Annotated in this window: 49 protein-coding genes; 9 read left to right on the forward strand and 40 right to left on the reverse strand. The window is 49.2% G+C overall.

Annotated features, from left to right (window positions below; genetic code table 11):
• Positions 1-720 precede the first annotated feature (720 nt).
• A complete protein-coding gene (locus QWI17_RS17435) occupies positions 721-1,218 on the forward strand; it encodes a hypothetical protein (protein ID WP_302723801.1) in 498 nt (165 codons plus the stop codon).
• A gap of 60 nt (positions 1,219-1,278) precedes the next feature.
• Here QWI17_RS17435 and QWI17_RS17440 read toward each other — a convergent pair whose 3' ends face one another.
• Together QWI17_RS17440 and QWI17_RS17445 are read right to left on the reverse strand one after the other, a co-directional pair.
• Positions 1,279-1,917 carry a response regulator gene (locus QWI17_RS17440; protein WP_302723802.1) on the reverse strand — a complete coding sequence of 213 codons (639 nt, stop codon included), beginning with the start codon at positions 1,915-1,917 and terminating at the stop codon, positions 1,279-1,281.
• A gap of 2 nt (positions 1,918-1,919) precedes the next feature.
• The gene (locus QWI17_RS17445) at positions 1,920-3,083 is read right to left on the reverse strand and encodes a sensor histidine kinase (RefSeq protein WP_302723803.1); all 1,164 of its coding nucleotides are present in this window, start codon (positions 3,081-3,083) and stop codon (positions 1,920-1,922) included.
• Between the two features lie 146 nt (positions 3,084-3,229).
• Between QWI17_RS17445 and QWI17_RS17450 the strand changes: the two genes are divergently transcribed.
• Positions 3,230-3,997, forward strand: coding sequence for a MipA/OmpV family protein (locus QWI17_RS17450; protein ID WP_302723804.1), 768 nt, complete (start codon positions 3,230-3,232; stop codon positions 3,995-3,997).
• Between the two features lie 148 nt (positions 3,998-4,145).
• Positions 4,146-4,511, forward strand: coding sequence for a hypothetical protein (locus QWI17_RS17455; RefSeq protein ID WP_302723805.1), 366 nt, complete (start codon positions 4,146-4,148; stop codon positions 4,509-4,511).
• Positions 4,512-4,633: 122 nt separating this feature from the next.
• Here the strand turns inward: QWI17_RS17455 and QWI17_RS17460 are convergent, their stop codons facing one another.
• Positions 4,634-5,350, reverse strand: coding sequence for a glutathione S-transferase family protein (locus QWI17_RS17460; protein WP_302723806.1), 717 nt, complete (start codon positions 5,348-5,350; stop codon positions 4,634-4,636).
• A gap of 6 nt (positions 5,351-5,356) precedes the next feature.
• The gene (locus tag QWI17_RS17465; protein ID WP_302723807.1) at positions 5,357-5,725 is read right to left on the reverse strand and encodes a VOC family protein; all 369 of its coding nucleotides are present in this window, start codon (positions 5,723-5,725) and stop codon (positions 5,357-5,359) included.
• 121 nt (positions 5,726-5,846) lie between these two features.
• On the opposite strand from QWI17_RS17465, the gene QWI17_RS17470 reads away from it, so the two are divergent.
• Complete coding sequence (locus QWI17_RS17470) at positions 5,847-6,731, forward strand: LysR family transcriptional regulator (protein ID WP_302723808.1); 885 nt, start codon at positions 5,847-5,849, stop codon at positions 6,729-6,731.
• A 52-nt stretch (positions 6,732-6,783) separates the two neighbouring features.
• On the opposite strand, the gene QWI17_RS17475 is transcribed toward QWI17_RS17470, so the two are convergent.
• The 4 genes from QWI17_RS17475 to QWI17_RS17490 form a co-directional block, all read right to left on the reverse strand.
• Positions 6,784-8,085: an ATP-binding protein gene (locus QWI17_RS17475; protein ID WP_302723809.1), complete on the reverse strand. Its 1,302-nt coding sequence runs from the start codon at positions 8,083-8,085 to the stop codon at positions 6,784-6,786.
• Between the two features lie 11 nt (positions 8,086-8,096).
• Positions 8,097-8,804 carry a response regulator gene (locus QWI17_RS17480; RefSeq protein WP_302723810.1) on the reverse strand — a complete coding sequence of 236 codons (708 nt, stop codon included), beginning with the start codon at positions 8,802-8,804 and terminating at the stop codon, positions 8,097-8,099.
• Positions 8,801-9,151 carry a DUF3019 domain-containing protein gene (locus QWI17_RS17485; RefSeq protein WP_302723811.1) on the reverse strand — a complete coding sequence of 117 codons (351 nt, stop codon included), beginning with the start codon at positions 9,149-9,151 and terminating at the stop codon, positions 8,801-8,803. The genes QWI17_RS17480 and QWI17_RS17485 overlap by 4 nt, the downstream gene beginning before the upstream one ends.
• A gap of 75 nt (positions 9,152-9,226) precedes the next feature.
• Positions 9,227-10,093 (reverse strand): MipA/OmpV family protein, encoded by an 867-nt coding sequence (locus QWI17_RS17490; protein ID WP_302723812.1) that lies wholly within the window; start codon positions 10,091-10,093, stop codon positions 9,227-9,229.
• A 202-nt stretch (positions 10,094-10,295) separates the two neighbouring features.
• On the opposite strand from QWI17_RS17490, the gene QWI17_RS17495 reads away from it, so the two are divergent.
• A complete protein-coding gene (locus QWI17_RS17495; RefSeq protein ID WP_302723813.1) occupies positions 10,296-12,344 on the forward strand; it encodes a TonB-dependent receptor plug domain-containing protein in 2,049 nt (682 codons plus the stop codon).
• A 128-nt stretch (positions 12,345-12,472) separates the two neighbouring features.
• Here QWI17_RS17495 and QWI17_RS17500 read toward each other — a convergent pair whose 3' ends face one another.
• From QWI17_RS17500 to QWI17_RS17525, 6 genes are all read right to left on the reverse strand, one after another.
• Positions 12,473-13,300, reverse strand: a complete 828-nt coding sequence (locus QWI17_RS17500) for a glycoside hydrolase family 11 protein (RefSeq protein ID WP_302723814.1) — start codon at positions 13,298-13,300, stop codon at positions 12,473-12,475.
• Between the two features lie 118 nt (positions 13,301-13,418).
• Complete coding sequence (locus QWI17_RS17505) at positions 13,419-13,751, reverse strand: zinc ribbon domain-containing protein YjdM (RefSeq protein WP_302723815.1); 333 nt, start codon at positions 13,749-13,751, stop codon at positions 13,419-13,421.
• A 173-nt stretch (positions 13,752-13,924) separates the two neighbouring features.
• The gene (locus QWI17_RS17510; RefSeq protein WP_302723816.1) at positions 13,925-14,944 is read right to left on the reverse strand and encodes a family 43 glycosylhydrolase; all 1,020 of its coding nucleotides are present in this window, start codon (positions 14,942-14,944) and stop codon (positions 13,925-13,927) included.
• Between the two features lie 208 nt (positions 14,945-15,152).
• Positions 15,153-16,076: a hypothetical protein gene (locus QWI17_RS17515; RefSeq protein WP_302723817.1), complete on the reverse strand. Its 924-nt coding sequence runs from the start codon at positions 16,074-16,076 to the stop codon at positions 15,153-15,155.
• Positions 16,077-16,166: 90 nt separating this feature from the next.
• Positions 16,167-16,418 (reverse strand): YciI family protein, encoded by a 252-nt coding sequence (locus tag QWI17_RS17520; RefSeq protein WP_302723818.1) that lies wholly within the window; start codon positions 16,416-16,418, stop codon positions 16,167-16,169.
• 323 nt (positions 16,419-16,741) lie between these two features.
• Complete coding sequence (locus QWI17_RS17525; RefSeq protein WP_302723819.1) at positions 16,742-18,706, reverse strand: alpha/beta hydrolase family protein; 1,965 nt, start codon at positions 18,704-18,706, stop codon at positions 16,742-16,744.
• 289 nt (positions 18,707-18,995) lie between these two features.
• Here QWI17_RS17525 and QWI17_RS23700 point away from each other — a divergent pair, with 289 nt between their 5' ends.
• From QWI17_RS23700 to QWI17_RS17535, 3 genes are all read left to right on the forward strand, one after another.
• Positions 18,996-19,214 carry a DUF1810 family protein gene (locus tag QWI17_RS23700; RefSeq protein ID WP_368045362.1) on the forward strand — a complete coding sequence of 73 codons (219 nt, stop codon included), beginning with the start codon at positions 18,996-18,998 and terminating at the stop codon, positions 19,212-19,214.
• Positions 19,215-19,446: 232 nt separating this feature from the next.
• The gene (locus QWI17_RS17530) at positions 19,447-20,586 is read left to right on the forward strand and encodes a methyl-accepting chemotaxis protein (RefSeq protein ID WP_302723820.1); all 1,140 of its coding nucleotides are present in this window, start codon (positions 19,447-19,449) and stop codon (positions 20,584-20,586) included.
• A complete protein-coding gene (locus QWI17_RS17535) occupies positions 20,583-21,395 on the forward strand; it encodes a nitrate- and nitrite sensing domain-containing protein (protein ID WP_302723821.1) in 813 nt (270 codons plus the stop codon). Before QWI17_RS17530 ends, QWI17_RS17535 begins: the two co-directional genes overlap by 4 nt.
• Here the strand turns inward: QWI17_RS17535 and QWI17_RS17540 are convergent.
• Positions 21,367-22,623 (reverse strand): acyltransferase family protein, encoded by a 1,257-nt coding sequence (locus QWI17_RS17540; protein WP_302723822.1) that lies wholly within the window; start codon positions 22,621-22,623, stop codon positions 21,367-21,369. The two genes, QWI17_RS17535 and QWI17_RS17540, sit on opposite strands and share 29 nt — an antisense overlap.
• A 141-nt stretch (positions 22,624-22,764) precedes the next feature.
• Here QWI17_RS17540 and QWI17_RS17545 point away from each other — a divergent pair, with 141 nt between their 5' ends.
• Positions 22,765-23,619: a LytR/AlgR family response regulator transcription factor gene (locus QWI17_RS17545; protein ID WP_302723823.1), complete on the forward strand. Its 855-nt coding sequence runs from the start codon at positions 22,765-22,767 to the stop codon at positions 23,617-23,619.
• A 75-nt stretch (positions 23,620-23,694) separates the two neighbouring features.
• On the opposite strand, the gene QWI17_RS17550 is transcribed toward QWI17_RS17545, so the two are convergent.
• The 25 genes from QWI17_RS17550 to mnmG form a co-directional block, all read right to left on the reverse strand.
• The gene (locus tag QWI17_RS17550; RefSeq protein WP_302723824.1) at positions 23,695-23,988 is read right to left on the reverse strand and encodes a hypothetical protein; all 294 of its coding nucleotides are present in this window, start codon (positions 23,986-23,988) and stop codon (positions 23,695-23,697) included.
• A 32-nt stretch (positions 23,989-24,020) separates the two neighbouring features.
• Positions 24,021-25,556, reverse strand: coding sequence for a methyl-accepting chemotaxis protein (locus tag QWI17_RS17555; RefSeq protein ID WP_302723825.1), 1,536 nt, complete (start codon positions 25,554-25,556; stop codon positions 24,021-24,023).
• A 294-nt stretch (positions 25,557-25,850) separates the two neighbouring features.
• Positions 25,851-27,659, reverse strand: coding sequence for an ABCB family ABC transporter ATP-binding protein/permease (locus tag QWI17_RS17560; protein WP_302723826.1), 1,809 nt, complete (start codon positions 27,657-27,659; stop codon positions 25,851-25,853).
• 160 nt (positions 27,660-27,819) lie between these two features.
• Positions 27,820-29,547 carry a ShlB/FhaC/HecB family hemolysin secretion/activation protein gene (locus QWI17_RS17565; RefSeq protein WP_302723827.1) on the reverse strand — a complete coding sequence of 576 codons (1,728 nt, stop codon included), beginning with the start codon at positions 29,545-29,547 and terminating at the stop codon, positions 27,820-27,822.
• A 1-nt stretch (position 29,548) separates the two neighbouring features.
• Positions 29,549-35,551, reverse strand: a complete 6,003-nt coding sequence (locus QWI17_RS17570; protein ID WP_302723828.1) for an MBG domain-containing protein — start codon at positions 35,549-35,551, stop codon at positions 29,549-29,551.
• Between the two features lie 249 nt (positions 35,552-35,800).
• Positions 35,801-36,358, reverse strand: coding sequence for a DUF4136 domain-containing protein (locus QWI17_RS17575; protein ID WP_302723829.1), 558 nt, complete (start codon positions 36,356-36,358; stop codon positions 35,801-35,803).
• Between the two features lie 50 nt (positions 36,359-36,408).
• Complete coding sequence (locus QWI17_RS17580) at positions 36,409-37,161, reverse strand: TlyA family RNA methyltransferase (protein WP_302723830.1); 753 nt, start codon at positions 37,159-37,161, stop codon at positions 36,409-36,411.
• Positions 37,154-38,452, reverse strand: a complete 1,299-nt coding sequence (locus QWI17_RS17585; protein WP_302723831.1) for an aq_1923 C-terminal domain — start codon at positions 38,450-38,452, stop codon at positions 37,154-37,156. Before QWI17_RS17585 ends, QWI17_RS17580 begins: the two co-directional genes overlap by 8 nt.
• Positions 38,453-38,496: 44 nt before the next feature.
• Positions 38,497-40,326 (reverse strand): glutamine--fructose-6-phosphate transaminase (isomerizing), encoded by a 1,830-nt coding sequence (glmS, locus tag QWI17_RS17590; RefSeq protein ID WP_302723832.1) that lies wholly within the window; start codon positions 40,324-40,326, stop codon positions 38,497-38,499.
• A 49-nt stretch (positions 40,327-40,375) separates the two neighbouring features.
• The gene (locus tag QWI17_RS17595) at positions 40,376-43,177 is read right to left on the reverse strand and encodes an insulinase family protein (protein ID WP_302723833.1); all 2,802 of its coding nucleotides are present in this window, start codon (positions 43,175-43,177) and stop codon (positions 40,376-40,378) included.
• A 17-nt stretch (positions 43,178-43,194) separates the two neighbouring features.
• Positions 43,195-44,016: an undecaprenyl-diphosphate phosphatase gene (locus QWI17_RS17600; protein WP_302723834.1), complete on the reverse strand. Its 822-nt coding sequence runs from the start codon at positions 44,014-44,016 to the stop codon at positions 43,195-43,197.
• Positions 44,017-44,028: 12 nt separating this feature from the next.
• Positions 44,029-45,396, reverse strand: coding sequence for a bifunctional UDP-N-acetylglucosamine diphosphorylase/glucosamine-1-phosphate N-acetyltransferase GlmU (gene glmU, locus QWI17_RS17605; RefSeq protein WP_302723835.1), 1,368 nt, complete (start codon positions 45,394-45,396; stop codon positions 44,029-44,031).
• 157 nt (positions 45,397-45,553) lie between these two features.
• Entirely contained in the window at positions 45,554-45,979 is a 426-nt protein-coding gene (locus QWI17_RS17610; protein ID WP_302723836.1) for a F0F1 ATP synthase subunit epsilon, read from the reverse strand.
• Between the two features lie 45 nt (positions 45,980-46,024).
• Entirely contained in the window at positions 46,025-47,404 is a 1,380-nt protein-coding gene (atpD, locus tag QWI17_RS17615; protein ID WP_302723837.1) for a F0F1 ATP synthase subunit beta, read from the reverse strand.
• 72 nt (positions 47,405-47,476) lie between these two features.
• Entirely contained in the window at positions 47,477-48,340 is an 864-nt protein-coding gene (gene atpG, locus QWI17_RS17620) for a F0F1 ATP synthase subunit gamma (RefSeq protein ID WP_302723838.1), read from the reverse strand.
• Positions 48,341-48,392: 52 nt separating this feature from the next.
• On the reverse strand, positions 48,393-49,937 hold the full coding sequence (gene atpA / locus QWI17_RS17625) for a F0F1 ATP synthase subunit alpha (RefSeq protein WP_302723839.1): 1,545 nt from the start codon (positions 49,935-49,937) through the stop codon (positions 48,393-48,395).
• 16 nt (positions 49,938-49,953) lie between these two features.
• Entirely contained in the window at positions 49,954-50,490 is a 537-nt protein-coding gene (locus QWI17_RS17630) for a F0F1 ATP synthase subunit delta (RefSeq protein ID WP_302723840.1), read from the reverse strand.
• A 12-nt stretch (positions 50,491-50,502) separates the two neighbouring features.
• A complete protein-coding gene (locus QWI17_RS17635; RefSeq protein WP_302723841.1) occupies positions 50,503-50,973 on the reverse strand; it encodes a F0F1 ATP synthase subunit B in 471 nt (156 codons plus the stop codon).
• A gap of 55 nt (positions 50,974-51,028) precedes the next feature.
• Positions 51,029-51,265, reverse strand: a complete 237-nt coding sequence (gene atpE / locus QWI17_RS17640) for a F0F1 ATP synthase subunit C (protein WP_302723842.1) — start codon at positions 51,263-51,265, stop codon at positions 51,029-51,031.
• A 55-nt stretch (positions 51,266-51,320) separates the two neighbouring features.
• Positions 51,321-52,265, reverse strand: coding sequence for a F0F1 ATP synthase subunit A (gene atpB, locus QWI17_RS17645; RefSeq protein ID WP_302723843.1), 945 nt, complete (start codon positions 52,263-52,265; stop codon positions 51,321-51,323).
• Positions 52,266-52,307: 42 nt separating this feature from the next.
• Positions 52,308-52,739 carry an ATP synthase subunit I gene (locus QWI17_RS17650; RefSeq protein WP_302723844.1) on the reverse strand — a complete coding sequence of 144 codons (432 nt, stop codon included), beginning with the start codon at positions 52,737-52,739 and terminating at the stop codon, positions 52,308-52,310.
• 304 nt (positions 52,740-53,043) lie between these two features.
• Positions 53,044-53,952 (reverse strand): ParB/RepB/Spo0J family partition protein, encoded by a 909-nt coding sequence (locus tag QWI17_RS17655; protein WP_302723845.1) that lies wholly within the window; start codon positions 53,950-53,952, stop codon positions 53,044-53,046.
• 28 nt (positions 53,953-53,980) lie between these two features.
• Positions 53,981-54,787, reverse strand: a complete 807-nt coding sequence (locus tag QWI17_RS17660) for a ParA family protein (RefSeq protein ID WP_302723846.1) — start codon at positions 54,785-54,787, stop codon at positions 53,981-53,983.
• Positions 54,788-54,943: 156 nt separating this feature from the next.
• Positions 54,944-55,588 carry a 16S rRNA (guanine(527)-N(7))-methyltransferase RsmG gene (gene rsmG / locus QWI17_RS17665; RefSeq protein WP_302723847.1) on the reverse strand — a complete coding sequence of 215 codons (645 nt, stop codon included), beginning with the start codon at positions 55,586-55,588 and terminating at the stop codon, positions 54,944-54,946.
• Entirely contained in the window at positions 55,588-57,483 is a 1,896-nt protein-coding gene (gene mnmG, locus QWI17_RS17670; protein ID WP_302723848.1) for a tRNA uridine-5-carboxymethylaminomethyl(34) synthesis enzyme MnmG, read from the reverse strand. Before mnmG ends, rsmG begins: the two co-directional genes overlap by 1 nt.
• Positions 57,484-57,671 lie beyond the last annotated feature (188 nt).

Raw genomic sequence — 57,671 nt, forward strand, 5'->3', positions numbered from 1 at the left:
TGTTGAAAAACCCCTTACGTACTCAGACTCTCAGGCTGGTTCGTAATCTAGGCGCCACTTTGACGGTGTGTGCCCACCCATCGAAAAGTGGCAACGACGAGTACGGGCCAGCCTGGAAGTCCCGCAGGGCGAGGCCTGAAGCGCACATCTGCCGCACCTTGCCTCTAGCAAAGGGGACCACCCTGACCGTCGAGACAAGGCACGACATCTGCACGCTTCGGGCCTCGCAGAGCATGCAAGGGGTTTTTCAACAGCCTGCTAGCTTCGTGAGGCGCCAACAGTAACCGCTCTGGCTTTCGTTACGTTAATTTCACCTTTTGTATTTCTATTGCGAAGAGCACTATGAAAGTTCTGCGCGGTTACACTGGCGAACTATTTTTCTTTCCAGGGTTTGCCGTTACATGTTGCGTAGTTTTTGCAGCTTTTCATGCACCCCCGGCAGGGAAGTCGCGGTGAGCTTTGACCGGAGCCTGAGAAATTCTGGTCCAAAATTGAACGGTGTGAGTTTCGCTGGGTGGTTTCTTGGCTAAGTAAATCGTGCACAGTATTTTCCTCTTTCCAGTCAATACGCCACGCGCAGCGATTTAGATGACTCGGAATAGGAAAACTGGCTTTTTACACTGGGACACTCGTAGTACTGCGCAATAGACTTACGATCTCAATTTTCCAATCTGTTACAGTAGCCCCTTATTTATTGACCGAATGAGTAAGGACGTTTGAATGAGAGCAGTAATTTTTTTCACGCCATTACTACTGGCGCTTAGTGGTTGCGGCGGCAGTGGTGATAACGGCATGGATCACGACACTTCAGGTACAGCATACGCCTACCAGATAGTTGACTGCGGAATAGCTTCCAGCACCTCCATTTCTGAGCCTAGCCGCGAAGTTATTTCCGATGTTCACCGCTTTCGCGAAGTGTATGGCGTCACTGATCTCAACAATCAAGATGCTATACCGGATGTTAATTTCGACAATAAACAGGTCGTTGCCATACATTCTGGTACCAAGGGAAATCCAGCCCATGGGCTTCGCATTGATGGTGTAGTGACGAGTGCCAACAAATTAGTAGTTCAATATACAGCTATTCTTCCCGACCGCAGCGGTGATTGCAGTTATCCAACTGTCGCGGTTTATCCTTACTGTTTTATATCAATGGAAAAGTCTGAATTGTACGTGACTTACTCTGAAATTACCGAAGAGAATAGCTGTGGGAGTTAGCCTACCGGGCGAATATCAGATGAGCGAAGATGGCATACTTTAAAGCGGCATGAATAAAGGCTACAACATACCTAAATCCATAGCTTTGAGTACGGCGCGGGTTCGGTCTTTAACATCCAGTTTCGACAGTATGGATGACACCTGATTGCGCACTGTACCTTCTGAGCGAAACGTTGCACCGGCAATTTCATTGTTAGTATAACCCGCCGCCACCAACTGAAGTATTTGTTGTTCTTTTTCGGTAAGTGGGGCCCCCAATGGAGTGTGGCTTTTTTCGCTTGGAGTAACTTGGCTTTTAATCCTTTCGGTAACAATCGGCTGCATCCATTTTTTTCCAGCGGCAACGGTTTTAATCGCGCTTACCAAAGTATGCAGGCTTACATCTTTTTTTAGATACCCTTTCGCGCCAAACTTCAGGCACTCCAATACCAAATCGTGCTCGTCAAAGGTGGTTAATACCAGCGCATTACAATCTTCGCCTTGCTGCTGTATAGCTTCCAGAAATTCGAGGCCATTCATTACAGGCATACGAATATCAAGCAGTATCACGTCGGCGGTAGTACTTTGCAGTAGCTCCAACGCATGCTGACCATCCCAAGCTTCTCCGCAGACGTCAATGTCACTGTCCAAAGACAACAAACTTTTGATGCCTTCACGCACCAAGGTTTGGTCATCAATCACTAACACGTTAATACTCACACTCAAAGCTCCTGATTGGGAATGGATATGGCTATACAAAAGCCCTGCTCGCCAGAGATAACACTCATCGTTCCGTCTAATTTTTCAATCCTTTCTTGCATACCTGTAAGACCGTTGCCCCATATTGGCTTGTCTGCAACTGCGCCATTGTCTGCGTAAGAAAATCTATAGGCGTGGTGATCTTTGCTGATAGTCAATTGTATTCGACTGGCTCTTGAGTGCTTACGTGCATTGGTCAGTGATTCTTGCGCGCACCGAAATAACGTTTCGGCCAATGTGGCGCTGTGTAGATTCAAGTTGTCCTGAATGTCGAGCACGACCCGGCTTGTATCTGTCGGCTGGATTAAATTTTCAATAGCACGCTTAAGATCAATCTCAGTATTGGAGCGAATATCGCTAATAGTCGCCCGTATATCGCTCAACAGTAGGCGTGAAATATCTCGCGCTCTATGTACATGTTGCAACGCGCTGTCTGGCTCCGCATGAATAGCCACTTCAAGCTGCAAGCTTAAAGCGGTTAAATGGTGGCCGACCTGATCGTGTAAATCGCGGGAAATATGTAAACGCTCATCTTGCTTAGCCGCTTCACTTAACAGGTATTGCGTCGCTTGCAACTCTTGCAATAGTTTTTCCGATCGCTCTTTTTCTCGCCTCTCGGATAACACCGCAAATCCGATAACCAAAATGGCCAGGTTAAACAGTATGTATAAAAAAGCACCGTGTATTGAATATGGAATAGCATGCACAAAGTGACTGATTAGCCCACCCGACAACGTAGGGAAAACCGCCAGTGCTAGACAGGTCGGCAAGTTGAATATTTGCGTCGCCCGGTTGACCATTAAAATAGTCAAAATGCTGACAAAGCTCAACTCATACAGCAGTATCAATGCATAAGTTGCGGTAAAGGCCAGAGCAAAAAAATACTTGCGGTAGCGACTGAGGCCAGCAAGCTCATCCCAGAAAAACTCGAGCGCTAAATACCCCATCACGATTCCCAACAAGCCTGCAATTACGGATTTGGGAACGGCCAGGGTTGTTACCCACCCACTTGGGTCTTCAAAGGTAAGCGTTAAATACGCCACGAATAACCCGGTGCATATCGCCAGGATACGCTCTAGGGTTCTTAAGTCGTACAACGACGATATATTGGGAAAGTATTTCGGCATGGGGCAATTGTACTCGTAATGCCACCGAGCAGGTATGTGTCAGATGTCATTCAGAAAATTTAACTTTATATCATGACAATCGACACATGAGCGGCACGCCTCGTTCCTTTATGCTGGCTTTCATGGATTGCAATTAGGGTAAAATCATGTGGCGGTATATATTTGCAGGGTCCTTACTGGGCCTGGCTCTGACAACACACGCAGGCACACCGGACGGCTGGCAAGTCGAGGTTGGCGGCGGCGGCGCCTCCTTTCAAGCACCGTGGCAAGGTGTCGATTTGGAACACATGCCCTTACCCTATATCAGTGCTCGCTACGGACGCTGGGGTTTTGGGGTGGGCGAAGGCCTTGTGCAGTACTCATTACTGCAATCACCTGTCGATATCTCCGTTGGCTTGGGCTATCGGGACGAGACCTATCAAAGTAACTTTGCGCTTTCTGACTACGACTCCGATGACCCCGTCTTTAATGGATATGAAAGTGCAAAAGGTGAGGTTACGGCAAGGCTACAATTTGATTATGGTTACCTTCAATTGCGTCTGGTGCAAGACATACAAGGTCGCTCTGATGGCGCTACGGCATTGCTGAGAACTGACATTCCCCTCTACCGGCATACCAGCGGCTGGCAAGTATCAGGTCGGATTGGCGCCTATTGGTTGCAAGACAAGTACGCGACCCATGTATTTGGCGTAATGCCCGACAATGCCGACGAACGCGTCAGCCGTTTTGAGTACGCAGCTGACAGCGCCATTAACTACTTTACCGGCCTACAGGTATATGTCCCTGTACAACAGCGGCATTCGGTGCGCGGTTTTGCCCGCTATGAAATCCTCGATGACGAAATCACCAACAGCCCACTGGTAGGCCGCGACTATCGTGCACAAGTGGGCATCATGTATGTCGTTAACTTATAGGCGAGACCTGACCATGAGTAACCTAACATTGCTAACTCGCACCTCAGTCACAGCAGTCCTAACTCTGGTGGCGGCCTGTGGCGGCAACAGTGACCCTGTTACCAAAGAATTAAATCGCCACCTCTAAGCGGATATCCAAGAATTTGATGTGGACGCGTCAGAGCTTTACCCGAGCCAATCGCTCGAAATTGAATGGCGTACGCAAGGCGCCGTGCTGTTTGATGCTCGCGTTTACCTAAGTCCAGACCGCGCCCTATCGGATGATGACATTAAAATTGTAGATGAGGCCTGTGGCGTTGAGCACAACGATCACTGCGCCGCTGCACGCGATGTGACTTTTGACTGCGACTACTATTCCGATAACTACTTTAGTTGCTTCGAAGATGACGATCTTTTAGGGGAAGAAGACTTAACCCAGTACTTTACCGAACTTCCGTTCGATAACTATTTAATCTTCGAAGTGTGCAGTCCGGAGAACTGCGAAGTAAGAACACACGAATTGACCTTTTTGTAGTGAAACGGCCGCGTTTCTTTCGGCCGAGATCCTGTGTCGCGGCCTACTAGACAGACTATTGCATTGTGTCGGGTTTCATTAGCAAAGGAGAAGCATATCAGCATGCACTCTTTTCGTAGTAGCTAAGCGATAGAAGATTGAACTTTGCTATACAGAAATGGGTTTACTGGCTGAATGAGTTCTGCCAGTTCATTGGCGTAAGTTGTTGGTACACAGTTCATTACCGACTTGCGCTCTAGTATATTTTTCGACCAGGCTAATAAATCGCTTTGGGGTCCGATAAAATCATAATCGAGCGCGGATCCAAAGAAATATACATACCGAAAAACGGGCGCATAGCAGGCATCTACCACTCCAAACGTATCGCCAGAATAGTAGGGTGCTGTAAATCTCAATAGAGTTAGCTTTTGAATTGAATATCTGATGTTTTTTGTCTGATCCTCTATGGACTCTTCGTTTTTTGACAAGTAAATCAATCTTGCGAACTGATCAAGAATTTCGGATGAAAATCGACACCACGACAGACCACGCGCAATATTAAGCTTTTCACTGATCGACGGGGACTCTTTGTATATTGAATAGAGGTATTCGCAAATTACCTCTGAGTCAAAAATAGCATTATTGTCAACCATCAGAACCGGAACTTTTCCTCCCGGAGAGCACTGACTCAACCACGATGGCTTGTTTTCTAAACTTATATCCATCTTGGCATAATCTAACCCTAGCTCTTCTAACGCTATTACCACGCGCTGAACATACGGGCATATTCTATGTCCAATGACTTCGTACCTACCGTAAGCTGAAAGTCTTTTGCCGACGTCGCTCAAATAGTTTTTCATAGCTCTCTACTCAAAGACGTGTACATTTAGCTTGTTACCATCGAGGTCGCGAAAGTATGCCGAATAGAACCCATCCATTCTGTAGCCCGGCCGGCCTTCGCAAGTCGCCCCCATCGATATCGCTGTTTCATAGACAGACTTCACTAAAATCTTTGATTCCGCGGTTAATGCAACCATCACACCATTCCCCACGGTTGCAGTATTCTTATCATATGGAAGATGAATCGAGAACTTCGGTTCACTATCATCTTTACCCCATACAACAAAATCTTCAAATTCAAAAACCCGTTTGCCACCAAGCAAAGAAAAAAGAGTATCGTAAAAGTTAGCGGCTGACGCTAAATCGTTTGTTCCTAAAGATGTATAACCAATCATGCTGGCCCCTGTTTTGAAGTATGTTTTTAAACTCGACTGGTGCACAGCGTATTGGTTTGCCTCACACACAGCAATATGCAAAAATGATTCACACTATCTCATATTTGACATTGGCCGCTCTATGGATTGGAACTATACGAAGATATTTCTCGCTGTTTACAGAACCGGCTCAGCAACTAAAGCGGCATTAATGCTGGGAATGAGTGAGTCCACGCTGTTTCGGCACTTAAGCAACTATGAAAGAAAAACCGGCCAACTTTTCATACGACACAGCCGGTTGAGCTATACGCTTACCAAGCTTGGCGAATCAATTCTCAGTTCAGCGCTTGAGATTGAGTCGTTATACGCCAAAATGGAACGCGAAATAGATAAGCGCGATGATCTGGCTTCAGCCCAAGTTATCCTAACGGCTCCGACCAGTTACTCGTATTTTATAGTTCCTCTTCTTATCAACCAATTAGCGCAAGATCATCCAGAAATTCGCATTGACCTGAAAGTTAGCAACCACAATTTGTCCTTGAACGCTCATCAAGCCGACATTGCCTTGCGAGTGACCAATACGCCTCCCAACAATTACATAGGACGTAAGGTTACGAGTGTTGGTTGGAGCGTGTTCTGTAGCCAAAACTATGAATTCGAATCACGGCCACCCCGACAGCTGCATGAACTTGCCAACTACCGAATTATTGGTGGATCTGGAGAACTGGCAACAATACCTGCCTATGAATGGATTGAAAAAAACTGTGTCGAGAATTGTGTAACTACGAGTGATGACTTTTTTGCGTTGTCCCACTTGGTAAAATGCAATCAAGGCATTGCAATATTACCCGACGAATTCGAACTTCACCCACTATTAAAATTGTTTTCAGTAGAAGAGTTTTTGAAAAACAGTCTCTGGGTATTAAAACACCGAGATGTGCGTCAAGTTAAACGAGTGAGCTTAGTAGAAAAGTGCTTGATTAAGATCTTAGCGGATAAATTACGAATCGAGAAGCATCCCCGATAAACCTCACTAAACATAACTCAAGTAAACCCGCCTGGAATTAAATCGAGACAATTTAACTACTTTTGTACAATGGAAATTCCACCAGAATTTTTGCTCCAGACAGGCCATCACTTTTAGAGATCAATAATTTCGCATTGTGCCAATAGGCGATCCGAGAAACAATGGCCAGCCCCATACCGTGTCCACCTAATGGTTGCTCTGACGCATTGTGGTTATTGCCCCCTCGCCAAAATGGCTTTATGACCTGGTCTCTTTCAGACTGTTCAATTCCCGGGCCGTCGTCCTCAACACTTAACTCGATTCTTTGATCTGAGGAACCAACCGTACATACCCGCACTTTTACCAGCACTTCGGACTTCGCAAATCGCTGCGCATTTGAAAATAGGTTGTGTATCAAAATAGATAGGTATTGTTCGTTCGCCACAATATTGCTATCAAATCCCTCTACCTCAAACCTCCAATGGAGTTTATTCTCCAAATAGCTCTGCATGCATTGTTCAACTAACTCAACAAGGGAGATAGGCGTAAAATCCTGAATGATCGCGTTTTCTTCAAGTTGCGCGTAGTTCAATAGGGTACTGATCAGTGACTCCATTTCAACCATATCGCGCTCTACCCGTTTCCCATAGTCATGACGCTTTTCCGAGTCACCTGTTGCTGTTAACGCTTCTATACCGAAACGTAATCGAGCAAGGGGCGTTTTCAGATTGTGGGAAACCGCACGCCCCAAGAGCTTATTATCTTCAATCAATGACTCAATTTGCTGTGCCATACGATTGAATTCACGCTCAATGGTTTTTATATAAGACCAGCTGGGCACACCTATTCGAGCCTTTAGGTCACCTTTACCTATTCTTTTTAAGGTATCCTGCAATGCGATTAAGCGCAGAATCAACGGCCATACCCAAACCAGTACAATGATGACAATGCCCGCGTAGAAAATAAGTGTTAATACGATTTTTATATTCTGTTCTGGTTGCCGTGCCAAAGGTAGGGAAATCGCCAACACATGATGCGACTCATTCAGGTAAAAGTGGGCTTTAATTTCGGTATCCGTTTCCAGAATCAGCGCTTCACCGCGCTGAAAAGAATCTTTAATAGACTCAGGCACAGGGAAATCAGATTTGGGTATCAATTCCAGTGGATACATCGATGTCGAGTTCCAGATCGATAGGATATTTGGTTTATTGTCGGATAGTTGATAAAGAGTAGCTATTTTCCGAGCAAGTTTTACCGTATCATCGCCCGCATTGGATTCCTCAGCTGTTGACACATACACTTGATTCAATAACCATCCAAGCCCGATGATAGACAGTAATACAACCAGAATTAGTGAAACGCTAAGTTTACGCATTGATTTTTAGTTCAATCCCAGGCATCTGCAGCAAAAAGATAGCCTTTACCACGTATTGTTTTTATTTTTCTTGGCTCGGACGAATCATCTTGTAATTTTTTTCGTATGCGACTTATTCGAACATCAATTGATCGATCAAAACCATCGTACTCGATTCCACGTAATTGATTAAGTAATCCTTCACGACTGATCACATTTCCGGCTTCCAATGCTAAAAGCCAAAGCACTTCAAACTCATTAGAGCTAAGCGCAATAGTTTTTCCATCTATAAAAACGTTTTTAGATCGCGCATCAAGCTTAAGTGTACCAAACGTCAAAATATGACCGGATGCAGTGCTATCGTCCAAACGACGCAGCAGTGCTTTTATGCGGGCGAGAAGAATTCTAGGCTTGACTGGCTTATTAATATAATCGTCCGCACCTAATTCCAATCCAAGAACTTCATCAGCTTCTTCACTGCTCGCTGTCATCATCAGTATTGGGTTTTTGTAAACGGGTCTGATTTCTTTACAGACTTGGAAGCCATTTTGAATAGGTAGCATTAAATCAAGCAGTAGTAGATCAGGTTTATCACTCTGAACAAGCTCAATCGCTGTATCCCCACGGTTAGCCTGGGACACTTCAAAGCCATTTTGAGTCAAGTAATCACATATCCAATCTGCCAATGATGTGTCGTCTTCCACAACCAGAATATGTTGCAATTGTTTTTCTTTACTCAAAACAGCCTCCAACCAGAGGACGCTTTTTGACGATTTTTATACACCCAAGCCACATCAACTTTGGTTTTAGCTTGCGTGCTGGCCAAAGTTTCATTACGAATATAGAAGGTTATTGATTCGGCCGACTGAAACTCGTAATGGAAACTGCTTAGCGCTTTGCCCTGCCAACAAACGAGTGGTTCAGTCGAAGTCGAACTGTATAAACAGTATAGGCCCCCCGATACCAAGCGCCATGAAAACTCTACCGTTTGATAGCACTTCTGCCCCTTATGTAATGCGATACAACGACTGGGCTTGACCGAAAAATTCATGTTATCCATTGCATGCTCTAGTTCATTTTCGGCCATAGCAAGTGATCCTATGAGACTTAGTAATATGACTAAGGCAAACTTATCCTTGTTAAGTTTCACCATCGTATCTCACTAGAACACTCTGTTGACACTGATACTGGAATAAGAGGTGTCTTCGTCTTCGACAAGAGAGCTCTTACTCGCACTGGCCGGTGTATTGCTGTATCCGATGTACCCCCGTAATACCCAATTCTCGTTGATTGGTCGTATAAATCCGAGTTGGCTACTAAAATTGAACGTACTTTCAGCGTTATATGAGGGGTAGCGTGCGGTAGCCTCATCTGAATCAATGCCGTACCACATTTGGTTAGTTTTTGCAGAGCGGTATTCACCGCCAAAAATACCAAAAATATACCAGTTTCTATACTGCCATCCCCGGCCTATTCGCAATGAGCCACCGGTGCCACTTTGATAAACAAAGTCATTCAAAATACGGGCCTGCACTACATACTTACCCCAATAGTGAGTAACACGTAGACCCGTTCCTACGTAAATCCGATTGCGCTCATAAATTTTTCGATTACGCTCAGACTCCGTATCATTATCATCAATTTTGTAATCTTTTCCTATTTCATAACTACCATTAAGGCTTCCCGCTAGAAAGTCGACTTGCCACGTTGGCGTAGTCAAAAATGTATAGCCTAGATTCAAGCCATCCATCGTGCCCTGTGTGACCTCTATCAGAAAGTTGTTCTTCTTTAGTTGGCCATATACATCAAAATCCAGATTGAGATCATGATCGTCGTACTCTTCACCCGCCGCAATATCCCAGGGGTTGTTCGCCACAACCAGTGAAACGCCTAATTCAATATAACTCTCTTCGTAGCTGGACGACTTTCCATCGCCACCCGCCCTGACATCGCTGACGATATCAGCTGCCACTATCGATTTACTGACCAGCATAGCGGTTAGCATAAAGAGGTATAACTTGATTTTCATAGTAGAGTGTCGTGTACGGAACAAGCGGCATTATAACCATTGCCGAGGATTAAGAAGGGAAGTCTACCCTTAAAGTTAAATGGTTGTGTAACAGAGTGTAACGAGTCAGCAACATATCGATACAGAAAAGATGCTTGCGACCTTGGATAATAGCGTTTTTCAACGAATTATCCGACAAAACACCGGTAAGGATTCCAACAAAATGCCTCGTTTAGCTGCCAGAACTAAATTCTCGATTTTCGCGACATTACCGCTCGCTTTCTGCTCTACGGTAAATGCAGAGTCCTCTGACAAAAATATGGAAGAAATGTTGGTCGTGAGCACAAGCCGGGAGGGCGACTACACCATCATTACTCAAAACACAGAAAAACTGATTGATACGGCCGGCGCCATGGGTGATCCGTTATCGGCCATCTATGCCTTGCCAGGTGTTGTTTATTCTCAGGGGCAGGAACCTGCCGTTAGGGGCTCCAGTCCGAGTGACAACCAATTTACCGTCGACTTTATGCCAGCCAGCTACATTTTTCATGAATTTGGCGTTTCCATATTCAGCGAATTTATTTTACATGACTTTCAAATGTATTCAGCAGGGTTCGGGCCAGAATACAGCAACGCGACAGGTGCCGTATTTGACATTACTTTGCGTGAACCTAAAAATCAGCCACTAAGCGCTACCATAGACTTTTCGATGCTTCGCTCCGGCGTGTTTATAGAGGGGGGCATTACTGATAATTCTGCTTTTTACCTTTCCTATCGAAAAAGTCTCCTCGATCTATTTCTCAAGGAAGACGATTTAAGCGACGAAGATGACGGCATTGTTTTTACCGATGTACCGCGCGATACCGATTATCAATTTAAGTACCAATGGAATATCAACAACCATAACAGCTTAATTGTCTCAGCAAATGGGGCAGGAGACGATGCCGAAGCAAAGCTCACGGAAAAGATGTACTTAGTCGCCACTAACCCCGATTTCTATGGCAACGCCAAACTCGATGAGAGTTATTCCGGCCAAAACGTTATCTGGACTCATCGCGGAGACTCAGGCCTGGAGTTCACCTTAGGTTATGGCCTGCTAGACGACGAAAGTGGTACTTATTGGGGTAATCAGTATAGTGAGTTGTACCAAGCCGAACAGGCCACAACTAAAGCGCGCTTGTACGTACCATTGTCGGACTCTTTCGCCTTAGAGTTTGGCAGCCAACTGGCAGATATCGATTTTTCTTACACTCTCGATTCCATACTGTTTGTCTGCACCGAGTTTGATCCAAGCTGCGATGAAACCCGCTCAGAACCACTTAACTTTAGTACAAATAACCAACGCAAAGAGACCAGTCATTATCTCAATTCTAGCTGGAGCCCTGGAGCAAATTTGCGGTTAGATATTGGCGCTCAATACCAATACAACGACTATACAGATGAAGACTTTTTGTTACCCCGTGTTGCTGTGACATGGGATGTTACTGAGTCCACAACTCTGAGTGCAAAAGCCGGGCAGTACAACCGTTTTCCGGATATCGATACTGTTCTGCCCGAAACAGGTAACCCTGATCTTAAATCCCCCACGGCCGATCACTATACCTTGGGTATCGAGCAACATTTCGACGATGGCTGGAGCTATTCTCTCGAGGGCTACTACAAAACCTTGCACGAACTTCCCAAAGGTCACACGGACGACTCACCTTATGCTGCGCTGCGCTACACCAATGACATTGAAGGGGAAGCCTATGGCGTCGACTTCATGATTAACAAAGATCTAACGGACAAGTGGTGGGGTTGGTTTTCGTTAAGTTACGGAAAAAGCGAACGAACAGATCTTATCGAAAATGAAACTCGTGAGTACTATTTGGACACTCCAATTATCGCAAACTGGGTGCTTAATTATCAGTTCAGACACAACATGAACATAGGTTGGCGTTGGTCGGCTCGCAGCGGACAAGCATACACACCCATTGTTGGCGTGCAAGATAACCCTTGGTTTGAAGGTCATGTGCTACCCGTCTACGGCGATGCGTTTTCAGAGCGATTACCTCATTATAACCGATTAGATGTTCGCTTTTCCTGGCAGACTACTGCATTCGGAAAAGACGCTGAGCTTATGATCGACATTATTAATCTGCTTGACTACAACAATATTTCTGAACGCAACCTTGACTATAAAAAAGTGACATCAACGAATGACGAGGTGGCGACGGTAGATGAAGCAGAAATCGGCTTAATGCCAGCGGTAACGTTTCGAGTTTCTTTTTGATTGTACTTTGCCGTTTCAGCGGTGTTGTGTAAGGTTAATGTTTATTGGGAATAACACTAATGGCCACATTAGTGGCCTTTATTGTTTAGCTCATGAATCAACCAGCCCGTTGGGCTTGATTGCAACAATTACTTAACCGCCGCATCCCATACCTGGCCAGAAGCCGTTCCGTCGTTAGCAGGGTTAAACACTTCCACCGCCATCACCTGATAAGTTGGGTCATCGCTGGCATCGAAGTTATTCATGTCGGGAATTATCCAGCCGGTATCGGCCCAGGCTTTTACATGGTCGGCAAAAACTATTTTGTAATCTTTACCCAGTTCACGCTGCTCGGTAGGTATGCTCCAGTACTGATAGAAGGTCGAAGTACTATTGATGGATGGTTTTTGCTCGCGCACGGTGCGGTAAGTGGAATACTCTACACCATCGCTAATAAAGGTCTTGCCGTAAATACCATCTTTACTGGGATTATAAGTAAAACGCTGGAGAATGTAGTACTCCACCAGATGTGCAGGATTCGTTTTCGGCATGGTTTTGTCATAGCCCCAACCATACAGAGTGATAAAATTAGCGCCACTGTCTTCATCAAACCGATAACCAATCTCTCTATTTTCATCACCGTAGTGCCAGCCCGGGCCGCCCACGTAGTTATAACCACCGCCCTGCCAGTCAACCCTGAAAGAACCTTTCTTATCAAGGCTTAGTGAGGCCGCACCGCCATCTTTCCAGTGAGTGAAAAAAAACTCACCGACATGGCCGGTAGCGTGGTTTTGGGTAAGATGTACTTTGCTAGGGTAACGCTCGGTGTAGGCGTTGAACTTATCAATGCCACGAACGGCCGGTACCGCCGCTTCGCTCGCCAAATCTTGCGAAAGGTTCTGCTCCGTTGCGCAGCCAGAAACGCCGGCCAGAGCCGCCATAAAAAGCGCCGCTTTCAAGGGTAGGTAGTAATTCACGATGTCTCTCCTCTTATGTTGTAACCCTCCCCCAATCTACAGCCAATAGCATGCCGAGGTAGGTTATAGTGTTGCTGACTATAACAAAGAAGGGATTAGAGAGCCAGAACGTTAGGCGTTAAGCTTTTTTCACGTATTTTGCTGTGATCATGATTTCACCGGCACCATCGACTTTGCAGTCCAGTTGGTGGTCTTTCGCTTCGACGATGCGCCTTACCCGCGCTTTGGTGCCAATCTTTATCGGCTGCGAGCTGCCTTTGACTTTTAAGTCTTTAATGCAGGTCACCGTATCGCCCTCAGCCAAGGTATTGCCATTGGCGTCTTGCACGGTAAATGCCTGCTCGTCAGGCTCGTCGGGATTCCACTCGTTGCCACACTCGGGGCAAACCAACAAAGCTTGATCCTGATAGGTAAACTCAGACTGACATTTGGGGCAGGGTGGATGTGGCATATTGATCGCGCAGGTGTATGGATTTGCCGCAATGGTAGCGAGAGCGGTCTGATTTGGCGAGTGCTTTGCCGGTACTTTACAACCCGGGCATACCCATCAATAAAGCTGTCTGTACAATACAAGCACCGTGCTTTAATGGTCGGTGCTTGTGGTCATGTATCTATACTACGCCGTTAGTTGGCTTTTACCTTTGTAGCGAAGTCACTGACGCCTTTATCGGTACGCTCAATAGGCTGGATGGTGCCGTCATCGTTAAAGTACAGGTATTCGGCCGCACTATGACGCTGACGACCGCAGGCGGAATCTATGTCCAACCAGCGGTGGTAGAACAGCAGCCACTGGCCCTGGTACTCAACAATCGAATGGTGGTTATTGCTGTTGTTTTCCTGCCCCATAATCTCGCCTTTGTACTGCCACGGGCCCATCGGCGATTTGGCCATATAGTAGGTCAACACCCGGTTGTTTTCCGGCATGGTGAAGTAATAGTACTCGCCGCGCTTAAAGACCCAGGGCCCTTCCATTTTTGGCTCGTAACCTCCCATATCCATCTTAACCAGCTTGCCTTCGGTGCTGCGCATATCATCGGCCATTTTAATCACGTGATAGTCACGATCTTTAGCATGTACGTAGAGATACGCCTGGCCGTCATCGTCAACAAACATACTGGGGTCGTTGGCATAGGGTGTTCTCCACAGCGGAGCACCTATCATGTCTTTAAATGGCCCTGTCGGCGAGTCACTTTCGGCAATGCCTATGCCCATCCATTTGGTGCTGTTCTTTGGGTTCACTCGATCCTTATGACCGGTGCCGGCAGGAAACACCAAATAGTATTTACCGTTTTTATAGGCTGCATCGGGCGCCCAGGCGTAGTTATCCGCCCAAGTGAGGTCATCCACCGACAGCAAAGGCCCGTGGGTTTGCCAATTTTTCAAATCTGTGGATGAAAACGCATACCAATCTTTCATCCAAAAATCTTCCTGGCACTCTTCATCGTGCGAGGTGTACACGTATATTTTTCCATCACTCCAAACATGGGCCGATGGGTCAGCGGTACGCAACCCATCGCCAAAGCTAAGCGGATTACCGGTTGCGCTGGAGCCGCCGTCAGTTGGGTTTGATGCGGACTGGGTACAGCCTGTGATGGCTGCGGCCACTAAGGACAATGCCAGGGCAGTGGGAAGATTTTTTATCATAGGGCTTTCCTTTGATTCTATTGCATACGCTCGAGCTCAAAGTCACAGCTCAGGCTTGATCAGCGAACATGACCGTCCACCCAAAATATCAGCCGTAAAATCGGAGCGGCCTTAACGTACCACAAATATTTGCTTTTATCCGTTAGCAACTTTTATTGCCCGCCACCTGTATAGTGTGTAAGCGCGCTTCGCCAGGAACCGGTCAATTTTACCCAGGCAGCCACCAAGCCAGTGTTAACAATGCAACACCTGTAGCCGCTAAAGGCGCACTCAGTTTCAGGCCCTTACCGAAATCGTAATCTAGCGTCTTCAGGCACTCGTCCATAGAACCTGCGAAAACTTTCATACCGCCCCGGCGATTACCTTCTAAGCTTTTGCGCGGGCCACAATAGGTGGCGAGTAGCGTAACCGGTGTATTCAGTGGCAAAACATCGAGAATAACGCTAATTTGATTGGCACTGGTTTGGGTGGGTGCAACATAGAAAGACTTTGAAATCGGAGCTCGCGTCACCCCATTTACCTCTGTGAGTTGGCCGCGTGCGTCTTCCTCGGGTGTTGGCTCCATAGATTCTGCAGCGGCATTAATTTGCTCAAGTCCGATATCACCCCAATCACCGCCCTGTGATATCGTGCGAAGATCATCGTCCGCATAGGGCATGGCGTGTAACGGGAATTGCCGACTACCGCAGTCGAGCCGCGCCGGCACCATCGCAAAACCGAGCATACACAACTGCTGAACATAACCGGTGGAATTCGAGGAGCGGCTGCGACGCTGACCACTGGCCTGGTAGGCATAGGCCGCGCACTCTTGGCCACTAAACGGCGCCTGCAAGGGCTCTTGATCGGTGCGCACACACCCAGATAAAGCAACATGCTGCCCATCGCTAAAAGATTCATCGCCACTTGCCCGATACGCCCGCAAATTGCGCCTGTCCAACCAGGTGACGCCTGTCGCCCAAAAAACTACCGCACTGGCTACACACAGTAAAATGCCGACAACCAAGTGTACCCAGCCCCAGCTACCAAATCGCGCAATCGTGGCATCGCTACACACTTGTATTACCTGTAAAGCGATAACAATAATGACGAATGCAAATACAACCTTGAAGATAAACCACTGTCTACCACGCATGATGATCTTTCTCCTTTAAGCCTGTGCCGTTATGGGAAAATCATACTACTGTTGTTCTGCTCGGTAATTATAGGTTGATTATCAGAGCTTTTAGGACGCGTTCCACTCATACACGGTCACAGTCGATGAGCCTGTGGTATGCACCGGGTCACTATAAGCTATGGCTTTAGCTGCCTCGTGGCTATCCGCTGATATTAAATAGGCGCCACCGGTTTTATCCGTGAAGGGGCCCGCCAACTCCAGTACTCCCTGTTGTTCAAGATCCGCAAGAAACTGCTTGTGTGCAGGCACAACGGACGCCTGAAAACATGGCGTTCGAATTGTCATAACGAGGTACTTCATCAAGCGTTTCACTCCATACTGGGATGCTAGCGGGATTAATCCTTGGTTGTAGGACGTATTTTTAGAACATCGTTTTTGCGAGTCCTGCGTTTAGAAGATTTTACAGTAAAGCCCTTTGCGATCTCTGTGTTGGCTCACTTCATCGTGCGGCCTGCACGCTTTCAGTTCGCCGCCTTGCGCTCAAAAAACTCTGTACGCTAGCGAATATTAGGAATAAGGCCGGGAATGCCCAGATTATCTACCCAATCCACTGTTAATGGGCGTAGAATCCGAGCGCACCTGCATACAAGCGCGCTTGGGTATATCTGTTTATAGAGAAAACTTTATTTAGCCAAACAGCCACTCAAAAACTCATCCATTGCTCTTAAAGTCGCAATACGATTCGACTCGTTCAGCAGAAAATGGTCTTCGTTCTCAAGCTCAAGATACTCCACGTCTTTGTCTTCTTTTAATAGAGCGTCGCGCATTTGCTCGCCATGCTTAATCGGTACCTGACGATCATCCGTTCCGTGAATAATCAAAACCGGAACTTTCACTTTGTCGGCATAGTTCACCGGCGATATCGATTTTAACTCTGCGTTGTCATTGCCAATCTGTTTATCAACAACGTTGTCGGTACGCCAGAATTGACGGTTATCCTTCACCAAATCGTAAACATTGCTGACACCGTTAATGCTAATGGCGCACTGATAGAAATCTGGCGTTTTCACTACGCCCATCAGCGAAGCATAACCGCCATAGCTAGCACCAACCGTAGCCATTCTGGCAGGATCAGCGATGCCTTTTTCAATTAAGTAGAGCGCACCGTCTTGCACATCGTCCTGCATTTCCTTGCCCCAGTTTTTAAGGCCGGCATTGCGAAAGGCAACTCCCTTACCGGTAGAGCCCCGAAAATTCATGCGCAGTACCGCGAAGCCCTTGCTGACCATGAACTGAGTCATGTAATCGAATGTGTGGCTGTTGTGATACATTGGCCCACCGTGCGGAAACACGACTGTCGGAAGGTTCTTGGCTTCCTTTCCCTTCGGGGTTGTTAAAAAACCTTCAATGTCTAAACCATCGCGCGACTGGTAGGTAATACGCTCCGTTGGCGACATATCGCCCGGCTGCAAATTTCTGTATCGGTACGCAATTGCCTCAAGCTTGACCGGGTCTAACTGGCCCAAAAAGAAAGTTCCGGATTCGACATCGCTCACACTGTAAACCAGAAATTTATCCAGCGAATCTGTCATTGAAAAAATAAAATTGTAAGTATCTTTTAGCGCACCATTCACTACCTTTTTCAGCTTATGCAGTTTTTCATCAAAAAAGTGGGTGCCACCCATTTCTTGACTGCTAATACCAATGACTTCATCCGTTTTCGGAGAGTAAATTAGGTGACCCCCAATATCGTATTCTTCCCGGTGCAAAACGAGTTCTTTTTTTAGCTCCGAATCCTTTAGGTTAACCCGAAATACCGAGCGCATATCGTTATGGTAGGCACTAACGTATAAAATATTTGGGTCGGATCCGAAACCTAAAGCGTCCACGGCATCTTCTGCAAATATCTCGTGGGGCCAAAGCTCGCGCCATTTGCCGCTGTCAATATCTTTAACCAACGTAGTGGCTATGCCATCGTCGTACTTGCGTGCCAAACGTACACGGTGCTGCCGATCGGTCACCCAGCCGGACACCCACGGCATGGCATCCTGCACTACCGTAACCGCTTGGGTTTTAAAGTTAACCTTGCTCACCGTCGGTGCGCCGGCAAAGCCATTATTGATGCTGGGAATCTCCATTAAAATATGATCAGGATCATCCGGTAATGTATCAATTACGGTATTAAAGTTAGAGGGTCTTACCACATAGCGGTTAACAAAGGCGTTGCTAAACGGCTTGTAAATTTCGCCATTTTCACTATCGACCACCATGAGTGAAAAATCGCGAGTTTTAAATTTGGCCCGCATACCACCCACTTGTTTGTCTCGTTCACTGGGGCTAAATACCGTCACCAGTAAATGCCGGCTATCCTTCCAACCAACACTGTGTAGAAAGAACTCGGTATTATCCGTGAACAAGACTATTTCTCGCTCATCATTCTCGGTTGAGGATATTTGCACGGCCTGGCCACTGAGCTCTTCCGTTTCCAGGCGCAGCACACTGGCTACTTTATTGCCGTCGGGCGAAAGCCTGAGTTTATCGACATCCGGCAACTGACCAAACTGATCGGTGGTCGGCGCAGCGGCTGCGCCTAATGTGAACAAGCTTAAAAGCAGGTAGGCTATCCATCGGGCATTAGAAAGCATCATTAAGACCCCTGTATTATGATTATTACTGTCCTTAAACATCAATGTTATTGCGGCGCCAGCCGCTGTAGCGACAGCAGCAATACTAACATTCGACACAGTAGTGGCCAATGCCACGCGGCCCACAATAAATATGATTTATATGAATTAACTACCGCCCACAGAGCTACAAAGACAAGGACAACTGACCGTTTAGAGCGGTTCGTATTAACCCAGAAAGAAGCTTATGGCTCGGCTCAAACTACTTACCGGGCGTAAAGTTAGCCACAGGATGTGAATTGTTTTTCCCCAGTTGCTCGGGCTGCGCCTCATCGAAAATACAGAGACTTGTCTTGAGCAAAAGATCCTGAACACGAAGGACATTTTTGGCCGCTCTGATTATCTGAAATTTCACTCTTCGATGACACTTTTCTACTTGGCGGCGGTCAATGGACCTTTTTGCCGCGCCATATATCATTTTTTTGCTGGCCAGCAAGATCACAACACTCTCACCATGCGACCTGCGCTTTAGCGGCCCAACCGTACTGGCCAACACTATTTTGGTGCGATACTTTTCGACCCAGCCCCAAACAAGTGCCCCCATTATTCCAAACCTGAAGGATAACATTCGTTTCTGTGCACTTTAGTTTGGGGGCGCACATCGACAGCGCGAATTTCCTAGGCTACTGGCCAATTCCAACATCCGTCTAAATTTGGCCCACCTATTGCTGAATGTACCTACAGCCTAAAAGATGGAACCTATTATGCTTTTCACTCCTCTACGCCTGTTTATTAACAGTGCAGGCACAGGAACGCTTATAGCCTTAGTAACGGTACTGTGTATCACAGCCGTCACCGCGCAACTAATGAGCGGACCGACAGCTCTGATTGTAGGGCCACTGCTTTTTCTAGGTTATAGTTCGCTGGGCCTTATCGTCTTTTTTTACAGCGATGCGCACGCGCTTGTGCAAGCACTAGAACAAAACACCGATTACTCTCAGGAAGAGCTTGAAGAAAAATTCAGCCCTTTTTTACAATCGGTTGTTCTGCAATTTATTCAGGCTCGTACACATGCTCGCCGCAGAGCTGAGCTTGGCGACGATGTGAGAAAAGAAATACAGCATGCGGCTAACGAATTAGATCAAACCTCTGGCCGGTTAGCTCAGAATATTACTGAGCAGTCCCATGCCACGCGATCGGTCGCCGCTGCCGCGACGCAAATTAGTCACAGTATTGACGAGGTTTCCAAGCAAACCCAGCAAGTGTATGAATCCGCACAGACGCTGGACGGTTTGGGTAAAGACGGCCTGTCGTTACTGCAACAAATGCAGCTATTTATGGCACGTGTTACGCAACAAGTATCTGACTCAGAAAATCAACTCAGTGAACTGGAAACACGTAACCGCGATGTGGCCTCGATTTGTGACGTTATCGCTGAGATTGCCGACCAAACAAACTTGCTAGCACTCAACGCCGCTATTGAAGCGGCCAGGGCGGGAGAGCAAGGCCGGGGCTTTTCAGTGGTCGCCGATGAGGTTCGGGCGCTTGCCAGCCGCTCACAAGACTCAACCAAAACAATCTTGGGCCATGTACAACAAGCGCAGAATCAGATGGAAAGCGTTCGTCAGGCAATGGCTGTGCTTAACAGTGAAGTCGGTGGTGCGGTGGAACAATCAGAAAACTCCGAATCAATTATGAAACAGGTCAGTGGTTTTGCTCAGGGCGTGGCGGGCAAGCTTTACGAGGTTTCCAGCGCAGCTACACAACAGAATACTGCAGCCCATGAAATTTCAGACCGAATAGAAGAGGTGGCTGCTCTGGCAGAACAGAACAGCCTTATTGCGCAACAATCGCAGCAAGTCGCGAAGCACGTATGTCAGCTGTGCCAGGCTGAGGACTCATGAATATGATATGGATCGGCTTAATGCTGTTTGTTTGCACCACAACTGCGGCCGTTGTAGTGCTTGCTATGCGCCGCAAAAAAGCGCGGATTCGACAGCAAATGCAAGGCTTGCATCTGCTGCGGAATCTGCGATTTCTGTTGTCGGAGTTACAGCAACATCGAGGCTTGAGCAGCGGTTGGCTCAATGGCGCCACCGAGCTGGACAGTAAAATTCGCAAGCTTCAGGGCGACATTACCAGGCAAAAAAGTGATGCGAGCCGATCCAGCTTGTGGCTCGCAGGCAATGCACGTTGGCTTTCTATTATTGATCATTGGCAAAGGCTCGAAGCCGGTTTCAACGACCTTGAGCTGGATCAAAATATCAAACAGCACAATGCTCTTATTCAATCATTACTGTACCTGATAGATGACATGGCTCAATCACATGATCTACTGTTGATCAACGTTAAGGGCAAGCCTCTCAATTTCGCCTGGCGTGAACTTCTTATTGCGGCGGAATGTGTCGGGCAACTGCGAGCCATGGGTACAGCCGTAGCCGCCAGTGGTGAGTGCAGTGTTGTCTCGCGTATTAGGCTCAATTATCTTTGCCAGAAAATTGATTCGGCGACAACCACCGCCTGGCAAACAATGCCCCCACAACATGAGCACAAACAAAAGTTGATCGACTTAAACCATTATGTAGCCCACACCATCATTCAGCGTGAACAGGCGGCCAATGCAGAAAATTACTTTGCCTTGGCCACAGAAGCGATTGAGGGAATCTACAATCAGTTTGATCAAGCTATAGATTCTGCGCGACGTCTCTCTTAGCTACACTTGTCGGTGCAATCGCCGCGCTTAATACACTGTCTCCTTGCTCGGGCTTTACACCCAGTACCGCACCTAACCAAGTGTATCTGGAGGCAAGGCGGTACCCCGCTAAACTAACGGCAAGGGTTATTATGAGTACAAGTAGCGGCTCTAGTATTGGGCCCAAGGTCATATTTGCCAGCGCATAGACTGAAACAACGATAAGCGTCTGGTGTAAGATATAGAAACAAAATACAGCTCGATTGGCGCGCTGCACCCAAGCTTTGGGACGAGCCAACAAGGCCTGGCCGAAACCCAGTACGGCCGAAATCCATAACCAGCTATTCGCAGACCATATTGCTCCTTTCACGTACCCTTCTATAGGCTCTACCAACGGTAGATAGTGCGAAATACTGCCGCCATTGACCAAAAACACAATCACTAAGTAGCAAATAACCCCCAGGGTTAAACTCAGATAACGGTACTGTTTGAACGCTTGCCAAAGCCGGTTTGATTGCACCACGCCAAAACCGAGCAAAAATACAAACACGTAGCGAGCATGGTTATACCAATCATCCACCAAGGTAAAGGTCGTCGGGTAGGCTTCCCACAGGAGTTCACCAATCAAAAACACGCCTACGGCAGGCACCAGCAGGAGTGACCAACCCGGCATGCGAGCCACCAAGACCCGCGCCAGCGGCGAGGCGGTAACCCGGCGAACAAATGGGTATAGCAGCCAAAGTATTGTGATATAGGCAAACAGATAGCACAGGTACCAAAGGTGATTGTAGGTTAGGTTGGTAGGTACAAGGCGAATGTACACATGCGGTAGCTCGCCAAACCCAATGTACTGCCACCAAAACTGTACATAGTCGAGATCGAAGCTTGTTTCACTCTTTATTTCTATATAGACCTGAGGCGCTACAATAAACACGCTGCCAAAAACCAGGGGCACAAACAGCCTCGTTGCTGTGCGCCGAAAAAAACCTAAGCCACTGCAACGCTGGAGTTGGTATGCTATAGCAGCGCCACTGATGAGGAAGAGCAATGACATGCGCCATTGATTGGACCACAACATAAGGTACTGTACAAATTCACTTTGGTATTGGCTTTTCACATGCCAGCCCCAGTCGGCTACATAGGCCATGCCCAGGTGGTACAGAATAAGCAAACCAAAGGCGAGTACCCGCAAGCCGTCGAGTTCATTCTTACGTTGTTGGTACCAAGGTTGATACTTTTCAGCAGACATGGTGTCCTCCCGTTGCACACTAAATTCACGGGTATTGTGTAGCTTAAGCTACCTCGGTAGGCTCCCTAAGTGACTGATAGAAAACAAATTGTGATAAACGGCAACCCAGTGTGATGAAACGCTTAGCAGCAGGATATAGGCATGCCTGAACGGCTTAAACAACATTTCTTAGAACACCAGATTTTATGGCCCTGTGTTTTTTTATTGATATGGGCGCTGCTTAATATTGCGCTGCTCACGACCACTGTCATCATGGAGTATCAACGCGAAGGCCGGTCCATCGACTATTGGCAACCACTGTGCTGGGAGGTGACAAGTATAGTGATGATTCTGCTGTGCATTTGGCCCATCGCGTACATAAACCGCTTGCTCCAATCTCGCTTTTCGCTTCCGGCCCAGTTATTGGGCCACGCATTCGGGTTAATTTTATTTTCTATCATTCATGTCAGTGGCATGGTCGCCTTGCGCAAGCTTTGGTATTGGCTCGCTGGTTCCCACTACAATTTTGGCGATTTTTGGTATGAGTTTGTGTACGAATTTCGCAAAGATGCCATGAGCTATATCACCATTGTGGTGGTCATTTCAGGTTATCAGTTTATGGTGCGACGCCTGCGTGGTGAAGCCAGCTATATCGACAAAGGCGAGGAATCCAATGAGCAGCTTGCAGATCGTCTATTGGTCAAAAAACTGGGTAAAGAATTCCTGATTACCACCGCTGATGTTGAATGGGTTGAGGCGTCTGGTAACTATGTCAATTTGCACGTGGGCGGGCGCGTCTATCCAATGCGCTCGACGATGGCTAAGCTTGCGAAACAGCTTCCGGCACAAAATTTCCGGCGGGTACATCGCTCTGCCATTGTCAATCTGAACCAGGTAAAGCATATAGAGCCGACCGAATTTGGCGATTATGTAATTGCGCTAACCAATGATCAGCAGGTGCCTCTGTCGCGGCGTTATCGAGATGCCTTTAAGTCTGCGTTCGCCGACAAGCCGTGAGGTGGCCAAATATAGCGGTTAGAGAGGGGGGTCATTGTAAAAATGGGGGGATGGCAGTCCCTTGCCAGCGTTCGATTAACTGTTACGTGACTTAAACTCACGAATCAACTTGTTAAAGCTTTCCGCATAATCTTCGAGCTCTTTGACCGCCTTTTTCTGATCGCCACGCGACATGCCAGAGCAACCTAAATACTCTTCCATCGCTTTCACATAGGCTTTTACTTCATTGTTGGCTTTTACCATTTGGGCAGTTACTGCCGTCGCCGGGTCGGGAAACTCACCGGGTTTAGCAGGCTCACTGCAGGCAAAAGATGCCGCAGGAAACGCCATTGTCATGAGCAGTATTGCTTGAGTGAGTACTTTTTTCATCTTGCGCTCTCTACCGTGTATTGTTCTTTCAACTATACCTTAAACCGCCCGACTAATTCTGACATCTTTTTCGCCATCTTAGCCAAATTAACACTGTTAGAGGTAATACGACCGGAGCTCTCGGCAGTACTTTGCGCAACACCGGACACGCTGTCGATATTCACTTCAATTTGTTGCGTAGCGGCCGACTGCTGCTCGGACGCTGCGGCAATTTGATTAGTGCGATCGCGGATTTCACCCACATAATTGGTAATTTCTTCGAGGGCTTCGGTCGCTTCGCCCGCCTTCGTTACCGAAGCATCGGCCTGAGTGGTGCCGGCGGTCATCATTTCTACCGCTTCGGCCGAGCCGGTTTGCAGTCGCTCGATCATCTCTTGAATTTCTGTGGTTGAACTCTGCGTGCGCGAGGCGAGTGTGCGCACCTCATCGGCAACCACCGCAAAACCACGGCCTTGCTCACCGGCACGCGCCGCTTCAATCGCTGCGTTCAATGCCAGCAGATTGGTTTGTTCGGCAATACCGCGAATCACATCCAGCACGGTACCAATAGCCACCGTCTCTTGCCGCAAGCGGTCAATTACCTCAGAGGCGGTACGAATATCGGCCGAAAGACTCTGAATTTGGCTCATGGTGCTCTGCACGGTTTGTTTGCCGCTCATAGCGACCGTATCGGCCTGATGCGAGTTTTCCGCTGTTTCGGCCACTCGCTGGGTAACATCGGAGACTACCGCAGCCATTTCTTTAATCGCGGTTACGATTTGCTGAATATCGGCTTGCTGCGAGGTAATCGAGCGCTCGTTTTCCTGTGACAGGTTTGACAGGATATTGGCGCTTTCATCCACCTCTACCGCTGTTTCTGCAACACTGGAAATAATCGTGTGCAAACGCTCAACGAAGCGGTTGAAACAGGCGGCCAATTCGCTGATTTCGTCACTGCCCTCAACCGGTAGACGACGGGTAAGATCACCCTCACCCTCAGAGATATCGCGCAGTGCGCGCACTACATTATTAACAGGCTTAATAATACTGGCCTGTACTACATAGGCGAGGCCTGCAGCCACCAAGCTAATGACAATGACGACAATAATGGCGTCAAACACCGACTCAGAAACCACTTCGTCTAATTCTGCCAGGTCGACATGGAATGAAATGGTGCCGACTTTACTGCCATCAGACTGAATCGCCTCGGTTACGATAATGGCATTTTCCAGCTCTACAATGCCCGGGCTGTTAGGCCGCGACGGTAAACTGGCTGGCATTTTGCCGCCACCGCTGCGAGAAAACCACGCGAATGGCTCACCACCGCTGTAAACAACCGCGCCCAACACGCGCTCACTGGCCTTTAGGGCTTCGAGTGAAGCGGTAACCGTCATGTCGTCTTCAAACATAATGGCGCCAACACTGGCCTCACCCAACACTTCTGCCAACGACCGGGTATCTTCTACGATAGTATCTTCCACCCGAGAAATACCGGAATTAACAGTGACCACTGTGGTTACAATTACCGCTGCTATACAGGTCAGGGTGACGCTAAGCAGGATTTTCCACTTGAGAGATAAATTTTTCACGGCGTCCTCGTTTATTTTTTAGAGTGCACTCGGCTTTTTAAGTTATAGGGGAGAAACCCCTGAATAGCCACACCGAAATCCACCTTTGTCTTTGCATTATAATGCGCCAGTCGGTAATTTCGAGTAATTTGGCGCATTTTTCCCAAGTAAATCGCTATAACAGTTTGCAAAGAATGCAAGATTCAATATATTGCCCACCTTTAAAACACCGACTTTTTACCGGGCGTTTATTGCTTTCGGCAGGGGCACGTAAACCTTTATATAACAATATAGATATAACCGGTCATAAATACACTAGGTGTGGTCTGCGTTGGCTTGCTGCATTGCCCACAAATTGGCGTAGTGACCCGCTTGGCTAAGCAGCTCTGTATGAGTGCCACGTTCAACCACCGCCCCGTCGGCCAGCACGACAATGCGGTCAGCATCGACAACGGTGGACAGCCGGTGTGCGATAACCACGGTGGTATGACCCCGGGCTACTTCAGCCAGAGCGTTCACAATGGCAGCTTCGGCCCCTGAATCTAACGCAGATGTAGCTTCATCAAACACCAATATAGGCGAGCGTTTGAGAATGACCCGGGCGATGGCAATACGTTGCTTCTCGCCGCCGGAGACTTTTAACCCGCGCTCCCCAACTATGGTTTTATCACCCTCTGGCAAGCTGTCGATAAACCCACGCAGGTGTGCCAAATCAATGGCCTGCTCAATATCCTTGTCACATGCACCCGGTCGGCCATAGGCGATGTTGTCGCGAATACTGGTGTTGAACAGCACCGTATCCTGGGGCACTATCGCCACCTGCTGGCGCACACTCTCCTGAGTGACCTCGGCAATATTCTGGCCATCGATAAATATGCCGCCATTGTCGACGTCGTAAAAACGATACAACAACCGGGCGAGGGTGCTTTTGCCGGCCCCGGATGCGCCGACGACGGCCAGCTTCTGACCACTGGGCACGGTGAGATTTAAGCCCCGCAAAATATGCCGTTGGGGCTGATACCCGAAAGTGACATTGCGAAACTCTATCTGACCCTTGTCTAGTTTTAGGTCTGGCGCGCCGGTTAGGTTGACAACTTTGGGGGTTCGTTTTAGCAGTGCCAACATGCTTTCTAAATCGGTGAGGGCGCGACGAATTTCCCGATACACAAACCCCAAAAAATTCAGCGGCATAAATAGCTGAATCATGTAGGCATTGACCATGGTTAAATCGCCCAATGTCAGCTCACCATTAACCACTCCGTCGGCGGCCAGGAACATCATTGCGGTCATTGCTGCGGCAATAATAAGCGCTTGGCCTGAGTTTAATGCCAGTAAGGTCAAACGGTTTTTTAGCTTAGCGCCTTCCCAGTGCGCCAAGTGCTGGTCGTAATCGCTCGCTTCAAACTCATCGTTATTAAAGTACTTAACAGTTTCATAATTAATAAGGCTGTCTATCGCCCGGGTGTTACTGACCGAGTCAGCCTGATTAGCCTCGCGGACAAAGCGTGTGCGCCAACTGGTTACTATTACCGTAAAGGCTACATACACAATAACCGCGCCTAAGGTAATCAATGCGTAAAGTGGCGAAAAAGCAAGTGAAAAAATGGCGGCTACAAATAGAATTTCAAACAGTGTGGGCAAAATATTAAACATTAAAAATCGCATCAGAAAACTGATGGCCGAGGTACCCCGCTCTATGTCGCGGCTGATACCCCCGGTTTGACGGTTTAAATGAAATTCCAACTCCAACTTGTGTAAATGCTTAAAAACACGCAAACCAATGCGGCGCATAGCGCGCTCGGTTATGCGGGAAAAAATGGCATCGCGCAATTCACCAAAAAAGGTCCCACCGAAACGCAGAACACCATAAAAAATAAGCAACACCACCGGCAACACCAATACGGTTTGCAAACTTTTATCGAGCCCATCAACAATATGTTTGAGCGCCCAGGGCATTAATAACGTAGCGCCTTTAGCCGCCAACAGTGCAGCAATCGCCAGCAATGCTCTGCCTTTAAATTCCAATAAATGTGGCCAAAGGTAAGAAAAAACCTCGCGCAAAGACAGCGGCGGAATCGTCTCGTCGCGCTTAGGGGGCGGATACTTACCGGCGGAACCGCGCATTATAAAGCGGTGGGTAAAAATGGCTGAGGAATAGAGAAGGGCATGGTTGGGGTCCTAGGGAGGAGGATCGGAACATAGGCCAGACGTCTGAGGTCGAACGTCTGACACATGATCGATGTTCACATGCATCAGACCTCAGACCTTCGACGTCAGACTGTCATCAAAACTTCCAAACCACCTTGGCAAACAGACGCACATCGTCGTCATCGCCGACGGTGTCTTCGTTATCCACCGGCGCCGCAGCCGATACATTGGCGTGCCAGCTTTTGCTGTTAAAACGGGCACCGATGCCCGCGCCGGTTAGGTCGCGTTCGTTGTTGATGCGCTCGTCCCAGGGGTTTTTGTTCACATCCACAGCGCCGTGGTCGAGCAAGCCATACACCTGCCATTTGTCGTTCAGGTTGTAACGCAACTCCAGGTTGGCGATATAGCCTTCATCGCCACTGGCTTCACCCTGGGCGTAGGCGCGCACACCATAAGCACCGCCTAGGCTGATTTTTTCGGATGAGTCTAAGTTTTTATCGGCGAACTGCCCGTGGATCTGGGCGTGTAAACTCCAGTTACCCACAAGATTTTGCAAACGCATAATCGATGGCGTCCAGCGCTCGAAGTCGCCGGCGGTTTGCGCGGTAACCGAATCGATAATCTGATCCAGATAGCTGTTGATGGTCAGCTCGCCTTGAGTGTAAGCCACAGACCACTGGGTCACACCGCCGCCTAAAAATTGGTCGCGCCAGTCACCGCCGATGGTTAAGGTGTACAGCTCCGACTCTTTATTACTGTTGGAGCCGAAAGCTTGAATTTTGTCTTCCAAGTCTTTGCTGTCGTATTGCAGCTGCGCACTTAAATTGTGATTGCGCGTGCGGATAAACGACTGATCCACAAACACGGTAGTGATTTTGGCGTTACCGGTTGCGTTGAGCTCATCAAAGTTACCGCCCAGCTCGTAGTCCATATCCGAATAGGCCGCACCGATGTTGGTGGCCCAGGGGCCGACCGGCATTTGGTACTGAGCGCGGAAGAACACTTGCTCTTCATCGCTGCCGAGGGCGCGCAAATCAAAACGATCGCCCATCGCCAGCGGGCTATTCACCTGTAAGCTCGCGCCTAGGCGGTATTCACCGATGGATTCATTGCCGTGGTTGTCCAGCTCTACGGTGCCGTTGACCCAGGGGCCTTGTTGTACGTCTACCTTTAAATCGCTGGTACCCACTTCTTCACCCGGTACCAGGGTGGTCATCACCTCAATGCCCGGCAAATCGGATAAACGCAACAGAGGCGATTCCAGCTCTTCGGCCAGAATCATTTGGTTGGGTTGTAACGAGCGGAACGGACGCTTCACCACAAAATCAGCGGTATGCGACTCGTTGGTTAAGGCCACTTTACCCAGGCGACCTTCGAGCACATCAATGGTAACGGTGCCGGTGGATACATCCTGTTGTGGCAAATACGCGCGCGCCAAAAAGAAACCGCGCTCGCGATAGTACGCGGTGATCTTACCGGCAGCCTCTTGTAGCTGCGCAAGACTGAGTTTTTGGTTAGCCATGCCATTGATTAGAGATAACAGGGTGTCGGCATCAAAAGCCTGATTGCCGGTCACGGCAAACTCATCAACCAACACTTTGGGGCCACCTTCGGGTGCTTGCGGTGCACTGGGCTGTGCTGACAACTGCACATCTAACTTGGATTCTTCCACTTCCTGAACGGGTTCGGTTTCCAACTCACGAATAAAGGTGCCGGCATTGGGGACCACCTGAGCAGCCGCCTGAGCACTCAAAAGCGCGCCGGTGAGCGTAAACAAAGAAAGCGAACTGAGGCGTACAGCGTTCATGGTTTTCTGTTTCCCTTTAGCGGTGTGAGGTTTTAAGTGTCCCTGTAATGATTTCATTTTATTCACCCTCGCTGTCAGAGTTCACGTCGTCGTGCGGTTTGTCTGGGGTGATTTCCGTACGGCGGTTGAGCGCCCGGCCTTCCAGGGTGCTGTTGTCGGCGACAGGGTGTTTCCAGTCAAAACCTTTGGTTCCCATTTTCGCTGGGTTTACACCAAGCTCAATCAACAGGTTATAAACGGCCATGGCGCGTTGGCGTGCCAGGCGTTGGTTTAACCACAAGGGTCCGGTGCTAGACGTATGCCCCTCTATCAAGAGCGTTAAGTCTGGATAGCGATCTAGCTTTTGCACAAAACGCTCAAGCATCTCAACATACATGTCGGAAATATCGGCACTGTTAATCGGGAAAAGCACCGCGCGCGGCATCGGCAAACCAATATCGGCCAGTTGCGCGGCACTCATACGTGTACCGCCTTGCATCACACCTAGGGCAATTTCATCCAGCGCGCCGTCAAGCAAATCGCGGCCTTCATAAATGTTGGCGCGGTTGTCACCACCCAACGATTCACGGGCCGGGAACTGGGTGCTGGTGAGTCCGTCGCCATAGCCGTTACCGGGGTTGGAGCTCAACAGGTTTAACACACCATCGTTAAAAGTGACGGTGTAGTTGTTGCTCGCCAGCGTTGCCACCGGTGTTAAGGTGTACTCGCCGGGAATGGGCAGGGTTAAATCGGTGGTGACAACCAGTGAGTTACCGAATACGTCTTGCTCGGTGTCGCCATTGGTTAAGCCATCGAGGGTGGCCGCAAACTCATCGGGCAGTAAATTCCAATAGGTTTCTAAATCATCCGCCGTCACAGTGAGCGCCGCCGGTGTTACCTGCAAGGTGCCGTTGTTAACAGATAAAGCGTAGTTATCACTCAGTACGTCGCCCGTTACCGTGGGGGTAATGGTGTACAAACCCACATCGCTGCCGTCTTCGCGGGCAAGGCTGATTTCCATCGTCTCATCGAACGCAGGTTCGCCACTTTGACTGTAGGTTAACGTGGGGTCCGCCTCGCCGTAGATTTTTACTAAATCGTCGGCGCTGATCACAATCGGGCGCGGGGTAATTGAGAGCACACCATCGTTTAAGGTCACTGTGTAGTTGTCGCTGGCCAGCGCGCCCGACAACTCACCCATAATGGCGTAGTCGCCCACGTTTTCACCGGCATCGCGGCTCAGCATGCCCTCCAGGGTTTCACCCGGCGCCAATGAGCCTTCGGTGACGGCCCAAGCTAATGTGGGGTCGTCTTCGCCGTATATTTTGGCCAGGTCGGCAATGCTGATGGTGACTTCGCGCGGGGTAATGTTCAGCACACCGTCATCGATGGTGAGGTTGTAGTTGGAGCCGGCCACATCGCCGCTAACATCGGCGTTAATGGCGTAGCTGCCGACGTCTTCGCCTTCATCGCGGCTAAGGGTCACCGACAAGCTATCCCCGTTTACTGCGCTACCGGTGACGCTGTAAGTAAGTTCCGGGTCTAGGTCACCGTAGATTTTGCTCAGGTCGTCCACGCTGATGCTGATGGCCCGCGGGGTAATGGTAAACACCCCTTCGTTTAGGGTTACCGAGTAGTTGGCGGTGGCCAAATCACCGGTGATGTTGCCGTGAATATCGTAGGTGCCCACGTCTTCACCCGGGTCGCGGAACAGTGAACCGGTAAGGGTATCGCCCGCACCCAGTGAGCCGGAAGTAACCCGCCAGCTAAAGCTCGGGTCGGACTCGCCGTATTCTTTGCTCGCATCGTTGATGCTCACGGTAATGCTCACCACCGCGGCATCAATGGTTAACACACCGTCGGTCATCACAATATCGTAACCGGTTTGGCTGGACCACAACTCACTTGGGGTAATGTCGTAGGTGCCGGCGTCTATCGCACCTTGCGAGTCGCCGGCGTATTCCAAATCAGCGCTGTTAATATCGTCCGCGCTGTAAGGCGTGCCGTCTTCGCCAAACACCGAGACAAACTCGGCGTAATCGTTGCCGTAGCGCACACCCGCGCCGGTGGTGGCGTTAATGTCGTGCAGGCCATTGTAGGCCACACCGTCGTACATTTTGTAATCGTCATAGGCAACGACATCGACTTCGGTTAAAAAGGAGCGGAGCAGTGGCGCCGATTGGCCTTCGTAGATGCGCCAAGTGGCGCCGGTGCCGCCCTCGGCATCGATATTTGCACCCCAAGCAGCGAATGAGGCTGGGTCCATAAACTCGGCGGTGGTGAGACCGGTAGCGCCTACGGCATCACCATTGGCTACGCCCACGGCTTCAACGTCGGTGTTCCAGAAATTATCCTGCAAAGTGCCTTGGTTATCATCCACCAACCCGGCGGTACCGCCGGTTGTGCTACCAACGGCGTAAGAGCGGGTAATGGTGCCGGTGGCGGTATTAATACTGACAAGGCCCGCGTTGCTGCCACCCATAGCCACCGTATTCACATTCGCATAGCTATCGGTAATGCTGCCATTGTTGGTCGATACCAGGCCACCGGCACGCATCGTATTGGCCTGTACATCACCACTTATATACACATTCGAGATAGAGCCGCCGGTAAAACCCGCGACCGTGCCAACATCTAGGTCGCCCTCGATATCGACGTCGGTTAAGGCGAGATTACTGATGGTCGAACCACTCTCTGTGTGGCCGAACAAACCGATAAAGGCTCGTTCATTACGATCCATCGCCAAGGCGTTAATGGTGTAGTTATTACCGTCTAAACTGCCCGAAAAGCCAGTGGTTACATCGCCCACAGGTGCAAAACCCCGGCCGCCCCAAACATCGGCGGTACTACCACTGACAACACCGGTCAGGTCGAGATCCGCCATTAAGGTATAGTCGCCTGCTAAGTCGGCGGCCATGCCTTGCAGGTCGTAGAGGTTATGGATTTCACCACCGCCACTCAAAAAAGCGCGCAGCATCGGGCGGGAGCTGCCCTCGGCGATAAACCAGTCAGTGGAGAAATTAAATCCTGTGTAGCTCGCGGCGTTGTATGCATTTTCAGCACCCGACCAATCACCGGTTAAGCCTATACCGCCACCAGAAGATGTTGCCTGGCCTGTGGTAAAGATATCCCAGTAGCTATCTGTCTCAGACCCGGAGCTAGCACCCACTAGACCGCCAACATCCGAATTCCCCGTTACCGCGCCTGTAGCGTAGCTATTGGTTACGCTGAGCCCGTTACTGCCCAGCAGACCGCCAACACTCGAATCCCCCGTCACCGCACCCGTGGCGTAGCTGCTACTGATATCACCTAGATTTCTGCCCACCAAACCGCCCACGCTTTCAACGCCGTCTACTGTCCCCGAAGCATAACTGCTACTGATATCACCTAGGTTTCTGCCCACTAGACCGCCGACGTACCTAGCACCTGACACAGTAACTGTTGCATAGCTGCTACTAATGTCACCAGGGGGGGCTAATCGGCCTACCAGACCACCCACATAATCATTCCCGGTTATAGAGCCCTCAATCAAACCAACATTGGTAATACTGGCCACTCCCGGCCTGCCAAATAACCCTACATAATCTTGGTCAGGGCGATCTATGGTCAGCCCTTCAATCACAAAACCTTGGCCATCCAGACTACCGTTAAAGAAAGCAGTGGAATGGCCCACCGGAGCAAAACCGCGTCCGCCCCAAACATCGGCGTTATCGGTCGAGGACGTGGCGGAGGCGTCAATGTTATTGAGAAGGGTATAACTGGTGGCGGCGCCATCGTTTACGCTGGCGGCCATACCTTGCAGTTGGTAGAGATTGGAGATATTGCCGCCATCTAAAAAGGCGCGCAGCATGGGGCGCGAGCTGCCCTCGGCGATAAACCAGTCGTTGGTAAAATCCAGCTCCTGACCGACTACTTCATAGCTGGCCTGGTTGTAGGCTGAAGTCGCGCCAGACCAATCGCCATCGACCGCCGTTGCATTACCCGTACCGCCGCCTGTGGTATCTGAACCCAAACCACTGGTGAAAGTATCAAAATAACTGCGCTCAATGGTGCCGTTGGTATCGTTTATTCCGATAAAACCGTAGCCGGCCATATTGCCAACATCACCGGATGACCAGGCATCACTCACGCTGCCGTCGTTATAGCCGAGCAAACCGCCGCCGCTATTAGCCCCGGTAACCTGCGCCGTCGAGTACACATTTGAAATGGTGCCAACACTGGCCCCGGCCAAACCACCGGTATACTCCGAGCTATTGACTGCACCTGTTGTGAAGGCATTAGTAATGGTGCCCTCCGTACGACCTGCCAAAATACCGGTTGAGTTACCGCCATCTACATTGGCATTCTCAACACCGAGGGTTGCGACAGAACCCGCCGCCCCGATGTAACCAAACAAGCCTACGTTGTCTTCAGCAGCGCGGCTAATTTCCAGGCCATCAATCAAGTGGCCCGCGCCATCAAAGGTGCCTGTGTATTGGTCGACTGCATCACCAATTGGGTCAAACCCATCACCGCCATTCCAGCCGGATGTGCCCGACGCATCAATGTCATTCACCAATACCGCATCCGCACCCGGCGTGGTATCCAGCCCCTGCAGGCCGAATATATCGGCAATCTGCAAAGCCGCACCGCCCACACTGCCGCCGGTAGCGCGGGTAAAGGTGCCACCGTTAATCACAAAATCATCGGCCATAAAGGTGGGCAGGGTGGCGGCAATTTGCGAGAAGTTACCACTGTTTAAGGTGAAGGTATCAACATTGATGTGGCCTTCGACGCCGGTGGTGATGTTGCCCACAGCATTAAGCGTTAGGCCGCCCGCAGGGGCATGAAGATAGTCGTTAAAGGTGATGCCGCCGTGGGCATCTAAGGTCAGGGTGTTGCCGCTGGCCCAGATAATCGGGTCGACGATGGTGATATTGCCCGCCTGGCCACCGGCATCGGCGGTTTCCAAAATGACATTGCCGCCTGCCAGTGAATTTTGCAGGGCCTGGGTGTGCACATGGCTAACACGGTTGTTGCCGCCCGTTTCGCTGTAGCTGATTTCAAGATTAGTCGGGTCCAGCAACCAGGTGCCGGCATTGCCGGTTGCGCTTGAGGTATCGAGCGTGGCGTTGGCCGCGACCTTCACAATACTGCCGGAGGTTTCAATAAAACCGCCGTTGCCGCTCTCGGGCGCGCTGGCGTCCAGCGTTCCGCCCACGCGAACTGTGCCTCCCGTGCCTTCAGTCATGCCGCCCAGTAACAATATCTTGCCGTCTTGCTCTTGCAGAGTTTGCGCTTCAATCACGCCGGTGTTGTTCACAACCGTCTGTAGTAGCGCGTTACTGGCATGGGCCGTCATCAGTATCTGGCCGCCATTGGCTTGAATCAGGCCGTGGTTTGCCGCCAGCGCGTTTAGTGCTGCTCCGTCGACTTGTACGTTAAGCAAACCATCGCCGGCAAAATCTAACGTGATTTGATTGCCCGCGGCCAGCGTGACGTTGCCCAATTTGGCCTGAATCACACCGTAGTTTGAGACCCGCCCACCTAACAGCGCTACCGCGCCGGCATCCGCTACCGTAATTTCACCAAAGTTTAAAACGGACGCCGGCGAGCCGTTACCGGTAAAGGTTAAATGCTCGTAATTATCGTGGCTGAGGTCGAGAGTGGAGGCGACCAGTGAGCCCACATTGACCTTGGCATCTTGCCCAAAGAGTACACCGTTGGCGTCGAGCACAAACACCCGGCCGTTGGCGTTGAGCTGGCCGTTGATTTGCGTGCCATCGGCACTGAACACTCGGTTAAGAGCAATAGAGGTTTCGTTAGGCTGGAGGAAGTTAACAATTTCATTGACGTCGATATCAAAGTTATCCCAGACAATGGTGGTGTTCTGGGTGTGTTGATTGATATCGGTAGTATTACCGTAGTGGTGAATATTGGCGTCGCCGTCGATCACGATACCGCCATCGGGACCGGCGTGAGCGCCGCTGCTTATGGCTGCAATTGCAAAGGCGAGGGCCAGTCGTTTGCCCTTAATGGGCGATGCGGCGGTGACGGCAGAGTGTTCGTCTTTAGAGCGGGTGCAACTCAATGAAGGGCTCATGGTGATCCTCAATAGTATTCTTCGACTATGGTGTGTCTGTTTGGGCAAACTATAACTGGGTAACTCGCAACACAAGCGTCCAATACATCCAGCAAATGGAAGGCTGTTCTGTAAGCATGGTAACGACGTGTGAATACGTTTTAGCAGACTGCATATTTCCCTTGCAACAAGGGTCACAAGCCGCTCATTTTAAATCAGAGCGGCTGCATATTGATAGAGCAAAAACCGCTCACTTTTGTATAAACCCGTTTATGGCGCGAAGCCGCGGCTAAAAGAGTCAACGGCGTGGTCAATTTTCTGCAAGCGCTCCTTGGTGGACATGGAAGGGTCGGTAAACACTTCCATGGCCCCGCGCCAGAGGGTTCGCTGACTGTAGGGGTGAATAAAACGTAAAACCATGGTGCCGGCATCGTATTCGCCACTATTGTAAAGGGCCGGTGCAATATCAAATCGTTCGACCAACTGCTCTTTGCTCATCAATTCATCGACGATAATCACGGCATCCAGCAGATAATCAGCTGACTGATTTGCCGTCATTATTAGCCCCTGTGCGGCTATATCCGACTCAAGGCGCCGTTTAAGGTGGCTAAGCGTTTGCGGCTTTAGCGTATTCCCCTGCTCGGCAATCACTTCAATCGGCGCGCGCCAGGCTAGCCGATCGCCCACTTGCAGCTTAAAGCCAGGCTCGGCAACACTGATAAAGGAGCTGGTGTAGTTCGGGTGTTGGCGAGGCTCGGTTTGCGTTGTGCACGCCGACGTTAACCAAACCAATAGTGCGATAAAATTTATTCTTAGTACCAGTGCCATTGTCAGTCCCTGCTAGCGTAAGTGATTCTAATGTTATGAATAGGTGAATACTACTGAACCTTGCGAGCCCAAACAAAAAACTCTTGATTGCCGTCACCGCCCGCTATTGAGCTGGCAAAATAATCGTGTACCTGTAGGCCATTGTGCTGGCAGCAGCTTTCAATCGTTCGGCGTACATCTTCGTAGAGTGCAGGGTCGCGAACGATACCGCCCTTGCCAATGCCATCGCGCCCAACCTCAAACTGCGGTTTTACCAAACTTAAAAGATCGCCACCCTCCGCAAGTAATGGCGCCAGCGCCGGTAAAATAAGCGTTTGCGAAATAAACGACACATCCATTACGGCAATATCAAACCCGGCGCGGGTATGGTCTGTGCTCAGGGATGCAGGTAATGAGCGAGCGTTAATCCCCTCGTAAAAAGTGACCCGAGCATCACTTCGAATGGCTTCGGCCAACTGGTCTCGGCCAACATCCACACCAATTACTTGCTTTACCCCGGCTTGCAGTAAACAGTCGGTAAATCCGCCTGTCGACTGACCGACATCCAAAGCTATTTTATCGCCCAGCTTGAAACCGGTGTGACTCAGCGCCCCTTCGAGCTTTAAGCCACCGCGGGATACGTAACGGTCCTCATCAATCGCGCTAACGTGGAGATCGGTTTGTTCACTTACTTTTAGGCTGGGCTTGTTGAGTGTTTTTGCATCCTCACTTGCGACAACGCAGCCGGCTTTAATAAGCTTTTGCGCGTGCGCCCGACTGCGGGCGAGACCGCGCTCTACCAACAGTTGGTCAAGCCTAATCATCGGTTGCAGGTTCTTCAAGATACAAGGCCGCGACCTCAGTGTGTTTAAAGGGCTGAATCATAAAGCCACCGTGACTAAACACTTTAAACTGAATACGTTTGTCATCGACGCTATCAATCGTACCGATAATTTTGCTGCCATCCGTTTGTACCAGCACGATTTTTTCATGTTGGTATTCTTGCCACCGGGCAAGCTCAACTTCCTGGCGATGACTCTTCGGCGCAGTCGAACTCGTTAACGCCGCTTTTTCAGCCTCCATTTGTGCCTGTTTTTCTCGCTCTATGGCCGCTAGCTCACCCTCTGACAAGGCCACCAGATTAACCGGTGTAAAACGACCCTTGTTAACCTGCAATTGAGTATCCAGACGGTAGGCAAGCTGACGTGGGTTCACACTGGACAAGTCGGCGGCTGTTACATTTTGCGACGGGCGCAAACGAACCGTCATACGATTAGGGTTTTGCACGAATTCACGGTACAAACTGACAAGCTCAGCGCCGGGTTTTAACCCGATATCATTCCAGGCCAGGGACCATTGCTCCAAGTGTTGTTCAAGGTAAGTCGCATGCTGGAAATCACCTTGAGCCTGGCAAAATTCTGCGACGCGCGGGAAAAGACCGTAGTCTTGGTAAGTGAGTTCAATGTTCATCAGGCGCATATTCATGAAGGCTTGCGCAATGGCCATGGTATTCATAGAGCTAGTGCCCAGCGCGAATTCCATAGTCACGCTGGATTCGTGTAGATCTTTTGCTGCACTTGAAAACGCCAGAGTGAGAAGCTGACCGCCGCCATGAACAAGATAACTGATATCAGCGTCAAAAACCGGATCTCCATACCCCATATCTAAATAATCAACAGGTGAAAAACCTGTCCGGTTCGGACAACCCGCGACCATCAATTTTCCTATACCCGGCGCGCCAAACGGGTGCATCGCCAATGTATTTTCTTCTGTTACCGGTACTTTCAGGCCTTCGAATTTTAGCGCCAGGCTCTCTGGTAGGGTATCAGGCTGGGTTAGTAACATTACGCCAGATACAAGACCACCGGCATCCAGTGTCGACTTGGCAATGATCAACTTTTGGTTAAGGCCAATCACGTCAAGTCGAATGCCCTCTATAATCAGTTGACCACCGAAGGTTATGACAACATCGTGATACGTTAGCTCTACACCCATTTGGCGTAAAGATTTGGCGGTTTCATCCAGTTGTTTTTCGACTTGTGTTTCGTAGTACCACTTGGCGCCAAAGAGCAATACACCTATCGCTAGTATTGACCCAAGTAAACCCTTTTTCATTTTTCCTCCTTGTCGTTACTCAAACACCGGTTTACTTCTGGTGATTATTCTACGGTGACACTCTTCGCTAAATTTCTCGGCTGATCCACATCGGTCCCTTTAATAATGGCCACATAGTAAGACAGCAGCTGTAAGGGCAGGGTATACACCACAGGTGCCAGCCACGGATCTGTGTGCGGTACATTGATAACCCGTAGGGTATCGTCGGATTCGAAATGCGCATCCACATCCGCAAATACATACAAAAGCCCGCCGCGAGCACGCACCTCTTCCACGTTGGATTTTAATTTTTCTAACAATTCGTTGTTCGGAGCTACCACGACGATTGGCATGTCTTCATCGATAAGCGCTAAGGGGCCATGTTTCAGCTCGCCTGCGGCGTAAGCTTCGGCATGAATATACGATATTTCTTTAAGCTTTAACGCACCCTCCATTGCGATAGGGTATTGGTCACCGCGGCCCAGAAACAGTGTGTGATGTTTATCGGCAAAACCCTGAGCAAGGTTTTCGATATCCCCGGCCAATTGTAAGGTCTCTTCCAGTTTCTCTGGCAATTGTTTTAGAGCTGCTACCAGTTGTTTCAACTGCTCGGGGTTGATGTTGTTATGTTGCGCTAACGACAACACTAAAATTGCCAAACCTACAAGCTGAGTGGTGAAAGCCTTTGTAGAGGCAACGCCGATTTCAACACCGGCCCGGGTCATAAACGCCAGATCCGATTCACGCACCAATGATGATGCACCTACGTTGCATATAGCCAACGTTGCCAGATAGCCCAAATGGCGGGCCATGCGCAATGCAGCCAAGGTATCGGCGGTTTCGCCCGATTGCGAAATGGTAACCAGCAAACTTTTTTCGGGAACCACTGATTTGCGATAGCGGTACTCCGAAGCAATCTCGACACTGCATGCAATGCCGGCTAACGATTCGAGCCAGTATCGAGCAACCATAGCCGAATGATAACTGGTACCGCAGGCGACAATTTGTACATGGCGAACCTGAGCAAATATGGCTGAAGCGTCGGTACCAAAAGCTTGCTCCAGGACGTGATCGTCAGCGAGGCGAGATTCCAGCGCGTTGCGAACCGCTTGCGGCTGATCGTAAATTTCTTTCAGCATAAAATGACGGTAGTTGCCTTTATTGCCGGCATCGTAACTTGCTGTCGATTCTTGTACCGGCCGCTCTACCTGCACGCCATTGGCGTCCTCTATATAGACACTGGTGCGAGTTATTTCGGCAACATCGCCTTCTTCCAAATAGATAAACTGGCGTGTAACTGGAAGCAGTGCCAGTGAGTCGGATGCGATAAAATTTTCGCCAATCCCCAGACCAATCACCAGCGGGCTACCCGAGCGCGCTACCACTAGCTTGTCTGGGCTGTTGCTATCCATAACAACCGCGCCATAGGCACCGCGAAGTAATTTTGCAACAAAACGCACTGATGCCAGTAAATCATTGCGAACTTGTTGCTCTCTGTGAACCAGATGGGCAATGACCTCAGTGTCGGTTTCCGATTGAAACTGATAGCCATCATCTTCGAGCTGCTGACGAAGTTCGGTATGATTTTCGATAATCCCGTTGTGTACCAACGCAATATTATTGCCACTGACATGTGGGTGAGCGTTGCGCTCGCTGGGTTCACCATGAGTGGCCCAGCGTGTGTGTGCAATGCCGACACCACCGAGCAGCGGCTGAGTCATGCAATCTGCTAGAGCCTGAACTTTACCCAGCGCCCGAACTCGCTCAATGGTTTGATCAGAGCCAATAACAGCCATACCGGCAGAGTCATAACCCCGGTATTCCAGTCGCTTCAGCCCTTCCAGAAGTATTTGCGCTACATCGCGCTGGGCGATGGCGCCCACTATTCCACACATAATATTTCCTATCTTTGAGCTCTTTATTGGCAGAGCATCGCCAATATTTCTATTGCGGTTGAGTAAAAAACTCTCCGTGTATTTGCACTTTAACCTTTTCAGCGTCACTACCTAATAGAAGGCTGTCGTATATCGAAACGACTTTATCTTTTGTAGTGGCTTCTATGGCATTAACGAGTTTTTGGCGTGTATCAAACTGATCATTGCCGCGATAAAAATCGTTTAAATACCTGGGGTATTCCTCAGAGAAGTTTCCCGGTGGCTGGTTTATTTGCGCAACCACTGTCGCTCGCAGTGTGTCAAAAATACTTTCATCTAAGGCACCGATTTCTGAGCGGTAATTCTCAATGAACCCATTAAAACGTTGCTGTAATTTTTTCAACGGGGTATTTTTTGTTTGGGCATACACGATAAAACCCCAATTATTGCCGATTCGATCAATATTGGAGCCTACAATGTAACCCACTTGCTCTTCTGTCCTGAGTTTATTGTAGAAAGCTTGGTTAAACACAGAATTGAGCAAGAGTAATTCCGCCCCTGTATTGAGCTCATCCACCGGCGAGTAGTAGGCATTGAGTAGGGCGTTATCGGTGTGCTGAGTTTTACCCTCGAAAGCGATTTCAGTGTCGGACTCAACCGGCTTGTATTGGCTTAGGTAACGGTCGCGCTTCTGCCAATCTTCTGGCATCAACTGTTCCGTTGTTTCTACCAGAGCCTTCACCTTACTCCTGTTGTAGTTTCCAAAAGCGTAAATACGTACCCGGTTTTCACGCAGTAGGCGTCCGTGATACTGCTGGAGGTCTTGCGCGGTAATGGACTCTGCCGCCGCCTTAAGTTGTTGATCGGTCCAACCGTGTAGCGACATGAGGCGACTTAGTTCAGTGAACGCCTGTCGGTTAGGGTCGTCTTTCTCGCGCCCGGCAAGCCAATCGCTAAAGCCTTCCAAGGCAATTGCAAACATCTGTTGGTCGATCTCTAACTCGAGCCAACGCGTTAATATGCGCCGATAGAGCAGGGGATGTTTTTCACTGTAACCTGACAGCGTAAGTGCATGATTATTACGCGGCCGCTCTATGCCCATACCAATACCGGCACGCCCTGCCTTATCTCGCAACGCTGTTGTTTTTAGTGCAAACACTCTGTTAATCAAGTCACTCATTACCGAATTTTCTGGACTAGAAACCGGTAGCTTGGAGTTGAACATTACCTGAACATAGCCGTATTCAGATTGATGGTATTGACTGTGGGCGAGCCAGGCTTCAATACCCGGGCTCTGGCTCACTAATGTCGGAGTTGTAAGCGTATTGTCATAAATAACGGCTTCACCCGAGCTAAAAAGGTCGTTTTCTTCTGGTAGAGCGAGCTCCGATCGCTCGGCTATTTGTTGCCAGTTGTTTAGTTCATCGGCTGTGAAAGGCTGGACTGCGTATCCCCCTTCGTAGTAGGGGATATCCGTATCGGCCAAATCGTTATCGCGAATATGCCAAATGCGTGCGTACTGTGGGCGCAACTGATCGAGTACTGAATTAATAGCTTGTGGATCAAACGCAGAATATACGTAATATGCATTAATTAGGTTAGTAACCGGTAGGTCAAACATTGCGCTAGAAAATTGCACCGCCTGATTAAGCGCCTGTGGTACTTGTAAATCGGCAAACTGTTTTTCCAGCATGGCCCGATACTCACGATAGTAGGTTTTGTCCACACCGCTTTGTTTGATTTTTTCTATGTAGGCAAACACAGTGGCTATAATTTCATCTTCGTAGGCCACCCCTGCTTCGGTTAAACTGACATTAACCGTAAAGATTCCGTCATTGCCATAGTAATTCGGACTTACGCTAGCGGTAAAATTGTCTACCCAGCCCTTTGCTCGCAGTAGCTGTGCCGCAGTACCTGGCTCTTCCGAACTTAACAAGTTTGCGATAAACCGATTTGGTTTTACCTGCCACTGATCTGAATTGTCTTTTATAGAAAACTCAATCACCAATTCCCGCATCGGTTTTTGCGGCTGATAGTATATATGTTGCCCCATTTGATTTTTGCTAAGCCCTTTCTCGCGTATTTCGGGCAACTCAATATTCTTGTTCGCTATTGAACTGAAATAGGTATTGGCTCGCTGTTGTAATTCCGGTAAAGACGACTTGCCAAATAACACCAGCTTCATGTTATTCGCTGAGTAGTAGCGATCGTAAAAATCCAGCATCGCCTGATATACGTCTACATCGGTAGCTTCCAGTGTCTCCAGATTGCCAACGGACATGCGTGCGGCCGGATGTTGCGGGTTCGCAGTGACACCGCGCAAGCGATTGATGATTCTAGGGTCTTGTGTTCTGCCCATAGACCATTCGCTGTCTACTGCATGCTTCTCTTTGTCACTATAGGCTTTGTCGAAAGTGGGCGATTTAAAGTAATCACTGAAGCGATCTAGCGCTTCATCGATAGCGCCATCACCAATTTGGAAAAAGTAGTTGGTATGATCCGTGGCCGTGTAGGCATTGCTAAACCCGGCATTTTGCTGCACATACGTTTGGAAACCATTCGCTTCTGGGTATTTTTCTGTACCTAGAAACAACATATGCTCCAAGTAATGGGCAAGACCCGGAATGGTCTCTGGATTTTGGTAGCTACCAACGCCGACACTGAGTGATGCACCAGCCACTTCGGAGGTTGGATCTGATATCAACACAACCTGCAATCCATTATCTAACCAAAACGACTGATACTCACGCTGGTCTTTCGGGCTTTTAACAAGATTTATCGTCTTATCATCGGAACTTGATTCATGGGTTGAGCATGAGCCCAACAGGCATGCACTGGACAAAGCGATAGCGAGTGTCAGCATCAATTTCATTTTTCCACCTATTCCATTTAGTAGTAAAGATAGAGAAGATAACCGCCCAGTAACAACCGGTACCAAACAAAGGGCTGCAGCCCGTATTTTCTAATTAGTCCCAAAAACCAATGTATACAGGCATAGGCACTCAAAGCCGACAAAAGAGTACCCACAGCCATCGGTAAAAAGACTATTTCACTTTGTGCTTCGCCTAACTGCACTGTTTGCAAAAGGGCAGCCAGTGCAATGACAGGGATACTCAGTAAGAAGGAAAATTTTGCACTCGCTTCGCGTGTTAAGCCCGTCAGCAAACCGGCTGTCATGGTAATACCAGAGCGTGATGTGCCTGGTATAAGCGCCAGCACTTGCGAGAGGGCTATAATAACCACTTGCCGATTGGTTATTTGGTATTCACCGTTACGAACCGGCGGCTCTGCTTTTTTACTAGCGCGCGTATAGCGCCAATCGGCCCAACCTAACAGCAAGCCGAAAATAATCAGGCTGTAAGCCATGTAGACGCCAGAGCGCATATGTTCTTCGATAAACGACTTGGTTAAAATTCCCACCAGCCCCACAGGTAGCGTCGATAGAACAATCGCCCAAGCCAGCTTTGATTCTGCCGATTGACGCCCGCGAAAACTTCCACACCAAGCGATAAATAGTTGGTAAAGATCTCGCCTAAAATAGACGATGACAGCCAGTAAACTACCAAAGTGAAGCGCAATATCAAAAGCCAAGCCTTGATCTTGCCAATGTGTGAAAACTGGCACTAGTAGTAAGTGAGCGCTGCTGGAAATCGGCAAAAACTCTGTTAATCCCTGAATTAGGGAGAGGACTAGTACTTCAAGCCATTGCACTGTGATTCTCTTTTACTTTTTGACCGGTTTTTGCCAACCGGAGATATTGCGCTGCCTGGCACGAGCGATTGCCAGATTATTGGATTCGGTATTTTTGGTAATCGTACTGCCTGCTCCGATACTGGTGTCATCAGCTAATGAAACGGGTGCGACCAATGCGGTATTGGAGCCGACAAAACAATCATTGCCAATGGTTGTTTTAAATTTGTTTACGCCATCGTAGTTACAGGTAATAGTGCCAGCGCCGATATTAACGCCAGAACCCATATCGCAATCGCCTATATAACTGAGGTGATTGACTTTACTGCCCTGGCCTATCACTGACTTCTTAACTTCAACGAAGTTTCCGACTTTTGCCGAATGTTGTAAAACGCTACCGGGGCGCAATCGAGCGTAAGGGCCTACGCTGCAATGTGGGCCAACCCGGCTGCCATCGACCATACTGTTGGCTTCAATTCGGGTTCCCGCGGCAATCACTGAATCTTTGATAACGCAGTTGGGGCCAATACTGACGCCGTCACCAAGCTCAACCACTCCTTCGATAACAACGTTGATGTCGATACAGACATCCACGCCAAACGCCAGTTGCCCGCGACAGTCAAAGCGGACGGGATCCAGTAACATTAACCCTTGCTGCATGTATAGATTGGCTTGGTTTAGCTGGAACTGACGCTCAAGTGCGGCTTGCTGATGGCGATTATTGACGCCATCGACTTCCCACTGAGCCTGTGGCTGGCAATGTTCTATCGCTAAGCCATCAGCGCGTGCCATGGCGACAATATCGGTCAGATAGTATTCTTGCTGAGCGTTATCATTAGAAAGTTTGGGCATCCATTCGCGCAGTTTGGCTGTGGGCACCGCCATGATGCCAGTATTAATTTCGCGAATCTGCTTTTGCGCCTGCGAAGCGTCTTTTTCTTCGACAATAGCGACAATACTATTGTCCTGCGTATCGCGCACGATACGACCGTAACCGGAAGGGTCAGACAAATTTACGGTCAGCAGTGCCAATTTTGCGCTATTGCACTTCTCTACTAAAGCTTTGAGAGTCTCTGGCTGGATAAGCGGTACGTCGCCGTAAAGAATAAGCGTGGTCTGTAAATCGGTAAGGTAGGGCAGAGCCTGCCGTACGGCATGGCCTGTGCCTAATTGCTCGGTTTGTTCAGCCCAATGTACTGATTTATCAGCAAAATAGTCTTGTACTTCGTTTGCGCCGTGGCCAACGACGATAACCGGCGCTTGTTTTTCGCCCAGCAAAGCGCAAGCGGCGTTATGTACATGAGCGACCATTGGCAGACCTGAAATGGTTTGCAACACCTTGGGCTTGGCAGAGCGCATGCGCGTACCTTTGCCTGCTGCCAAAATCACAATATCCAGCACTGATTTACTCCATTAACCGTGTAACCTAGCCTATTGCTATGATACCAAGATCTCGGCTCAACCGCTTAGGTTCACAGCTTGCAAGCAAACAAAAAAGGGCAGCCCCTAGGCTACCCTTTTTGAAGCAATACGAATACTGCTGCATTTAGATCGTTAATTACTTGCGGGTTTTGCGTCGAACCGCTTGTAGAGCACGTAACTGAGCGGAAGCTTCGGCCAATTGAATGGCAGCTTTTGAATAATCCAATTCACCGGAGTTATTCAACAACTTGGCCGCCGCTTGTTTCTTGGCATTTTCAGCGGCCGCTTCATCCATATCGCCGGCGCGTAAAGCGGTATCGGCCAAAATGGAAACATGGTTGGGCTGAACTTCAAGGTATCCGCCGGATACATAGAAGACTTCTTCTTCCCCGCCTTGTTTTTTGACGCGTACCGGACCAGGCTCTAAACCGGTCAGTAATGGGGCGTGACCATAGGTTACACCCAGGTCACCCAGGCTACCGGTTGCCACAACCATCTCTACCAATCCGGAAAAGATTTCTGTTTCTGCGCTAACGATATCGCAATGGACAGTCATTGCCATAATCTGCCTCTCAAGCTTTTAGGGAGCGGCTTGCGCCGCGCCCAATTACTTCATTTTCTCGGCTTTCTCGACAGCTTCGTCGATAGTACCAACCATGTAGAACGCTTGCTCTGGCAAGTGATCGTAATCACCAGCCAAAATGCCCTGGAAGCCACGGATGGTTTCTTTCAGGGATACGTATTTACCAGGTGCACCGGTGAATACTTCCGCAACGTGGAAAGGCTGAGACAAGAAACGCTCAATTTTACGGGCACGGGCTACAGTCTGCTTATCTTCTTCAGACAGCTCGTCCATACCCAAAATTGCGATGATGTCTTTCAGCTCTTTGTACCGTTGCAGCACCATTTGAACACCGCGCGCTATGTCGTAGTGCTCTTGACCGATAATTAACGGGTCAAGCTGACGCGAGGTTGAATCCAGCGGGTCGATAGCAGGATAAATACCTTTAGAGGCAATATCACGACTCAGAGTTACGGTTGAGTCCAAGTGAGCAAAGGTGGTAGCTGGCGATGGATCGGTCAAGTCATCCGCAGGAACGTAAACGGCCTGAATAGAAGTAATTGAACCGGTTTTGGTAGAGGTAATACGCTCTTGTAGTACACCCATCTCTTCAGCCAGTGTTGGCTGATAACCTACCGCCGATGGCATACGACCCAACAGAGCCGATACTTCGGTACCCGCGAGGGTATAACGGTAAATATTATCGACGAAGAAGAGTACGTCTTTACCTTCATCACGGAATTTCTCAGCCATTGTCAGACCAGTCAGTGCTACGCGCAAACGGTTACCCGGTGGCTCGTTCATCTGGCCGTATACCATGGCAACTTTGTCCAGTACGTTGGACTCTTTCATCTCGTAGTAGAAGTCGTTACCTTCACGAGTACGCTCACCAACACCGGCGAATACAGACAGACCACTGTGTTCTTTGGCGATGTTGTTGATCAGCTCCATCATGTTTACGGTTTTACCAACACCGGCACCCCCGAACAGACCAACTTTACCACCCTTGGCGAAAGGACATACCAGGTCGATAACTTTGATACCGGTTTCCAGCAACTCCTCGGAAGCGGCCAGCTCTTCATAAGCTGGAGCTTTGCGGTGAATTTTCATGCGATCTTTTTCGCCAATCGGGCCGGCTTCGTCGATGGGGTTACCCAACACGTCCATAATACGACCCAAAGTTTCAGCACCCACGGGTACTTTAATCGCTTCTTTAGTGTTATCTACACTCAAGCCGCGACGTAAACCTTCAGACGAGCCCAGTGCAATAGTGCGTACCACGCCATCGCCCAATTGCTGCTGCACTTCCAAGGTCAAGTTTTTCTCGGTGATGGTCAGTGCGTCATATACCTGAGGCACTGCATCACGTGGGAATTCCACGTCGATCACGGCACCGATGATCTGTACGATACGTCCGCTACTCATTTCCGGTTCCTCTTTATTTCAGGCTACAACCTGAAGGTTTAAGCTAATTTCTTAACGATAACGATGCGCGATTTATGAAATCGCCGCTGCACCGCCCACGATTTCTGACAATTCCTGAGTAATCGCCGCCTGACGAGCCTTGTTGTAGACAAGCTGCAGACCATCGATAAGGTCACCGGCGTTGTCGGTGGCGCTTTTCATAGCAATCATACGAGCGGCTTGTTCACAAGCGCCGTTTTCTACAACAGCTTGATAAACTTGCGACTCAATGTAGCGTGTCAGCAGGCCTTCCAGCAGTTGCTCTGCATCTGGCTCATACAGGTAATCCCAGTGATGTTGCAGCTGCTCGTCTTCTTTTGGTTCAAGTGGCAACAACTGAGCGACTTCAGGACTTTGTGTCATGGTGTTCACGAATTCATTGCTCACCAGGTACAGTTTGTCGATATTGCCTTCTGAGTAGGCGTCCAACATAACCTTGACTGAACCAATCAAATCCGCAACGGTTGGTGCTTCACCAATATCGCGTGTGCTTGCCAACACACTACCGCCAAAGCGATTAAAAAACGCCTGTGATTTCGCACCGATCAAACACAGATCAACACCAACTTGCTGCTCAGAGTAGCTTTTCATTTTCTTCAAAGCCGCTTTGAACAAGTTGACATTCAAGCCACCACACAAACCACGGTCGGTGGAAACAATAATGAAGCCAACGCGTTTTACTTCACGTTGCTGCATAAAGCTGTGTTTGTATTCGGGGTTGGCGTTAGCCAGATGTCCGATCACTGAACGCATACGGTTAGCGTAAGGCTTACCTTTTTGCATACGTTCCTGAGCTTTACGCATTTTACTGGCAGCGACCATTTCCATCGCGCTAGTAATTTTCTGCGTGCTCTTAATGCTCGAAATCTGTGTGCGTATTTCTTTTGCGCCTGCCATTAATCCGGCCCTCGAGATTTCTTAACCGTGGTGCGCTACGCGCACCACCGACTTACCAAGTTTGGCTAGATTTGAACTTCTCAACCAAGGCTTTAAATTGCTCTTCCAAATCGCCGTTCCAATCACCGGTGTCATTGATTTGCTTCATCAACGCTCCGTTTTCGGATTCAGCGTAGGACAGAAGGGCTGCTTCAAAAGCCAAAATCTTATTGGTTTCGATATCCTTCAGGTAACCTTCGTTGGCGCAGTACAGTACCAAGCCCATTTGCGCAATGCTCATAGGAGAGTATTGTTTTTGCTTCATCAACTCGGTAACACGTTCACCGTGATCCAGCTGAGCTTTAGTGGCGTCGTCCAGATCAGAAGCAAACTGAGCAAAGGCCGCCAATTCGCGGTACTGTGCCAGTGCGGTACGAATACCACCAGAAAGCTTTTTGATGATCTTGCTTTGCGCTGAACCACCCACACGGGATACCGAAATACCGGCGTTCATCGCGGGGCGAATACCTGAGTTAAACATATCCGCTTCGAGGAAGATCTGACCATCGGTAATCGAAATTACGTTGGTCGGTACGAATGCAGAAACATCACCACCTTGGGTTTCAATAATTGGCAATGCGGTCAAAGAACCGGTTTTGCCTTTTACTTCACCGTTGGTTTGTTTTTCTACGTACTCAGCGTTTACGCGAGCGGCACGCTCGAGCAGGCGCGAGTGCAAGTAGAAAACATCCCCAGGGTAAGCTTCACGACCCGGTGGGCGACGCAGAAGCAGAGAAATCTGACGGTAAGCCCAAGCTTGCTTGGTCAAATCATCGTAAATAATCAGGGCATCTTCACCGCGGTCACGGTAGTACTCACCGATGGTACAACCGGCGAATGCAGCCAGGTACTGCATAGACGCAGGGTCTGATGCGGTAGCGGCAACCACTACGGTGTGCTCCATAGCGCCGTGCTCTTCGAGCTTGCGCACTACGCTGGCAATCGACGAGGCTTTTTGACCGATCGCTACATAAACACATTTAATGCCAGAGTCTTTCTGGTTGATAATGGCATCAACGGCGATGGCTGATTTACCAATCTGACGGTCACCAATAATCAGCTCGCGCTGACCACGACCGATTGGCACCATTGAATCAACGGCCTTCAAACCAATTTGTACTGGCTCATCAACCGACTGGCGCCAAATTACGCCTGGCGCAACTTTTTCAATGGCGTCGGTTTGTTTGGCGTCAATTGGGCCTTTACCGTCGATTGGATTACCCAGGGCGTCGACCACGCGGCCTTCCAACTCAGGGCCAACCGGAACTTCCAAAATTCGGCCAGTACATTTACAGGTTTGACCTTCAGCAATGCCGAAGTAGTCACCCAGAATTACGGCACCTACGGAGTCTTGCTCGAGGTTCAGTGCCATACCAAAAATGCCACCTTCAAACTCGATCATTTCACCGTACATCACATCCATCAAACCGTGGATGCGTACAATACCGTCTGATACAGAGACAACCGTACCTTCGTTACGGGCCTCAGAAGACACATCGAGGTTTTCGATGCGCTGTTTGATAATTTCGCTAATCTCGGATGGATTCAGCTGCTGCATGCTTTTTTCCTCAATCCTACGAATTGATTGCTTTTGCGAGTTTTTCTAACCGACCGCGCATGGAGCCGTCGATCACCAAGTCACCAGCTTTAATGACCGCACCGGCCAGCAGTTGCTGATCGATAGCTGCGGACACTTTTACCTTGCGCTCAAGTTTGGCACTGAGCGCGTCGGCCAGTTTTTGCTGGCTGGCATCGTCTAGTTCATATGCTGTAGTCAACTCAACGTTAACGGCTTGCTCTTGGGCGGATTTCAGCGCATCGAAAAGGGTGAATACCTCAGGCAACAACGCCAAACGCTTATTGTCCGCCAAAAGCTGGACAAAGTTTTTGACCTTTTCGCTCAACTCTTCACCGCAAACTTCAATCAGAGCGGTGGCCTGATCAGCGGGAGTTACGCCTGGCGAAGCCACTATCTCTTTCGCCTTGCCATACTCACTCACCAGAGCCAGTGTTTCCAGTTGCGTTGCCCAACTCGCAAGATCGCTATGGTCGCGCGCGTATGCAAACGCCGCTTTGGCATAGGGTCTTGCGAGGGTAGTCAATTCAGCCACAATTCACCTCGCTTATAAACTGGCAGCCAGTTTGTCGATCATGTCTTTGTGAGCCGCTTGATCGACAGAAGACTCGAGTACTTTCTCGGCACCGGCAAAAGCCAGAACAGAAACTTGTGAACGCAGTTGTTCTTTCGCGCGATTCACTTCCTGCTCAACCTCAGCTTGCGCGGCCGCTTTGATACGGTCGCCTTCAGTACGAGCTTGCTCTTTCGCTTCATCAACGATTTGTGCAGCACGCTTATTTGCCGACTCGATAATGCCAGCCGCCTCAGCCTTTGCTTCACGCAAAGTTTTGGTGGCCTTCTCTTGCGCCAGCTCTAGATCTTTACCAGCACGATCTGCTGCAGCTAAACCGTCAGCGATCTTCTTCTGACGTTCTGCCAGTGCCGCGGTCAGATGTGGCCAGATGAACTTCATGCATATAAACACAAAGACAATAAAGGCCAGCGACTGTCCGATAAGGGTTAAATTAAGGTTCACGCCATCACCTCGGTTATGGGAAGTTTCTGTGCGTCGTCACTAAGGCAGAGCCTTATTAAGACATCGCCGGTACGTTCACAAACAGGATAACCATAGCGATACCCACACCAATCATTGGTACGGCGTCAAGCAGACCAGCGATCAAGAACATTTTGCCTTGCAGCATTGGAGCCAATTCTGGCTGACGGGCAGAACCTTCCAACAGTTTGCCACCTAGAATGGCGAAACCAATAGCGGTACCCAGAGCGCCCAGACCAATCAACAGTGCAACAGCAATCAGTGCTAAACCCATGGTAAATCTCCTCGATTTAAGTATGTAAAAAGTAAAGTGAAAATTGTTTCAAGAATCAGTGGTTAAACTGATCTTCATCATCCTCATGGAACGCCATCGACATATAAACGATGGTGAGTACCATAAATACCAGTGCTTGCAGGTAAATAACCAAGATGTGGAGGATCGCCCACAACTGATGCAGAACACCTGCGAACAAACCAAAAAACAGACCGGCGCTAAACATTGCAGCAATCAGAATAAAGATCACTTCACCGGCATAGAGGTTACCGAACAGACGCAAACCCAGTGATATAGGTTTGGCGACAAGCCCAATGGTTTCAAGTATGAAGTTAAAGGTAATCAGCAGTGGCGCAAAAATAAGTCCCACACCTTTAAAGCTTGGGTGGAAGGGGTGAAAAGTCAGCTCTTTAATAAAGCCAATCAAACCCTTTTGCTTAACACTGAAGAAAATAATCAGTAAGAAAACCGTAAAACCCATACCGAGAGTAACGTTAGGATCCGTCGTCGGTACGACTTTGAAGTAAAAGTGCGGGTCGCCGGTAACCAGTACCGCCAATTGTGGAATCCAGTCTACGGGCACCAGATCCATTAAGTTCATTAAGAATACCCAGGCAAAAATGGTCAATGCCAAGGGAGCCACGTAACGGCTCTTGTACTGAAACGCATCTTTTACCGTATTGTCGATAAACTCAATCATGAACTCAATGAAATTGAGCATGCCACTCGGCACTCCAGAATGAGCCCTCTTAGCGCCCCAGCGGAACAAAAGCAGGAAAATAGCCCCCAATCCCAGAGACCAAAGCATAGAATCCACATGAATGGCATTAAAGCCCATGGCTGCCATTTCTTCTGCACAATGCGCCGTAGTCCAACCCGTCGTTTCTTGAACACTGGTACCGTCGCAATAAGTACCAGCCGGCAGCTTGCCGTAGGTCCAGTTGGTCAAGTGGTGCTGGATATAACCGGTCGTAGTAAGTGAGCTACCGTCCGCTGCCATCTGTAATCTCTCGACTGTCGTTTCGTTTTATCTCACCGCGGCTTAAAGCCCCGGCTGACCAAGGCGGCGAATAACTCTCGCCGTCACTATTAACTGCGCAACTTGTGCCGCTATAAACGCGCACAAAAATACCGGGACGCTGAAGTTTACGTCACGGGTAAACACCACCACAAACAGGGCAGTGGTTAACATAAATTTAGCTGTTTCTGCTCCGTAGAAACGATTCACACTCGCGCGAATATTGGTGGCGCCGTGAATATGACCGGCATATCTGGCGAAGACCATTGCTGGCACCAGACACACGGAAAACCCCCAGAGCAAAGAAATCCCCCAACTCGACTGCCAAAACACGACCGGCATACTGATAACAATTAAAACTATCCACAACTTCAGCAAATAGTTAAATACCGGCAATTTGGCAATAACAGCTGTCCGTCGGCGCGCCTTAGGCATCGTCTCTTTCCGGTTCGCCACTGCGTTTTATCCTGCAATTAGGCAAATCTGTCGATTTACGCCGCATGTTTACGTCTGCTTACAGATCAGCTGCAAAGCCGCAGCATTATAGGGGGTTTCAAGAGTGCCTTTCAACAGTGCACCCGCTAATTTCGGCTAAATTGCTGTAAATGAGCGAGTTAAGGTGAGCAAAGCCCCTATAACAGCGATTTACAGTCCTTAACCGGCCTGACCAATCCCTGTGGATAACCTAAAAATGACCCAAATCGTGGCACACCGGTGTTTTGCACTGATGTGTTGGGCTCTGATAAATCCGCAACAGAAGTTATTTGATGTGCGCGAGAATGCCGTCGAGCTCGTCGAGATTGTTGTAGCTAATCACCAGCTTGCCCTTACCTTTGGCGGAATGCTGAATAGCCACTCCCGCGCCAAGAGTTTCCGACAACTCGGTTTGCAGGCGCTTAATGTCAGCCGATACTTGCGGCTTGGCGCCGATAGTACCTTTATTTTGCTCTTCCTGAATCTTCCGCACCAGGGCTTCGGCCTGGCGTACGGTCATGCCTTTACCGACAATTTGGCGAGCCACTTCGCGTTGTTGCTCAAGAGTCAGTGACAATAGGGCACGGGCATGGCCCATTTCTAAATCACCGTGCTCGAGTAATTTTTTCACTTCGTCATCGAGGGCAATCAAACGCAGCAAGTTAGTCACGGTGGTGCGGGATTTACCAACGGCCTGTGCGACTTCCTGATGCGTCAGCTCGAATTCATCTTGCAGTCGCTTGAGGGCCATGGCCTCTTCGATGGGGTTAAGATCTTCGCGCTGAATATTTTCAATCAGCGCCATAGCAATAGCGGCTTCATCTGGTACATCGCGCACGACAGCGGGGATCTTGTCCAATCCCGCCTGCTGTGTGGCGCGCCAGCGGCGCTCACCGGCGATAATTTCGAAGCGATCTTCGCTGATAGGGCGAACCACTATGGGCTGCATCACCCCTTGCGCCCGTATTGAAGCGGCCAACTCTTCCAGCGCTTCCGGGTGCATATCACGGCGCGGTTGGTATTTGCCGCGTTGAATCAGTTCGACAGGAATTTGCATGAGCTTGCCGTCGGCCGGTACGGTGGTTTTGGCCTCAGCTTCGGGCGCTCCCTCCGGAGCATCAGCCGCGGGAATATTTACACCGGCGCCCAATAGCGCATCTAAACCTTTCCCCAAACCTTTACGTTTTCCTGCCATGGTTATACCTGTGTTCTGACAAAAAGCGCTATTGCGCCACTTCGGAGTTCATCGGAGTGCTGCTCGCACCCAGTTCATTGCGGCGAATAATTTCACCGGCCAACGCTAAATACGCCAGAGCGCCTTTGGACTGACGATCGTAAACCAGCACTGGCTGACCGTAACTGGGCGCCTCGGCCAGGCGGACATTGCGCGGTATACAGGTACGATAAACGCGATCAGCAAAATGTTCATGCAACTGTGCAGACACGTCGTTGGTCAAGCTATTGCGCGGATCATACATGGTGCGCAGTATGCCTTCGATGCGCAACTTGGGATTGAGAAGGTCATGGATCTGATTAATTGTGCCAATCAAAGCCGACAAGCCTTCCAGTGCGTAGTACTCACATTGCATGGTAATTATTACACCATCGCAGGCGGCAAGCGCATTAAGTGTGAGCATATTCAGCGAGGGGGGGCAGTCGATCAATATATAATCGTAGCTGTCCGCGATTTGCTGCAAAACCTGTCCCAGCAGTCGCTCCTTGTTGGGCATCGACAACATTTCAACTTCGGCGGCGGTTAAATCGCCATTAGCCGGTAAAACGTGGTATTTGCCTTCCTCGGACACCACCAGACAATCGGCGATGTCGGCGCGATTGGTCAGGACATCGTAAATGGTTTCTTCCAGCTCGGACTTGTCCACACCACTGCCCATAGTCGCGTTGCCCTGGGGATCCAGATCCACCAGCAATACTCGCTTTTTGGTTGCTACCAAAGAGGCTGCCAAGTTCACACAGGTGGTGGTTTTACCCACTCCACCTTTTTGATTGGCTATGGCGTAGATTTTAGTCAAGTCGTTATCCTTCTTCTGGTGATCGGTCTAAGTCCAGCCACTGTGCAGTCGGTGAAAACAGGCCACAACACCCAGACTGAGTTGAGCTTGGCCTGAGCGAGCCCTCTATTGTGTGGCAGATACGATCATCGGGCAAGCTCGGGAACCATCTGTGTATTATTCTTGCCGGGCAGGCCGTTTGGCAATTACCAGTAAATGCCGCTCGCCCTCTTCGCCGGGAACAGTCAATGGAGTGTTATCACACAACCGATATTCATCGTTAATGGCCGCCAATTCCCGCTCTGGAAATACGCCCTTCATCGCGTAAAAGCGCCCATCATTATCCAGCAAGTGATGGCACCAGTGCGTCATATCCGCAAGACTGGCGAAAGCGCGACTGACCACTCCGTGATACTTTTGCTCTGGCACATGTTTTTCCACGCGACAATTTTCCACCGCAACCCAATCGAGCCCTAACAGGGTTTTTACGTGAAATAAAAATCGAGTTTTCTTGCCATTGCTATCGAGTAGTGTCAGTGGTTGTTGCGGACGACAAATTGCCATCACCATGCCCGGTAAACCACCGCCCGTCCCCACATCAATAAAACGCCCCTCGGGTAAATGCGGTAATACAGCCAGAGAATCCAATAAGTGGCGACTCACCATCTGATCTATATTGCGAACAGCCGATAAGTTATAGGCCTTGTTCCAGCGAGCGAACTCTTGTAAGTACTGCAATAATTTCTCAATAGTTTGCGTATCTAAACTTAACTCTAATGCGTCACAACCTTGCTCAAGCTGATCACGAAGTGATTTCGCCATCAAACAGCCTCGGCCTTAGCGCGACCTAACAGTCCGCGTTTTTTCATATACACCAAAAGTAAAGAAACAGCAGCCGGCGTTACCCCGGGAATACGTTGGGCACGGGCTAGCGTTTCTGGTCGGGCGTCGCTTAGCTTTTGTTTGACTTCATTAGACAAACCATCGACGGCATTAAAATCAAACGCTTCAGGGAAGCGTGTATTTTCATAAGCGCGCAAGCGATCAATTTCTTCTTGCTGTCGGGAAATATAGCCAGAGTATTTCGCGTCGATTTCGATTTGCTCGGCTACAGCTTCACTCACATTGACATCTCCCTTCAAAGACGCAATATCAATGTATTTCAATTCCGGACGCTTTAACAAATCAAACAAACTGTATTCCCGGGTAAGCGGGCTCTTTACTTTTCCCTGTAATTTATCGGCCTCATCGGTACCAGCCTGCACCCAGGTATCTTTTAATCTTGCGCGTTCACGATCGACCGCTTCACGCTTTTCACAATAAGATTGCCACTGAGCCTCGCCAACCAGTCCCATTTCAAAACCGAGTTGTGTTAGGCGCTCATCAGCATTATCTTCGCGCAGCAGCAAACGGTATTCTGCGCGGCTGGTAAACATACGGTAGGGCTCACTTGTTCCCAGTGTGATGAGGTCATCCACTAATACGCCAAGATAAGCTTGATCACGACGTGGACACCAGGCTTCGAGTTCACGGGATCGACGGGCAGCGTTAAGACCGGCCAACAAACCTTGAGCGCCGGCTTCTTCATAACCGGTAGTACCATTAATTTGCCCTGCGAAATAAAGGCCGCCAATGACTTTAGTCTCTAGTGAATATTTTAAATCTTGCGGATTAAAATAATCGTATTCAATGGCATAGCCCGGGCGCATGATGTGGGCGTTTTCAAAACCTTTAATGGAGCGCACCAAATTCATTTGCACATCAAACGGCAGGCTGGTGGAGATACCATTGGGGTAGAGCTCGTGTGTGGTTAACCCCTCTGGTTCAATAAAGATTTGGTGGCTAGGCTTGTCGGCAAAGCGATGGATTTTATCTTCAATGGATGGACAATAGCGTGGCCCCACACCTTCAATAACGCCGGAGTACATCGGTGAGCGATCCAAACCACTGCGAATAATCTCGTGGGTTTGCTCGTTGGTATGCGTAATCCAGCAACACACTTGCTTAGGTTGCATTTGGCGGTTACCCCGTACCGACATAACCGGGCGAGGCTCATCTCCCCATTGCTCTTGCAGTTCAGAGTAATCAACTGATTTGGCGTCAATTCTTGGAGGAGTTCCAGTTTTTAGTCGATCAACACGCAATGGGTACTCGCGCAATCGCTGTGACAATGCCTGCGCAGGTGGATCACCGGCACGCCCGCCGGAATGGTTTTGCATTCCAATGTGAATAACACCACCGAGAAAAGTCCCCGCGGTTAGTACCACCTGGTTAGCAAAAAACTTTAAGCCCATTTGCGTAACCACACCGCGAACCTCATCGGATTCAACAATGAGGTCATCCACGGCCTGTTGGAAAATCCAAAGGTTGGGTTGGTTTTCCAGGGTTTCGCGAATCGCCGCTTTGTATAAAACGCGGTCGGCCTGTGCGCGCGTTGCTCTTACTGCAGGGCCCTTGCGGGCATTGAGTATTCGAAACTGTATGCCACCGGCATCGGTGGCCAGTGCCATGGCGCCACCCAGAGCGTCAATTTCTTTAACCAGGTGGCTTTTGCCAATACCGCCAATGGCTGGGTTACAAGACATTTGACCCAGCGTCTCTATGTTGTGCGACAGCAGCAGGGTCTTAGCCCCCATGCGTGCAGCGGCTAAACAGGCCTCGGTGCCTGCGTGTCCGCCGCCAACAACAATTACGTCAAATCGATCCGGGTAATTCATTCAGTGTCTCAAGGTTGCTAGAGAAAAATGGGCGAGCATTATATAGGGAAAGTTCAATTGTACAAAACATGTTCAATACTTAAACGTTGAAATTGTTTTATACATATAAAGAATAATTAAAATATATATTTATATAGGTATTAAAGATTAATGTTATTACTATATATACTGAGCTATATTTCTGTGGT

Source organism: Gilvimarinus gilvus, assembly GCF_030518155.1.
In the GTDB taxonomy this organism is placed as follows: Bacteria; Pseudomonadota; Gammaproteobacteria; order Pseudomonadales; family Cellvibrionaceae; genus Gilvimarinus; species Gilvimarinus gilvus.

What these genes read in the sequence shown, in the direction of transcription:
- QWI17_RS17435 (WP_302723801.1), top strand. Translation starts at nt 721, where the DNA reads ATGAGAGCAGTAATTTTTTTCACGCCATTACTACTGGCGCTTAGTGGT.
- QWI17_RS17445 (WP_302723803.1), bottom strand. Translation starts at nt 3,083, where the DNA reads ATGCCGAAATACTTTCCCAATATATCGTCGTTGTACGACTTAAGAACC.
- QWI17_RS17450 (WP_302723804.1), top strand. Translation starts at nt 3,230, where the DNA reads ATGTGGCGGTATATATTTGCAGGGTCCTTACTGGGCCTGGCTCTGACA.
- QWI17_RS17460 (WP_302723806.1), bottom strand. Translation starts at nt 5,350, where the DNA reads ATGAAAAACTATTTGAGCGACGTCGGCAAAAGACTTTCAGCTTACGGT.
- QWI17_RS17465 (WP_302723807.1), bottom strand. Translation starts at nt 5,725, where the DNA reads ATGATTGGTTATACATCTTTAGGAACAAACGATTTAGCGTCAGCCGCT.
- QWI17_RS17470 (WP_302723808.1), top strand. Translation starts at nt 5,847, where the DNA reads ATGGATTGGAACTATACGAAGATATTTCTCGCTGTTTACAGAACCGGC.
- QWI17_RS17475 (WP_302723809.1), bottom strand. Translation starts at nt 8,085, where the DNA reads ATGCGTAAACTTAGCGTTTCACTAATTCTGGTTGTATTACTGTCTATC.
- QWI17_RS17485 (WP_302723811.1), bottom strand. Translation starts at nt 9,151, where the DNA reads ATGGCCGAAAATGAACTAGAGCATGCAATGGATAACATGAATTTTTCG.
- QWI17_RS17490 (WP_302723812.1), bottom strand. Translation starts at nt 10,093, where the DNA reads ATGAAAATCAAGTTATACCTCTTTATGCTAACCGCTATGCTGGTCAGT.
- QWI17_RS17495 (WP_302723813.1), top strand. Translation starts at nt 10,296, where the DNA reads ATGCCTCGTTTAGCTGCCAGAACTAAATTCTCGATTTTCGCGACATTA.
- QWI17_RS17505 (WP_302723815.1), bottom strand. Translation starts at nt 13,751, where the DNA reads ATGCCACATCCACCCTGCCCCAAATGTCAGTCTGAGTTTACCTATCAG.
- QWI17_RS17510 (WP_302723816.1), bottom strand. Translation starts at nt 14,944, where the DNA reads ATGATAAAAAATCTTCCCACTGCCCTGGCATTGTCCTTAGTGGCCGCA.
- QWI17_RS17515 (WP_302723817.1), bottom strand. Translation starts at nt 16,076, where the DNA reads ATGCGTGGTAGACAGTGGTTTATCTTCAAGGTTGTATTTGCATTCGTC.
- QWI17_RS17520 (WP_302723818.1), bottom strand. Translation starts at nt 16,418, where the DNA reads ATGAAGTACCTCGTTATGACAATTCGAACGCCATGTTTTCAGGCGTCC.
- QWI17_RS17525 (WP_302723819.1), bottom strand. Translation starts at nt 18,706, where the DNA reads ATGATGCTTTCTAATGCCCGATGGATAGCCTACCTGCTTTTAAGCTTG.
- QWI17_RS17530 (WP_302723820.1), top strand. Translation starts at nt 19,447, where the DNA reads ATGCTTTTCACTCCTCTACGCCTGTTTATTAACAGTGCAGGCACAGGA.
- QWI17_RS17535 (WP_302723821.1), top strand. Translation starts at nt 20,583, where the DNA reads ATGAATATGATATGGATCGGCTTAATGCTGTTTGTTTGCACCACAACT.
- QWI17_RS17540 (WP_302723822.1), bottom strand. Translation starts at nt 22,623, where the DNA reads ATGTCTGCTGAAAAGTATCAACCTTGGTACCAACAACGTAAGAATGAA.
- QWI17_RS17545 (WP_302723823.1), top strand. Translation starts at nt 22,765, where the DNA reads ATGCCTGAACGGCTTAAACAACATTTCTTAGAACACCAGATTTTATGG.
- QWI17_RS17550 (WP_302723824.1), bottom strand. Translation starts at nt 23,988, where the DNA reads ATGAAAAAAGTACTCACTCAAGCAATACTGCTCATGACAATGGCGTTT.
- QWI17_RS17560 (WP_302723826.1), bottom strand. Translation starts at nt 27,659, where the DNA reads ATGCGCGGTTCCGCCGGTAAGTATCCGCCCCCTAAGCGCGACGAGACG.
- QWI17_RS17565 (WP_302723827.1), bottom strand. Translation starts at nt 29,547, where the DNA reads ATGAAATCATTACAGGGACACTTAAAACCTCACACCGCTAAAGGGAAA.
- QWI17_RS17570 (WP_302723828.1), bottom strand. Translation starts at nt 35,551, where the DNA reads ATGAGCCCTTCATTGAGTTGCACCCGCTCTAAAGACGAACACTCTGCC.
- QWI17_RS17575 (WP_302723829.1), bottom strand. Translation starts at nt 36,358, where the DNA reads ATGGCACTGGTACTAAGAATAAATTTTATCGCACTATTGGTTTGGTTA.
- QWI17_RS17580 (WP_302723830.1), bottom strand. Translation starts at nt 37,161, where the DNA reads ATGATTAGGCTTGACCAACTGTTGGTAGAGCGCGGTCTCGCCCGCAGT.
- QWI17_RS17585 (WP_302723831.1), bottom strand. Translation starts at nt 38,452, where the DNA reads ATGAAAAAGGGTTTACTTGGGTCAATACTAGCGATAGGTGTATTGCTC.
- glmS (WP_302723832.1), bottom strand. Translation starts at nt 40,326, where the DNA reads ATGTGTGGAATAGTGGGCGCCATCGCCCAGCGCGATGTAGCGCAAATA.
- QWI17_RS17595 (WP_302723833.1), bottom strand. Translation starts at nt 43,177, where the DNA reads ATGAAATTGATGCTGACACTCGCTATCGCTTTGTCCAGTGCATGCCTG.
- QWI17_RS17610 (WP_302723836.1), bottom strand. Translation starts at nt 45,979, where the DNA reads ATGGCAATGACTGTCCATTGCGATATCGTTAGCGCAGAAACAGAAATC.
- atpD (WP_302723837.1), bottom strand. Translation starts at nt 47,404, where the DNA reads ATGAGTAGCGGACGTATCGTACAGATCATCGGTGCCGTGATCGACGTG.
- atpG (WP_302723838.1), bottom strand. Translation starts at nt 48,340, where the DNA reads ATGGCAGGCGCAAAAGAAATACGCACACAGATTTCGAGCATTAAGAGC.
- atpA (WP_302723839.1), bottom strand. Translation starts at nt 49,937, where the DNA reads ATGCAGCAGCTGAATCCATCCGAGATTAGCGAAATTATCAAACAGCGC.
- atpE (WP_302723842.1), bottom strand. Translation starts at nt 51,265, where the DNA reads ATGGGTTTAGCACTGATTGCTGTTGCACTGTTGATTGGTCTGGGCGCT.
- atpB (WP_302723843.1), bottom strand. Translation starts at nt 52,265, where the DNA reads ATGGCAGCGGACGGTAGCTCACTTACTACGACCGGTTATATCCAGCAC.
- QWI17_RS17655 (WP_302723845.1), bottom strand. Translation starts at nt 53,952, where the DNA reads ATGGCAGGAAAACGTAAAGGTTTGGGGAAAGGTTTAGATGCGCTATTG.
- rsmG (WP_302723847.1), bottom strand. Translation starts at nt 55,588, where the DNA reads ATGGCGAAATCACTTCGTGATCAGCTTGAGCAAGGTTGTGACGCATTA.
- mnmG (WP_302723848.1), bottom strand. Translation starts at nt 57,483, where the DNA reads ATGAATTACCCGGATCGATTTGACGTAATTGTTGTTGGCGGCGGACAC.